The following is a 57,079-nucleotide window of genomic DNA, read 5'->3' on the forward strand; positions in this document are numbered from 1 at the left end:
GTGATCTTCGGGCTGCCGGTGATCATCGCGAGCTTCCTGCAGCAGGGGCCACTGACGACGATCGTTGCGTCGCTCACGCTGAACCTGCTGTTCGCATTCGTCGGCGGTCTGATCGGCGTGCGCACCGCGCACAGCATCGGCGCGTGGAAGATGACGGTGGCCGGTGTCTCGCTGCAGTTCGTCGCGCTGATCGGGCTCGCCACGATCGGCAAGCCGGCCTCGCCGGTGTTCATCGTGTTCGCGATTCTGCTGCTCGGCGCGTATCTGTTCGGTCAGGGTTTCGGCCCGGGTTCGCACTCGATGACCTACGCGTCGCTCAGCTATCCGACTTCGTTACGCGGTGTCGGCGTCGGTTTCAACCAGACGCTCGTGCGCACCGCGTCGACGATTTCGCTGTTCCTGTTCCCGGTGCTCGCCGCCGCGCTCGGCACGAAGGTGTTCTGGGTGATCGCGCTCGCGCCGTTGGTATCGCTGACGACATTGCTCGCGATCCGCTGGGAACCGTCTGGTTACGACGTCGACAGTGAGGACTATCACGGCGGTCAGGAAGCCGTGCAACCGGCGGTCCGATGAGCCAACTGAATCACTCAATGACGCTCATCAGATTCGCATCGCGCGCGAGCAGCCAGCGGCCGTCGGGTTCCTTGCGCAGGATCGTCAGCGTGTAGCCGGCGCGGCGCACCAGCTGCGTCGCGCCTTCGGGCGTCATCGAAACTTCAAGGTAATTGCGCAGGAACGCCCAGTCGCCGAGCACCTGGAGTTCGCGGATGTCGCTGCGTCCTTCGATGTGCGCTTGCTGCTGTCCCGCGGACGCCGCAGCGAACGCCGCCTTGCCGAACGGTTCGGCGCCTGGCACCATGAACACGACGTCGTCGGCCATCAGGGTCATCACGGTCGCCGTGTCGCCAGCCTGGCTCGCGGACATCCATGTATCCACCACGGCGCGGATCGCGCGTTCGTCGTCGGTCATGACGGTCTCCGGTTGTCTGTCGATATCGTTCGATCGTACTTCAGAACGCGCAGTTCCGGCGCGACCGCTAACGCGCCACAGCAATCACCCCGATACTCGCGCACACGACGAACGCGCTCCCCGCGATCTGCAGCGCCGTCATCGGCTGATGCAGCACGACGAAGCCCGCAAGCGCACCGATCGCCGGTTCCAGACTCATCAAAATGCCGAACGCGGCGGCGGGAATCTGCCGCAGCGCGATCATCTCGAGTGCGTAGGGCAGCAGCGGCACGAGCAGCGCGAGGCCGGCCGTCGCGCCGAGTTGCGCGAGCGGCACGTGTCCGCCGCTGTCGATCAAACCGAACGGCGTCGCGACGAGCGCGGCCGCGATCAGCGAAATCGACAGCCCGTCGAGGCCCGCGAACGCGGCGCCGGTCTTTTTCATCAGCACGATGTAGCTGCCCCAGCCGAGCGCCGCGCCACCCGCGAGCAGCACGCCCATCGCACCGTCGGACGATCCGCCGATCCAGCCATGCCCATCGCGTGCGAGCAGCACCACGCCGGCAATCGCCAGTGCCGGCCACACGAGCGCGCGCCAGCGACGCACGCCGACGGTCGCGACGGTCAGCGGACCGAGGAAGTCGATCGCGACCGCGAGCCCCAACGGAATGCGCTCGATCGCGGCGAAGAAGCACAGGGTCATGCCGGCCATCGCGACGCCGAGCACGCCCGCGGCGAGCCAGTGCGCGGCGGCGTAGCCGCGCAGCTTCGGCCGCACGACCAGCGCGAGGACCACGGCGGCCCAGCTGAGGCGCAGCCACGTCGTGCTGAGCGAACCGAACGCGGTCATCGTCGGCGCGGACAGCGCGGCGCCGAATTGCACGCTCGACATCGACAGCAGCGCGAGCAACGCGGCGAATCCGGCCGCACGGCGCGGATGCGGTTCGCGCTGGGTAGGTGGCGACGATGCAGCGGGCAGCGTCGACGAGAGCGTGTCTTCACGCATGATGAAATTCCGGAATGCCCTGAACGGCGAAGCCCCGATCATATCGGCCGCGCGACGATTAAGATAAGCTGATATTCCTTATGACCGTATCACGGATGCTGATGATGCGAGATCTCGACAGCGCGCTGCTGCGCGCGTTCGTGACGGTGGCGGAGACGGGCGCGGTGAGCGCGGCGGCGGTGCGCCTCGCGCGCACCCAGGCGGCGGTCAGCATGCAGGTGCGCAGGCTCGAGGACGAAGTCGGGCAACGGCTGCTCGACCGTTCGCCGCGCGGCGTGCGCCTGACGGAGGCGGGTCATCTGCTGCTGCCTTACGCATACACGATTCTCGGTGCCGCCGCCGATGCGCGGCGTGCGTTGAGTGCAGGCCAGGTGTCGGGCACGGTGCGTCTCGGCATGCTCGAAGACATCGCGGTGGGTCGTTTGCCGCGCGCATTGCGGCGTTTCTCGGCGGCCTATCCACAGGTCGCGCTCGAGATCGTCGTCGACGCGAGCACGGTGCTGTCGGGCAAGCTCGCCGACGGCGGCCTCGACGTGGTGGTCGCGGACCCGTCGCTCGTCGATGCGGTGCCGCTCGTCAGCTGGACGCAGCCGTTGTTCTGGGTCGGCGCGCGCGGTTTCGATCGCGCGGCCGAAGCCGAGCTGCCGGTCGTCGCGTTCGGCGGCGGCTGTCTGTGGCAGCAGAGCGTGCTGACGGCGTTGCGCCGCGCGGGCATCGCGTGGCGGATCGTCTGTACCAGCACGAGCCTGCCGGCGGTGCAGTCGGCGGTCGAAGCCGGGCTCGGCGTGTCGGTGCTGCTCGACGGCAACATCCGCCACGAATCGATGCGTGTGCTCAGCCGCAACGACCGTCTGCCCGAACCACCCACCGCCGACTTCGCGCTGTTTACGCGACCCGCGCCCGGCGCGCACGCGGCCGCGGTGCAGGCACTGCAAAACTTTCTGTGCGAAGAATTGAATATCGATGTCGATGTGCCGGCGGACGCGTTTACCGCCACGCAAGCCGCGCGCGATGTCGGCGCGCATTGATTACCGGCGGCGCATGAGCGGCGGGCTAAAATCATCGTGATGGATTAATCGCTAACGTTTGCGCGTGTTAAAAAAACGCAAAAAAATAACTTCCAAACGTTTGGCATGGGTCTTTAGCACTCGATTGCTTCATGGAATGCGTTACCGTGCAAATATCCCGATCGAATCCCTCGAATATCGATGTCCGGGATAGAACCGCTTGTGCACGATTCACCAGAACGGTGGTTCATCGGAGCGCCATACAGGGCGCGGCCTCAGCGCGCTGCGCAGCTTTCATTTAACAATCGTGCCATTTTCAGGATACCTCGGTTAAAATCCGCCGCACTTCGTCGGTAATGCCAGATCGAAATGAATGCGTAAGTCGGAAAAATATTCGGCACCGGTTCAAGTCGTCGGTCATTATTGAATGAGGTATTGCCCGACAACGGACTTTCGGCCGTGCCCGCCATTGCATTCGAAACTGCGAAACAGCAGGTGCAATCGCATTCGCGGCCGACCAGAACCAGAACATTCCTTGCGATCAAACGGCCATGAACGTGCGGACTTCCCCTTGCTTTCCAATGCCCCCCGATACGCTTTCGCGATCCGGTGGCTCCCGTTCGCGCACGACGAACCTCCGGTCGCGACCGCGAACCTCGACGGTTCACTCCACTCGCTGATTCTCATACTCGCTGCGCCGCGCGGAGGTCCGCCGATGCCGCGATACACCCGGAACGACACGACTTGAAGAACGACCCGAGAGAACGCGTCCTCGCCGCGTGCCGTGCCGTATTGAACGGCATGGCCGCGAGTGCGCTCGTCGTGCTGCTCGCGCTTGTGCCTGCGCTTGTGCCCGCTGCGACATTCGTGCCGACGTCCGCACAGGCCGCCGTGTCTGTCCAGACATTGCATGTCAACGTCGCGTTCTTCGACGGCCCGCAGCCCCCCGTCGCGCTGCTGCAGGCCTTCGACGCAGTCGTACTGAACCCGATGAGCAACTTCGATCCGTCGACGCATCCGCTCGCGCACACCGTATGGTTCGCACGCGTGCCGAAGGGTGCCGCGCTCGAACCCGCGGCATTCGTCGCGCAGCGCATCGAGCCGTTGTGGCAGCGCGGCTATCGCGGCTTCCTGCTCGACACACCCGATGCGATCGCGTCGATCGACGCGCTGCGTGCTACGCATCCGGACGCGCGACTGATCGTCGGCGGCACGGATGCGCTGCGCGCCGCGCTGCCGCACGCGAACGCGAACACGCTGTACGCGGTACTCGGCCCGTCGCTCGTGCGCGGCTACACCGACGGCGACGACGCACGCTCGGTGCGCGACGTGCCGGCCGCGGACCGCACGGCACGCGTCGATGCGGCACAGGCGTTCATGCGTCAAACCGGCGTGCCGGTGCTGTCGCTCGAAATCTGTCCGCGCACCGACCGTGCGTGCGCGCGCTCGACGGCCGCGCAGGTCGTCGCGACCGGCGTCACGCCGTACGTCACGAGCGCGGGCCGCGACGTGGTCGGCATCGGCGCAATCGAGGTGCTGCCGCGCAAGGTGCTGATCGTGCAGAACCGCGACGCCGACCAGCCGCTCGACGAAACGCTCGGCGTGCGCAATCTCGCGACGCCGCTCAACTATCTCGGCTACGACGTCGAGTACGCGGATCTGAACGCGCCGCTGCCCACCGACATCACGCCGGATCGCTACGCAGGCGTGGTCGCGTGGATCGAAGGCGCGGAGCCGGTCGATCCCGCGAGCTGGCAGCGCTGGATCGACGCACGCATCGCCGATCATGTGCCGGTCGCGTTCATGGGGCAGTTCGGTTTCGATGCCGCGGAGCAGGAGGGCGCGGCACTCGATCTGCAGCCGGTGCCGGGACCGTTCGCGGCGCCGGTCGGCGTCGTCGTGCACGATCCGATGATGGGCTTCGAGATCGATCCGAAGCCCGACGCTCGCGATCTCGCCGGCGTGCGCGTCGGCGACAAGAGCCGGCCGCTGCTGCGTCTCGCGGCGTCGGGTGGCACCGTCGACGCCGCGGCGATCACGCCGTGGGGCGGCTACGTGCTGAGCCCGCACACGATCGTGTCGCTGAACGGCATCGGTCAGACGCGCTGGGCCATCCAGCCGATCGCGTTCATGAGCGCCGCGCTGCGTCTCGTGCCGATGCCGTCGCCGAGCGTCACGACGGAAAACGGCCGGCGCCTGTTCATGTCGCACGTGGACGGCGACGGCTATGCGTCGCGCGCAGAGTTTCCCGGCGCCGACTATTCCGGCGATGCGCTGTATCAGCAGATTTTCACGCGCTACAAGGTGCCGATGACGCTGTCGGTGATCGAAGGCGAGGTGGGACCTAGCGGGTTGTATCCGAAGATTTCGCCGCGTCTCGAAGCGCTCGCGCGTCAGATGTTCGCGCTGCCGTACGTGCAGATCGGCTCGCACACGTACTCGCATCCGTTCCAGATGGCCGACCTCGATCTGACGACCGGCAAGCGCGTGGATCGTGTGGATCGTGGGAATGGCGGTGACACTGCGTTCTCGCTGAACATTCCGGGCTATACGTTCAATCTCGATCGCGAGATCACGGGTTCGATCGACTACATCAATTCGCGTCTCGCACCGGCGGGCAAGCGCACTGAAGTGCTGCAATGGCCGGGTGACTGCGAGCCGCCCGCGATCGCGGTGCGCAAGGCGTACGAGGCGGGCGTGCAGAACATCAACGGCGGCGACACGATCATCCGAAAGTCCGCGAACAGCTGGACCCACATTGCGCCGATCGGCGTCGACAAGGGGCCGGGCGCGTACCAGGTGTATGCGCCGAATCAGGACGAGAACGTCTACACGAACAACTGGCTCGGACCGTTCTACGGCTTCACGCAGGTACTCGAAACCTACGACATGACCGACCGGCCGCTGCGCTTCAAGCCGATCGACGTGTACTACCACATGTACAGCGGCACGAAAGTCGCGTCGCTGCGCGCGCTCGACCAGATTTTCTCGACCGTGCTGAAGCAGCCGGTGTTGCCGGTCTACATCACCGACTACACGCACAAGGTGCTCGACTGGCGCAGCTTCGCGGTCGCGCGCGAGGTGAGTGGCGGCGCGTGGATCGTGCGCGGCAATGGCGAAGTGCGCGAACTGCACTGGCCGCATAGCGACGCACCGAACCTGGGTGCGTCGCCGGGTGTGACCGGCTATGCGGCGGGTCCGGACGGCACCTATGTGCACATCGCGGACGGCGCGGCGCGCGTGTCGTTCGGCACGCCTTCTGCAGCGAATGAGTTGCCGTACATCGCTGAAGCCAATGGCTTCGTCCGGCATTTCCGCCGCACCGCCGACGGCCTCGCGTTCGAGTTCGGCGGTTACTACCAGCCGTTCGTGAAGCTCGCCAATGCGCAGCGTTGCCGCGTCAGCGTCGCGGGGCAGACAGTTGCCGCACGACGCGACGGCGCGACTCTGCGCTTCGATACCGTTGCGAGCCCGAGCGAGCCGATGCGTTATCAGCCTGTCGAGATTGCCTGTGGTCGATAACCGTCCGCGCATCGTTTCGCTGTGGCTCGTGCTGGTGCTGGCCGGCGTCGTGCTGCTGACCTGCTACGCGGTCGCTCCGAGCGGCGGCCTGCGCGAGCGGATGGCGACGGTCGGTGCGCCGAGCGACCTGAGCGCGGCGTACCTCGAAGCCTGGCTGAAGGTGCGGCCGCGCGACGAAGAATTCCTGTCGATGCTCGGCGCGCAGTACGTCACGCTCGGCCGCCTCGCGGACGCGGGCCGCATCGTGCAGCGGATGGATGCACAGCCGTCCGCGCGGATGCGTCAGGACGCGATGCGTCTGCGGCTCGCGATCGCGCAGCAGCGCACGTTCGCGATGACCGCCGACGATCCGCGCCGCGCGGCGGCGCTCGATGCGCTGCGCGCGCAGGTTGCCGATGCGGCCGCGCTCGACTGGTCCGACCACGATCTCGCGTGGCTCGCGCAGTACGCGGCATCGGTCGATGCACCCGCGCTCGCGCTGCGTTTCTACGCGCGTCTCGCGCAGCAGGACCCCGCGCATCGCGATCGATGGGACGCCGACGTCGCGCGCTACGCGCTGCAGGTCGGCGACTACCGGCAGGCAGCGGACAGCTGGTTTCGTCGCGAGGCGAATGCGCCGACGCTCGACGAACAGCGGCGCTGTTTTATCGAAGGCATTCGCACGCTGCAGTCGGGCAACCTGATGGGCGACGCGATCGCGATCGCGGAGAAACAGAGCGGTACGTTCATCGACGATCAGCCGACGCTCGTTGCGCTGCTCAATCTCGCGCGTGCTGCACAGCGTCCGGACCTGGTCGAGCGTTATGCGAAGGCGCTTGCGCGGCGTGCGGGGATCGGCGGGATCGCGTACCGGCCGCGTGACGGTCGAAGCGCACATGAACGCGCGGTTGTGCCCGTGCAGTCGGCATGGACGTATCGCGACGGCCCAATGCCGTTCGCGCTTGCGCTGCGCGCGGCAGCGTACGACGCCAGACCGCAGCGCGATCACGTGCACGTGCTCAAAGTCATGGCTTCAACCGCGCGCGCGACGGTACATACGGCGCCCGCGATGGCACAGCCAATCCCGCAGACCGCATCCCCCGACATCCCCGATCTGCTATACCAGTCGTTCCTCGAATCGTCCGATCCCGCAAGCGCACAGAAAGTCGCGCAGGCGCAGCTCGCGAAAGACCCGCATTCGACGCTGTGGCAAAAACGTCTCGCGCAGGTCGCCGAGTGGAACAAGGCGCCCGAACTCGCGCTGAAGTCGTGGCTCCAGTACGCGCGCGAGACCGACGATCCGCTCGGCTGGCAGAACGTGCTGCGCATCGCGCCGATGCTCGATGACGACAACGCGTACCTCGCCGCGCTATTGCGCAGTGCGCGCGCGACGCCGGACGATCTGAAGCTGGTCGACTCGGTCACCGCGACCTACGAGCGGCTCGGCCGTCCCGACGACGCGATCGCATTCCTCGAAAGCCTGCCGCGCGGTCGCGAAGCGAATGCGCTCGACGAGCGTACCGGCGCGCTAGCGGAACGCGCGGGCCACGACGATAAGGCGCTCGCGATCTATCGCCGGCTGCAGCAGCGCGACCCGCGCAATCCGCGCTACGCGCTGCACACGGCGAGCGTGCTGTACCGCGACGGCGACTACGCGGGCGCGCTCGCTGCGATGACGCCCGCGAGCCGCGTCGCGAAAGACGACGACGACGTGTTCTGGCGCAACTACGGCGAACTCGCGCGGCTGCTGCAACGGGACGACGCCACGCACGACGCATACCGTCATCTGCTCGCGAGCGGCGCCGCGACGCCCGACGATCTCGGCGACATGGCGTACTTCTACGACGCGTATCCAATCGACGCGGGCCGCATCTCCGAGCTGCGTTACCAGCGCGGCCATACGGTGCGCGCGCTGCAGGAAGCGGTCTACTACTACACCGATGCGGGCGCGATGGAGCGCATCGACGCGTTGCTCGCGAGCCTCACGCCGCAGGAACGCGAGGCCGCCGAAGCGTCGCCGGGTTTTCTCGGTGTGCGCGCCGAATACGAGCGGCAGACTGGTCGTCCGCTCGATGCGCTGCACGATCTGCAACGCGCGGTCGATCTGCCTGGCGCGTCGGCGGATCTCGACGCGGCGCTGCTGTGGACGCTCGTCGACTACGGCACCGATGCCGAACTGCGCGCGGCGCTCGTGCGCTGGCGCGGCACGGCGGCGCAGAGCGCGCCGCTGTGGGGGCCGTACGCGGCAGCCGAACTGCGACTGAACCGTCCCGTCGACGCGCTCGAATATCTGCGTCGCCAGGCCGCGCTGATGTCGCGCGATCCGCTGTGGCTGCTCACCTATGCGGATGCGCAGGAGATGGCGGGGCGTTCCGATCTCGCGTGGTCGATCCGTCGCAAGGTCTGGTTGCAGATGCGCGAGGATGCATCGCGCACACCTGGGTCGCGGCAGGCGGGGCTGACGGCTCAGCGCGGCACGGCCCGTACGCGCGCATCGCAGGACGCCGAGACACGGATGCAACTGCGCAGCCGCCGCGTCGCGCTCGCTGGCGACTTCGCGGATGCCGACACGGCTGCCGCGCTGCTTGACGATCTGCTCAGCGACGACGCAACCCGCGCGAGCGTCGCGCGCGAACGCCGCACGCTGCTCGGCGATACGCGTGGTTTGCCGCCGCTCGACACGCCTTCGCGCAAAACAGCAGCGGCGCTCGACAACGATCGCCAGTTACGCACCGCAGTCGCGCAGGACGTCGCCGTCGCATGGGCGCTGTCGCGCGAGGCGAATCCGCTTGCGAAGCGCTGGCTCGCGCTGCAGGCGGTGAACCGTCTCGCGCAGCCGGCCGCCGCGCAACTGACCGTCGCGCTTGCCGACGACGACGTCGCGACGATGGACCGTCTGCTCGCGCAGGGCTCGCGGCTGCCGCGTTACGACCGGATCGACGCGACGGTTGCGGTCGACCGTCCGGCGCAGGCGGAAGCGCTCGCGTTCGACGGCCTCGACGGAGCACCCGACGACACCGAGATGCATCGACGGCTCGTAGAAACGGCGCTCGGGTGGCCGCAGTCGCTCGACGCGACCGTGACGAGCTACGTCGAACATCCGCTCGACTATATCGAGCAGACCCTTGCGGGCAGCCGCAAGATCGCCGAACACTATATGGTCGGTGTGACCAGCACGCAGGACTTCCAGCGCTCGACCGATACGTCGCAGCTTGTCGGCGTGCCGTCGGTGGATCGCTCGGTCAGCTTCTATGCGCGCCGGCAGACGCTCGACACCGCATTCATGGTGAGCGCGGGACGCCGCGAAGCGCTCGACAGCTTCTATACGTTTGGCGTCGGCGCAGAGTTTGGCCGCAACGCGCCGTTGCAATTCGGCGTGCGCGCGGGCCGCAACCAGATCGCCGACGAACTGCCGGCGCTTCGCGTGGGAGGCATGAAGGACAACGCGATCGCCGATCTGACGTGGCAGCTCGGCACGCGCGTCACGCTGTCGGGTAGTGTCGAGGCGGACCGCTTCTATAGCCAGGCGCGCACCTATCTCGGCAGCGGTGTGCTGTCGACGGCGCAACTGAGCTACCGGATCCGCACGGCGTATCCGGACTACACGGTGCGGCTCGTCGGCATCCACGGCGACTACGGCGCGAGCGGGCGCGCGGACCCGCTGATCGCGTCGCTGCTGCCACCCGCCGATCAGCCGGCGACCGCGGGCAACTTCATCCCGGCGACGTACTCGCAGTACGGTCTGTTCGCCGGCTTCGGCAACGATCTGCGCGACCAGTACACGCATCGATGGCGGCCGTTTCTCGATGTCGGCATCGTGCACGATTCGATTCAGGGATGGGGGCCGGAGATCAGCGCGGGCATCGCGGGAACGGTGTTCGGCGGCGATCATGCGGCGCTGTTCGTCGAGCACCAGCGCGTGTCGAAGATCGGCACGCCGGTGACGGTGCTCGGTGCGCGTTACAGCTGGTTTTATTGACACGGTCAGGAAGTGGGGTCGACCCGGTGGTCGACCCGGCGACTCAAACAACGATGTGATGTGACAGAGGAGGTGTTCGATGAACACAGTGAATCGATGGTCCCGTTTTACCCACTGGTCGATGGCGCTGGCCGTTTCGGCGGCGTTGCTGGCCGGCTGCGCTTCGATCCGCCAGACGCCCGCGCCGACGCTCGCGGCGAACGACGCGGTCGCGATCGCGCCGATCGCGAACTTCACCGAAACGCCCGCGGCCGGCGGCAGCGCCGCGGCGATCGCGGCGAACGTGCTGCGTGCGAACGGTCTGAAGGACGTGCGGATCGCACCGGTCGAAGGCTCCGGTAACGCGATGTTCGACACCGCGCAGCGCGACACCGGCGACCGCCGGCTCGCGTGGGCACGCGAGCAGCACGTGAAGTACGTGCTGGCCGGCGCAGTCGAGGAATGGCGCTACAAGGTCGGCGTCGACGGCGAGCCGGTTGCGGGGCTCACGTTCGAACTGGTCGACGTCGAGTCGGGTCAGGTCGTGTGGAGCGCGGCGGGTACGCGCAGCGGCTGGAGCCGGTCGAGCCTGTCGAGCGTCGCGGGTTCGCTGATCGGTGGCCTGCTCGCGCCGCTTCGGCCTACGCAGCCGCGCTCGTGATCCGCGCCGCGATACCTGATCGGGAGGGCGCCGTGAACCACGCCAACGCACCGTCGACCGCGGCTTCGGCCAGGCCGCGCCACGCGAATCCGTTCGGCCATCTCGGCGCGGTGCGCCGCTTTGTCGCGCCGGCTGCTGCGCGGCCGATGTCGGTCGTCGAGACGATAGTTTTTATGGTGATCGTGCTCGCGCTTGCGTGGGCGTTCGATCGCGACGATCCGTTGCTGCTGCACGCGGGGTTTCCGTGGCTGTGGTTCGCGCCGCTCATTGTCGCGCTGCGCTACGGCACACTGCTTGGACTGCTCGCCGACGCGTTCGTGGTAGCTGCATGGCAATTGAACGTGCACTCGCACGTGGCAGGCGCTGCGTGGCCGCTGCTGTTCTTCACCGGCGGTTTGCTGCAAACGATCGTCGCAGGCCATTTCGGCGACACGTGGGGCAGCCGCGCGAGCCGCGCGAACGCGATCAACGACTACCTGAACGACCGGCTCGTCGCGATCACGAATAGCCACTACCTGATGCGGTTGTCGCATGAGCGGCTCGAAAAGGATCTGCTGTCGAAGCCGACGACGCTGCGCGATTCGATCACCGAACTGCGCAGGTTGTCGATCGCGCATGGGCTCGATGTGCGGCCTGCGGTCGCGCGCTCAGATACGAACGCGGAAAACGAACCGCTGCCCGGCGCACGCGAACTGCTCGAATTCGTCGCGCAGGCCTGCCAGATCGAAGTGGCGGCGCTGTATCCGGTGAACGGTGCGCGAATCGCGCGCGAACCGGTTGCCCGGCTCGGCGACGCATTCGAATTCGATCCGCGCGACGACCTCGTCGTGCGCGCGCTTGAAACGAGGAGCGTCGCGCATCTGAAAGCCGACGAAAGCGTGCCCGCGATGCTTGCTACGCGACTGCTCGTGTGTGCGCCGCTCGTATCGGCGGATGGCCGGCTGATCGCACTGCTCGCGATCCGCCGCATGCCGTTCCTGTCGCTGAACTTCGACAACCTGCAACTGCTGCTCGTGCTGCTCGGTTACTACGCGGACGGTGTCGAGCATTCGCATCTGGTACGCGACGTGCTCGCGGCGGTGCCGAACTGTCCGTACGATTTCGCGCTCGACCTCGGGCGCCTCACGCGTCTGCAGCGCGAAGCGGGCATCGCGTCGTCGCTGGTCGCGCTGGTGTTTCCGCACGACGAGGCCGGCGATTCGTTCTTCGAGCACGTGGTGCGTCGTCGCCGCGCGCTCGACCTGATGTGGCCGCTGAAGACGCCGACCCAGTCGGTGCTCGTGAACCTGATGCCCGCGACCGACACGACCGGCATCGACGGTTATCTCGCGCGGATCGAATCGAGTCTCGCGGCGCAGTTCAGTCTCGATCTCGAGGGCGCGCGCATCGGCGTGCATACGCTGCACCTCGGCAGTCTGGAGCCGGGGCTCGCGTTGCAGCGCTTTCTGAAGCGAAGCGGCGTCGATGTCTAGGCCCGCTTCCACGTCTGCCGTCCCGTCCAGCGCTGCATCGGCGCTGACGGTGGTGAGCGTGCTGATGGCGCTCGCGGGTGTCGCCGTCGTGGCCGCATTGCAATACGCGGTGCTCGCGCATTTCGCTCGCGTGCCTGACGCGCACATCGACCCGCTGTGGCCAGTGAGCGCGGCGGCAGTTGTCGGCGGCGCGGCGCAAGCGGTGCTGTTCCGGTTCGCGCTGCCGTTACGCTACCACGAGCCGCGCGGCTGGACGCTTGCCGCATTGTGGCTCGCCTGCACGTTCGTGCCGGTGGGTGCTGGCCTCGTCGTGCTCGCGAGTTGCGCGTGGGCCGCGTGCTGGCCCGCGAAACGCGACGACGATACGCTCGCCGACGTGCCGGTGCCCGAGTTCGTCACGTACCTGGTGTCGCGCGTGTCGCACGGCGGTGGCGCGCGTCTGCAGGCGCGTCTCGTGAACACGCAGGTCGCCGCGTCCGACCGGCTGTCCGCACTCGTCGCGATCCAGAGCATGCCGACGCGCACCACCGGCACGCTGCTGCGCGACCTGCTCGCCGATCCGATCGAGGACGTGCGGCTGATCGCGTATGGCACGCTCGACCGCGCGGAGAACGAGATCATGCAGAAGATCTTCCAGACCTCGCAGACGCTCGACGAAGCCGCGGACGATGCGCAGCGTCACGCAATTCACCGACGGCTCGCCGAGCTGTACTTCGAACTCGTCTATCAGAATCTCGTGCAGGGCGCGGTCTACAAGCACACGCTGGAGCAGGCCGACCGCCATGCGCAGGCCGCTCTCGCGACCGATGCGAGCGACGCCGCGCTGTGGCTGATCCGCGGCCGCCTCGCGCTCGCGAACAGCGATGCCGATGCAGCCGGGCAGTACATGGACCGCGCGCTCGCACTCGGCTTCCCGCGCGAACGCCTCGTGCCGTGGCTCGCCGAAGTCGCGTTCCTGCGCGGCGATTATCCGCGGGTCGGCGAACTGCTCGCGTCGCTCGGCAACGCGGCTGCGCTACCCGTTCTCAAACCCGTCGTCCGCTACTGGTCGTCATGAAACCGTCCCTGATCCGTCGCGCCGCCGACGCCGATGTCTGCCTGCTGCTCGAAGGCACGTTCCCCTACGTGCGCGGCGGCGTGTCGAGCTGGGTCAACGAGATGATCCGCGCGTACCCGCAAATACGTTTCGCGATCGCGTTCATCGGCAGCCGCGAGGAGGACTATCGCGCCGCCGCGTACGAGTTGCCCGCGAACGTCGTGCATTTCGAAGCGCACTACCTGTACAGCGATACGCCAGCCGACACGAGCACGCGGCGCGAGATTCCCGGCGATGCCGCCGCGTTCGCGCGTTCGGCCGCGTTGCACGACGCATGGCGCGGCCATGGAGACGAGAACCCGGCCGCGTTGATGGCCGACATGGTGCAGCTGATCGGCGACGACGGACCGCTGAACGAGCGGCAGTTCACCGCGAGCCGCGCGGCGTGGGACTTTATCGTCGACCAGTATCACCGCTACTGCACGGATCCTTCATTTACGGACTATTTCTGGACCGTGCGGATCATGCACAAGCCGCTGTGGCAACTTGCGCGGATCGCACGTGAGTTGCCGCCGGCACGGGTGTACCACACGGTGTCGACCGGCTATGCGGGCTTTCTGGGGGCGCTGTTGCACTACCGGACCGGTCGGCCGCTGCTCGTGTCGGAGCACGGCATCTACACGAAGGAACGCAAGATCGATCTGCTGCAAAGCCAGTGGATTCGCGACAATCGCGGCGCATTCGAGCGCGACATTTCGAAGATCAGCTATTTCCGCGAGCTGTGGGTGCGTTTTTTCGAAGCGCTCGGCAAGCTCGCGTACGACGCCGCCGACGAGATCGTCGCGCTGTACGAGACCAACCGTCGCCGGCAGATCGCCGACGGCGCGTCGGCCGAACGGACGCGCAACATTCCGAACGGCGTCGACGTGGATGGCCTCGCGCCGCTGATCGATCAGCGCGTCGATGGCCCGCGCCGCGTCGTCGCGTTGATCGGCCGCGTCGTGCCGATCAAGGACATCAAGACGTTTATTCGCGCGATCTTCATCGCGTCGCGCACGATGCCGGACCTCGAAGGCTGGATCGTCGGGCCAGAAGAGGAAGACCCGGCGTACGCGCAGGAATGCCACGCGCTCGCGCAGAGTCTCGGGCTTGCGGAGAACGTGCGCTTCCTGGGCTTCCAGCGGATCGACGCGATCTTGCCGAAGGTCGACGTGATCGCGCTGACGTCGATCAGCGAAGCGCTGCCGCTCGTCGTGCTGGAGGGCTTCGCGGCCGGTGTGCCGTCGATCACGACCGACGTCGGCTCATGCCGTCAGCTGATCGAAGGACTCAGCGATGAAGACCGCGCGCTGGGCAGCGCGGGCGCGGTCGTGCCGATCGCAAACCCGGCCGCGTTTGCACAGGCCGTGCTCGATCTGCTCGGCGATGGGCCGCGCTGGCTGGCGGCGCAGCAGGCGGGCATCGCGCGGGTGCGGCGCTTCTATACGCGCGCGCAGATGATCGATCAGTACCGCACGCTGTACGACGCGCTGACCGTGGCGCCTGACCGGCCGCACGATGCACGTGGAGCACGCGGGGCAAGTGGGGCAGGTTGCCCCGTGCATACAGCCGCTCCGAACGACCCCGAGCAGGAGACCCGCTGATGGCCGGCATCGGTTTCGAACTGCGCAAGATCCTTCGGCAGCAAACGCTGTTCGGCGTCGCGCGCGCGTATGCGTACGCGGGGTTGATCAGCTCCGGCCCGCTGATCCTGTCGGTCTTCGGCATTCTGATCATCGGCGTGATGAGTCTCGCGTTCGTGATCCCGAAGTACGCGATCGTGCAGTTCCAGGTGTCGGTGACCTATCTGATCGCGGGCAGTCTGATCCTCACTGGGCCGCTGCAGCTGTCGTTCACGCGCTTTATCTCGGACCGCCTGTTCGAGAAGCGCGAGGACCTCGTGCTGTCGAACTACAACGGCATCGTGCTGCTTGCCACCGCAGCGTCGGGGCTGGTCGGCTTTGTCGCGGTCGCGCTCGGGTTTCATGGTGAACCGCTCGTCTATCGCGTGCTGATGGTGGCGGGCTTCGTTGTCGTCAGCAACATCTGGATCGCGGTGATTTTTCTGTCGAGCGTTAAACAATACCGGCAGATCCTGCTGGTGTTTCTCGTCGGCTACGGCTGCACCGTCGCGTTCGCGCTGCTGCTGAACCGGCAGGGCATCTCGGGGCTGCTGGGCGGTTTCGTCGCCGGGCATCTGGTGCTTTTCGCGGGGCTGTCGGGGCTGATCTACCGCAATTACAGCAGTGACCGCTTCATCGCGTTCGATGCGATCGACCCGCGCTTCGCGTACCCGAGTCTCGCGCTCGTCGGGCTGCTGTTCAATCTCGGCGTGTGGCTCGACAAGTTTATGTTCTGGTATGCGCCGGGCACCGGTTCGCAGGTGATCGGTCCGCTGCATGCATCAGTGATCTACGACATCCCGGTGTTCATCGCATACGTCTGCGTGATGCCCGGCATGGCGACGTTCCTCGTGCGGATCGAGGCGGATTTCGTCGAGTATTACGACGCGTTCTACGAGGCGGTGCGCAGCGGCGCGACGCTGCGCCACATCAACGACATGCGCGACATGATGGTGAACAGCGTGCGCGCGGGGCTCTACGAGATCGTCAAGGTGCAGGCGGTCGTGCTGCTGCTGATCGTCGCGTTCGGTCACTGGCTGCTCGAAGCGTTGCATATCTCGACGCTGTATTTGCCGCTGCTGCTCGTCGACGTGATCGCGGCGAGCTTGCAGGTGCTGTTGCTCGGGCTGCTGAACGTGTTCTTCTATCTCGACGCGCGCCGTTCGGTGGTGGCGCTCTCCGCCGGGTTCGTCGCGCTGAACGGCGTGCTGACCGGCATCACGCTGTGGATGACGCCCGACGCGTACGGCTACGGCTTCGCGCTCGCGCTGCTGATTCTCGACGTCGCGGCGGTGCTGCTGCTCGACCGCAAGTTCAGCCGTCTCGAGTATGAAACCTATATGCTGCGCCAGTGAGGTGACCCGTTGCCGTTCGTCCGATCCCATCTTTCTCGCTCATCGACGATGATGCCGACTGTGCTTTCCGTTGCCGCTGCGCTTGCCGTTGTTGCGGTGATCGTGCTGTGCGCGCTGTGGGCGCGTGCTGCCCGCGCGGAGGAACCCGCGGCGTGTGGGCACGATGCGGCTGGGCACCTGCAATCGGTTGCGTTCTTCTATGGCGAAAACGTGCCCGTCGAACAGCTTGCGAAGTTCGGCACCGTCATTGTCGAACCGGACAGTGGCTTCGATCCACGCGCGCAACGCGTGCCGTGTCCGGCGTGGTACGCGTACGTGAGCGTCGGCGAAGTAACGCGCGAACGCGACTACGCGCGTGCGATGCCGAAGCAGTGGCTGCTCGGACGCAACACGACGTGGGCGTCGACGGTCGTCGATCAGTCCGCGCCTGGCTGGCCCGCGTTCTTCGTCGAGAAGGTCATCGCGCCGCTGTGGGCGCGCGGCTATCGCGGCTTCTTTTTCGACACGCTCGATTCGTATCAACTGGTTGCGAAGACCGACGCGGCGCGTGCGAAGCAGGAGGCCGGCCTCGTTGCGGTGATCCGCGCGGTGAAGACGCGTTACCCGCAGGCGCAATTGATCCTGAATCGCGGCTTCGAGATCCTGCCGCAGGTGCACGACGCGGTGGCTGCGGTCGCGTTCGAATCGTTGTTCGGTAACTGGGACCAGCGCAACCAGCGTTACGACGCGGTGCCGACGGCCGATCGCGACTGGCTGCTCGCGCAGGCGAAGACGATCCGCGAACGCTATGGGTTGCCGGTTATTTCGATCGACTACTGCGCGCCGGACGATGCCGTCTGTCGTCGCACGATCGTCGCGAAGATTCGCGCGGAGGGACTCATTCCATACGTGACCGATGGGGCGCTGCGCACGGTCGGCGCGGGACCGGACACAACGGACAGCGCGAACTAGCAAACCCCTTGATAGCGACGCGGCCTCAGATTGCTGCCGCGCTCGACGCGATGGAATCGGTGGCCTGCGATCAGTCCACCGTCTCAGCCGACATGAAATCGAACAGCTTCGCCGCCTCCGGCGTGAGCATGCGACCCGCCTTCGCGCCGATCCACAGAGTGCGGATGCCCCACGCGTCGGTGAGCGGTACCGCGCGCAGACCTGCCGAGAGAATCTCGCGACGCACCGCGGCCTCGGGCAGTACACCGATGCCGAGCCCCGCCTCGATCATCCTGCAGATACCGTCGAAACTGCTTACCTGCACGCGCAGCCGCAGCGTGCGTTCGGCCGCCATCGCCGCGTCGAGCATCCGGATCAGCAGCGAGCTGCCCGCCGTGAGGCCGACGTAGTCGTAGTCGAGCGTGTCGGTGAAGGCGACTGCATGCGCGTCTGCGAGCGGATGGTCGGGCGGCACCAGCAGCACGAGCTGGTCGCGCCGGTACACGCGCTTGTCGATCAGCGGCGCGGGCACGTTGTCCGCAAAAATGCCGAGATCGGTGCGACCTTCGCCGAGCGCATCGACGATCTCGCCGCTCAGCCGTTCCGCGAGCGTGAGCCGGATGCCGGGATGCGTCGCGACGAAGCGCTGCAGATCGACCGGCAGGAACTGCACGATCGCCGACGTGTTTGCCCAGATCCGCACATGACCGCGCACGCCGACCGCGAAGTCGGTCATCTCGCTCGCCATCCGGTTCACCTGGTCGAGCACCTGCGCGGCGTGTGCGAGCAGTCCCTGGCCCGCGGGCGTCAGCTCGACGCCGCGCGGCTGCCGCACGAGCAACGCGCAATCGGTGGCGCGTTCGAGATCGGCGATCCGCTTGCTGACCGCGGACAGTGTCATGTGGCTGCGCTCGGCCGCCTTCGTGAGGCTGCCGGATTCGGCGACCATCAGGAAGACGCGCAGCGAGTGGAGATCGAAGTGTGTCGGATTGACCATGGGGCGCGACGCTCGCTCGACTGAAGCGGCGATTTTACGGCGATCCGCGTTTGTAGATCTGCGTATACGCCCTCGTGCAGCGCTAGCGCAGTTGCGTCACCGCGATCAAGAGCACCATCCCACCGATCGCGCCGTCGAGCACGCGCCATGCGCCTGCCCGCCGGAACAGCGGCGCGAGCAGCCGCGCGCCATAGCCAAGGCCTATAAACCACACCGCGCTGACCGCCATCGCGCCGAGCGCGAACGCGACGCGTGCATCGAGGGGTTCGCGCGCGCCGGCCGTGCCGATCAGCAGGAACGTGTCGAGGTACACGTGCGGGTTGAGCCATGTCAACGCGAGCGTCGTCAGCACGATCGGCAGTGCGCGCTGCGGTTGCTGCTGCTGTCCGACGTCAGTGGATGCGTCGACATGCAGGCCCGTCTGACGCGGCCGCCATGCGCGGCGCAGCGCGCTCAGGCCGAACCACGCGAGATACGCGAGCCCGACGTACAGCAGCGCATGCACGAAGGTTGGGTAGCGTTCCATCAACGCCGATGCGCCGCCGACGCCGGCCGCGATCAGCGCGAAATCGGACAGCATGCACAGCATCACGATCTTGCCGACGTGCGAGCGCTGGATACCCTGCCGCAGCACGAACGCGTTTTGCGCGCCGATGGTGACGATCAGCGACGCGCACAGCGCCGCACCATGAGAAAAAGCCAGCCAGGACATGCTCGATCCAATCGATGTTTGTTAGAACTGGCGTTAGTCTGCAAGACTGGCTAGAGTAAGAGAAGCTAATTCGACTAACGCCGATTAAGGAACGCTAATGCTCGACTATGCACTGCTCGATGCGCTCGCGGCGGTCGTGCGCCACGGTTCGTTCGACCGCGCGGCGGGCGCGCTGAACGTCACGCCGTCGGCGGTATCGCAGCGGGTGAAGCTGCTGGAGGAACGCGTCGGCAGCGTGCTCGTGAAGCGCGGCCAGCCGTGTGTCGCGACCTCGTCCGGTGCGCTGCTGTGCCGTCATACTGAACGGGTGCAACTGCTCGAAGCGGAACTCACGGGCCGGCTGCCGGCGTTGCCCGGCATTCAGGCGAGCGCGTGGCCCACGCTGCGCATCGCGGTGAACGACGACAGCGTCGGCACATGGTTTCTCGACGCGGTGGCCGACTTCTGCGTCGAACGCTCGACGCTGCTCGATCTCGTGATCGACGATCAGGACCACACCGCGCAGCGCATCCGCGACGGCAGCGTGCAGGGCGCGGTGACGACGCAGGCCGAGCCAATCCAGGGATGCCGGTCGGTGCGGCTTGGCCGGATGCGCTATCGCGCGGTGTGTTCGCCGTCGTTTTACGCGCGTCATTTCGCGGACGGGGTCACGCGCGACACGTTGCGCGGTGCACCCTCCATTGTGTTTAGCCCCAAGGACCAGTTGCAGAAACGCTTCGTGCGTCGCGTGACGCGCGCGGAAGTCGATCCACCGTTGCACTGGATTCCGCACGTCGCCGGTTTTCTGCGCGCATGCGTGACGGGGCTCGGCTGGGGGATGTGTCCGGAGCGGATGATCGCGCCGCATTTCGCGAACGGCGAACTCGTCGATATGGCGCCGGGCCGCCACATCGACATCGATCTGTACTGGCAAAGCTGGCGGCTGTCGATCGGCTGGCTCGACGATTTCGGCGCGATGCTGCGCACGCGCGCGGCTGATTATCTTGACTGAGATTTCCGCGCGCTGCCTGTCGCTTACAGCAGTAGTTCGATCGAATGGAACAGGCGGCGCTGCTCGGGGTCCTTCGAGCGCGCGCCTTCGTCGATCACTTCGCGCAGGCAGTCGAGAAAGCACGTACCGGCGGGTCCGGGCGGCGCATCGCGCCGCGACGTCACGCTGACGATCGTTTCGTCGACGGTCTCGCGCAGCGGCAACGCGCACAGGTTTTCTTTCGCCATCGTCAGTTCGACGAGCGGCCACGGACAGATGCTCAGCATGTCCGTGTGCGACAGCAGACTCATCAGGATCGTGGACGAGTGCGCGAGATGGATCGTGTGCGGCACTTTCATTCCGCGGCGACGGAACAGATTGTCGGCCATCGATTCGCGACTCGCCGGGTCCCAGTTCAGCACCCATTCGGCGTCTTCCAGCTCGAGAATCGAACGGCAGTCGGCCAGTGGATGACCGCGCCGCGCGACCACTGCCGCGTGCGTCGAGAACAGCGGCACGTGCTGGAATTCTCCTTGCGGCGACGCGGGCGGCGGCCGGCCGATCGAGAAATCGAGCGTGCCGTCGCGCAATCGCGGTTGCACGACCGCGAGCAATCCCTCGAAGAATTCGAGCTGCACGTCCGGCATGCGCCGGCGAAACCGTTGCACGGTCTCGGGCAGGAATGTCAGCGCGACCCACGGCGTCACGCCGATCGACAGCTTGCCCGCCGCCGCGCCGCGCATCGCGTCGAGTTCGGACTCGGCGCGCGCGAGCTGGCCGAGCACGAGCCGCGCATGCACGACGAGTGCGCGGCCATACTCGGTGAACGTGATGCCGTTCGTGCCGCGATTGACGAGCGGCGCGCGCACGTCCGCTTCGAGTTCGCGCACGGCCTTCGTGACCGCGGCGGGCGACACGCCGAGCGAGCGCGCGGCGGCACGCAGACTGCCGGTGTCCGCAATCGCCGCGAGCGTGCTGAGCTGGTGAAGTTTCATCGGTGCGGGCTGCGGGGGGGGGGCAACCGGTGGTTGCCGTCGCGACGATTCTACGCCTGCCGGTCAAATAAATCGGAGGCTATGCTGGCCCGACCTGGTCATGGACGGAGACAGCAGCATGAACACGATGGTCATTCCAGCGGGGATCGCCGGTATCGAAGCCGAAATGATCGCGTTGCGGCAAAAGATCCACGCGCATCCCGAACTGGCCTACGAGGAATTCGTCACGGCGGACCTCGTCGCCGAACGGCTCCAGGAATGGGGCTACACGGTGCATCGCGGGCTCGGCAAGACGGGCATCGTGGGACAACTGAAAGTCGGCACCGGCACACGCCGGCTCGGTCTGCGCGCCGATATGGACGCGCTGCCGATCCACGAGCAGACCGGCCTGCCGTACGCCAGCACGATCCCCGGCAAGATGCACGCGTGCGGTCACGACGGCCACACGGCGATGCTGCTCGCGGCAGCGAAGCATCTCGCCCGGGAGAAGTCGTTCGACGGCACGCTGAACCTGATTTTCCAGCCGGCCGAAGAGGGTCTCGCCGGCGCGAAGAAGATGATCGAAGATGGACTGTTCGAACGCTTCCCGTGCGATGCGGTGTTCGCGATGCACAACATGCCGGGCTTTCCGACGGGCAAGTTCGGTTTTCTGCCGGGGCCGTTCATGGCGTCGTCCGATACCGTGATCGCGACCGTCACCGGACGCGGCGGTCACGGCGCAATGCCGCACAAGGCGGTCGACTCCGTCGTGGTGTGCGCGCAGATCGTGCTCGCGTTGCAGACCATCGTGTCGCGCAACGTCGCGCCGCTCGACATGGCGATCGTGACCGTCGGCGCGATCCATGCGGGCGAGGCGCCGAACGTGATTCCGGAACACGCGGAACTGCGCCTGTCGGTGCGCGCACTGAAACCGCAGGTGCGCGACCAGCTGCAGCAGCGCATCACCGAGGTGATCCACGCGCAGGCCGCCGTGTACGGCGCGCGCGCGGAGATCGATTATCAGCGCCGCTATCCGGTGCTCGTCAACGATGCGGCGATGACGGACTTCGCGCAGCGCGTCGCCACCGGTTGGCTCGGCGACGACGGCCTGCTGCCGGCGATGCAGCCGCTCACCGGCAGCGAGGACTTCGCGTTCATGCTCGAACGCTGCGCGGGCAGTTACCTGATCATCGGCAACGGTGACGGCGAGGGTGGCTGCATGGTGCACAACCCCGGCTACGACTTCAACGACGCTTGCCTCGCGACGGGCGCCGCGTACTGGGTGAAGCTCGCCGAAGCGTTTCTCGTCTAGGCGTCGCCACGGAGGCAGACATGGACTATCCCGCCGCACCCGCTACAGTGCATCCGCTGCAGCACGATGAAGACGACGCACGCGCGTCGAGCGTCGCCGTGCCCGCCGTGAACCACGTGAAAGCGATCGCCGCGATCACGCTCGGCAACGGACTCGAGTTCTTCGATTTCACGATCTACAGCTTCTTCGCGACGATCATCGGCAAGCTGTATTTTCCGGTGGAAGGACAGCTCGCGCAGTTGATGCTCGCGGTCGGTTCGTTCGGCGTCGGTTTCATCATGCGGCCGGTGGGCGGCATCGTGCTCGGCGCGTACGCGGATCGGGCGGGTCGCAAGGCCGCGATGAGCGCGACACTGTGGCTGATGACGCTCGGCTCCGCGATGATCGCGTTCGTGCCGACGTATGCATCGATCGGACTGGCGGCGCCGCTCATCGTGATTGCCGCGCGGCTCGTGCAGGGCTTCGCGCTCGGCGGCGAGATCGGTGCATCGACTTCGCTGCTGATGGAGTACGGCAGCGACCGCACGCGCGGCTTCTACGGTAGCTGGCAATTCGTGAGCCAGGGGCTCAACACCGTGTGCGGATCGCTGCTCGGCGTGGCGCTCGCGGCGGGACTCTCGACGCATGCGCTCGAAAGCTGGGGGTGGCGCGTGCCGTTCGTGATCGGTATGGCGATGGGACCGGTCGGCGTGTATATCCGCCGTCATCTCGATGAGACGTTGACGTTACCAGCGCCCGGCGCCGCGGTTGCCGTCGACGTCGCGCGCCCCGTGCGCGAGATCGTCGGCCGCCACCGCGGCGCGCTCGTGACCGGCGTACTCACGACGATCGGCGGCACCGCGGCGAACTACATCGTGCTGTTCTATCTGTCCACGTACGCGATCAAGATCCTGCATATGCCGATGGCGCTCGCGCTGTGGGCATCGTGGACCGCGGCTGCGGTGACGGTGGTGTGCTCGCCGTTTGCCGGCGCGCTGTCAGACCGCGTGGGTCGCAAACGGGTGATGTGGGTGTCGCGCGTGCTGTTGATCGCGACGGTCTATCCTGCGTTCGTCGCGATCAACGCGGTGCCGACGGTGCCGGTATTGCTCGCGGTGGTCGCGGGGCTCGCGGTGCTGGTCGCGTTCACCGCGGTGCCGAACATCGTGATGCTGCCGGAGCTGTTTCCGCGCGCGATTCGAGCGACGGGGATGTCGCTGGTGTATTGCCTCGGCGTGTCGGTGTTCGGCGGCTTCGCGCAATTCTTCGCGACGTGGCTGATCCAGCTGACGGGCAGTACGCTCGCGCCTGCGTGGTATCTGATTGGTTGCGGGCTCGTGTCGCTGTTGCCGTTGCCGTTTATGAGAGAAACGGCGGGACGGCCGCTCGATTGATCAGTTGAACCTGGCCAGGTCCTGGAAAATAAGCCGGCCCCACGTGTCGCCTCGTGCCTGGACAAGCAGGCCACCTTCGCCGATCTGCCCCAGCTCGATCGGCGCGAAGCCGAGCCGGTCGACGAGGGCCGCAACCGACGTGCTCGCCGCGTCGTCGTCGCTGGAGACGAACACGACGCGCCGGCCTCCCTGAGGCGTTGTCGCCCCCTGAGCCAGCGTTCCCGCAGGCAGGTGATTGAAGGCCTTCACCACCTTCGCTCCGGTGAACGCCTTCGCGACGACAGCGCTCGACGGCAGACCGTCCAGTTCCTCCGGCGGGACACCAAACGCGTTGGTCGCGTCGATCACGATCTTGCCCTTCCAGCTGTCGAGGGTCCGCGCGATATCGCGGTGCGTGGCGAAGGGGACCGCGAGGATGATGACATCGGCCTTGACCGCATCCTCAATCCGCTGGGGGACGATCGATGGACCGATCTTCGCTGCGAGTGTGTCGAGCGATCGTCGGGCCGCGACGGCGACTTCGATTCCCTGGCGGGCGAACGCGTGGGCGATGGCAGTTCCGATCTTGCCGAGACCGATGATTGCGTAGCTCATTGAATTCTCCATAAGTGGTTGTCCAGGACCCTCGGGTCTCAAACCTGACCGATACCACCATCGGCCATCAGATCCGAACCGGTGACATACGAACTCTGGTCGGACGCGAGGAAGAGCGCCGCGCCGGCAAGCTCCTCAGCCTGGGCGAGTCGACCGAGCGGGACCATGCTCTGGTACATGTTCACCAGATCCTCGCGTGTCGCCGACTGGGAGTCGAGAATCGGGGTGTCGGTGACGCCAGGGCTCAGCGTGTTGACGCGAATGCCGCGATCCTTGAATTCCGCCGCCCAGGTGCGGGCATAGGAACGCAACGCCGCTTTGGTCGCCGCGTAGGCGGTGTGGCCAGGAATGCCCATGCCGTGCATCGCCGACGAGACCAGGATGATCGATCCACGTCCTGTCATCAGCGGCAGCAGCTTCTGCACGAGGAACACGGGGCCGCGGGCCATCAGGTTGAATGCCTTGTCGAAATGCTCGGGCGTGATCGTGTCGATCGAAGCCTGCTCGGTAAAGCCCGCGTTCGACACGACGATGTCGACGCCCCCCTTTTTGTCCCGGACGGTCGCAGCGACACGGTCGAGGTCATCGAGGTTCGCGGCGTCCGCCTTGATCGCGGTGACGTTGCGTCCGATCAGTCTGGCGGCCTCGTCGAGCTGTGCTTGCCGACGACCGAAGATGAAGACGTGAGCGCCTTCGGCGACGAACCGTTGGGCGATCGCCAGACCGATACCGGTTGTTCCGCCGCTAATGACGGCGTTCTTGCCTGCGAGAGTGGACATGGAAACCTTCTGCCTGTTCGTGATTGACAGAACCATGGTAATTGCCGCTTCCCGGAATGATAATTGGCTTATTTTTCATAAAATCTATTCTTTGGGGGAATTGATCGTGGATCGATTTCACGAGTTGAACGCCTTCATCGCCGTCGTCGAAGCGGGCGGTTTTTCCGCCGCGGCACGTCGAACCGGCGAATCGCAGTCCGCTATCAGCAAGGCCATCGGCGCGCTGGAGAGGCGCCTCGGTGTGATGCTGTTCAACCGGAGCACACGCAGCGTGACCCTGACGGATCAGGGGCAGCGATACTACGACCGGACCAAACCGCTGGTCGACGAGATGGATGAAGCCGACAGCGAACTGACCAGCAGCACGCTCGATGTCTCGGGTCTGATCAGGATCGCCGCATCTTCGACGTTCGGCCGCCTTCACGTTCTTCCGCTGATACCGGAACTGCTGTCGCTGAATCCCGGCCTTCAGGTCGATATGGTTCTGTCGGACTTCGTGCGGGATATGGCCGAAGACCGGATCGATCTGGCGATCCGGGTGGGTACCGTCAACGACCTCGACACGGTCGTCAGGCGCGTGGCCAGCACGCCGCTCGTATGCGTCGGATCGCGTGGCTATTTCGAGCGACGCGGCATACCCAGGACGCCCGCCGAACTCGTCGATCACAATTGCCTTTTGTATGGCGGCCTGCTGGAGTCAGCGGACTGGCCGTTTGTCGGGCAGGAGGGTCGATTCAGCGTGACCGTTCGCGGAAATCTTTCGTCGAACAGCGTCGAAACGATCCGCTCGGGTGTGCTGGCCGGGGTGGGAATCGGTCTGTTTGCGAAGGTCTCGCTTGCCGATGAACTCCGGCATCCGGACGTGATCACCGTTCTCGACGAATTCATCAGCGACGTCAGGGACGTCAGCCTTGTCTGGCCCAAGCGTCGATTCGTGCCGGCACGCGTGCGTCGGGTGACGGAGTTTTTTGCTACGGCGCTCCCGCCTCGTATTTAGGCGAACTTCCGGGCGCGTCGTAGGGATCTGGCTATGCCTGATTCGCCGACCCGGGCGTTGGCGCCGGCGATGCCTTTTCCTCCGCGCTGGCCGCGTCGCGTGTCTCGGGCATCGCGACCCACACCAGCAGCACCGAGAGCGCGCCCGCCGCGGCGAGGCCGAAGAAGCTGATCGCGTTGCCGAAGTGATCGGCGACGAAGCCCGCGGCCGTCGTGCTGAGCGTGGCACCGATACCTGCTGCAAGGCCGAACAAGCCGATGCACAGGTTGTAGCGTCCCTTGCCGCCCGCGACGTCCGCGGCGATCAGCGGCAGCATCACACCGAACACTGCCGCGCTTATACCGTCGAGCATCTGCACCGGCACCAGCAGGAACGGACTGCTCACGCCCGCGAACAGCAGCGCGCGTATGGGCAGCGCGGAGAAGCCGAGCAGCAGGACCGGCCGGCGGCCCCAACGCTGCGCGGTGCGTCCGACCCATGGCGACAGCATCGCGACGATCGCCTGCGGCACGATGATGCACGCGGCGATCACGAGCTGCACGTTGTCGCCCATGCCGGCGGTGACTTCGCCAGCCGCGAGGTTGAGCATTGCCGCGTTCGACAGATGGAACAGCACGATGCACGCAGCGAAGATCAGCATGCGCCGGTCGCGCAGCAGCTCGCGCAGCGTTTCGCGTTCGCCGAGGGCGGCGACGTGTGACTGGACCTTCGGCTTCGCGCGCGTCGACGTGTACTCGCTCTGGATCATCGCGAGCGCGACGAGTGCGGGCAGCGCGAGCGCGGCCGTGAGCCAGAACACCGCGCGTGCCGAGAAGTACTCGCCGAACAGACCCATCAGTCCGGCCGCGACCGCGCTGCCGATCGATGCCCAGCGCGCGTTGCGGCCAAGCCGGTCGCCGAGATCCTGGCGGCCGACCAGCGCGAACGAGATCGCCGCCATCGCCGGCACGAGCATGCAGCTCGCGAAGCCATGGAAGACTTCCGCGGCGATCACCGGCAGCACGGTCGGACTCGTCGCGAGCAGCACGGCACTCAGGATGATCGCGACGATCGCCCACGCGGCCGCACCTTTCTTGTTCTTCAGCGCATCGACCATGGCGCCGCCCGGCACCTGGCTCACCATCGCGCTGATCGTTCCGACCGACAGCACCATACCGATCTCGCCCTGGGTCCACTTGTGCGAGGCGAGGTACGACGCAATGAACGGACCGAAGCCCGTCTGCACGTTGGCGACGAAAAAATTGAGCCAGTCGAGGGCGCGAAGGCTGCGTGCGTTGACCATGAGGCGGCCGGTCATCGCGTAGCTCTCGCCGGCGAGGCGGCGGGTGCGGCGGGTCTCGCCGCGGGTAGTGGCGCAGGAGCGACGGGCGCGGCCGTTACTGGCGAGACCGCCTGGATCGGCTTGTCGGATGCATACACCGGCGATGCCTTGATCTGCGCTTCGTCGAGATCGAGCAGCGCGTGCACTTCCTTGTCCTTCGACACGAAGCGCAGCGCCGACCAGTTCGCGGCGATCGTGCGCCGGTCCGGACTCACCATGCCGCTCACGTCGAGCACGACGGCCTGCGGCTGCGCGCTGCCGTCGATCAGCACATCGACCACGCGGCCCACCTTCGCGCCGTTCGGTCGTTCGAGCGTCGTGTCGAGCAGGGGCAACTGACCCGGCGGCACCGGCATCGGCGTCGCGCCCGTGAGCGGCGCGGCCATCGCCGCGGCGGGCTTCGGCCGGTCGGCGGGCGGCAGTTTGCCGGGCGGCAGATCGAGCGTGATCGGCGCGCTTTTCGCGCCGGGCGTGAAGCGGAACACGCTCCACGGGAAACTCACCTTGCGGTCGCCGACGCCAAGAAAACCCTGCAGGTTGACAACCATCTCGCGCGGCTTGCCGTTCGCATCGGCGATCAGATCGACCGCGCGGCCGATCACCTTGCTGCCGCGCTGCACTTCACTGTCGAGCAGCGCGCGGACCTGGCTACGCTCGATCGCCCGCGTCGAGATGATCGGCGCAGGAGTGGGCGGCGGCGGTGCGGGGGGCGGCGCGGGCGCGGGCGGTTCGGGTTTGCGCGGTCGTACGACCGGGTGCTTCGGTTTCTTCGGTACGTCGTGGCCGGTCGTTTCCGGCTGCTCGGGTTCGGCTTCGGATGCGGCCTCCGGTTCGCTCGCGGGCTCGACCGGACTCACGACGGCTTCGGTAATCAGCGCAGGTTGCTGCTGCGTGGGGAACAGGCCGCAACCCGACAGCGCGAACGCGACGAGAACGAGGAGGGCGGCAAGGGCCGCGTGGGCGGCGGAAACGGGAAGACGCAACGTTGGACGTGAAAAACCGCCACTCATCAAGGGATGCTCCATGGCCGCGCGGCGCGACCGCAGCGCCGCGGTATTGATCGATCGACAGGCGGAAGTGTAACCTGCTCACGCGGGTGGTCCCGCTTGAAGCATGCGTGTAGCGCCGCCTGCATGTGCCGCACGCGATCGCAGCGGCTGCGGTTCGCGCATCGCGTAACCCTTCGCCCGACGCGCGCAGCCTAGGTGTAAACACCCGCGACGTCCCCGCCTTCTCCCGTCATTCCCGCGATATAAGCCCGCCGACATGCCAGGCATGCCGTCCCTGCGATGGGACGTATGAGCGCGTTCGCCTACTCTTCGTGACGGCAAAAAGACAACGGCGCATGGCGCGCCGGGACGACACGATACCAACCGCAAAGAGACGAACCCTGACGATGGCCCCACGGGCCGTTTCAGCATGCTGATAAAGGAGGCACTCGCCATGATGGAACCCCACGCACAATCCCACGCACAAGCCCAGGCGCAAGCGCTTGCCGACACCGGCGCCGGCGCCGGCGCAAAACCGTTCGACGGCCACGGCCTGCTCGATCGTTATTTCGACATCACCGCGCGCGGCAGCTCGCAACGCCAGGAAATCGTCGCGGGCGTCACGACGTTTCTCGCGATGGTCTACTCGGTCTTCGTCGTGCCCGGCATGTTCGGCAAGGCCGGCTTCGACACGAGTGCGGTCTTCGTCGCCGTGTGCCTGACGACCGCGTTCGGGTCGTTGTTGATGGGCATCTGGGCGCGCCTGCCGATCGCGATCGGCTGCGCGATTTCGCTCACCGCATTCACCGCATTCGGCCTCGTGCTCGGCAAGGGGCTGCACCCGACCGTCGCGCTCGGCGCGGTGTTCCTGATGGGCGTCGTGTTCACCGGGATCTCGGTGACGGGTGTGCGCTCGTGGATCCTGCGCAATCTGCCGACGGGCATCGCGCACGGCACGGGCATCGGCATCGGGTTGTTCCTGCTGCTGATCGCCGCGAACGACGTCGGCCTCGTGACGAAGAACCCGGGACCGGGACTGCCGGTATCTCTCGGCCATCTGACGTCGCTGCCGGCGCTGATGTCGGTGGCGGGGCTCGCCGCGATCTTCGGACTCGTGCGACGTCGCGTGCCGGGCTCGATCCTGATCGTGATCGTCGCGATCTCGGCGCTCGCGCTGCTGATCGATCCGGCGGTGACGTACCACGGCATCTTTGCGTTGCCGTCGCTGAGCGCACCGGGTCATGCGTCGCTGATCGGCGCGATGGACATCAAGGGCGCGCTGTCGCTCGCCGTGCTGCCGAGCGTGCTTGCCCTCGTGATGACCGCCGTGTTCGACGCGACCGGCACGATCCGCGCGGTCGCGGGGCAGGCGGGGCAGCTCGATGCGAACGGGCGCATCGTGAACGGCGGTCGTGCATTGACCGCCGATTCGCTGAGTTCGATTTTCTCGGGCTTTCTCGGCGGCGCGCCGGCGGCTGCGTATATCGAATCGACGGTTGGTGTCGCCGCGGGCGCGAAGACGGGGCTCGCGGCGGCGGTCGTCGGGTTGCTGTTTCTCGTCGTGATGTTCTTCTCGCCGCTCGCCGGACTCGTGCCTTCGTATGCGACGGCGCCGGCGCTGATGTACGTCGGTCTGCTGATGCTGTCGAGCGTCAGCAAGCTCGATATGGACGACATGGTCGACGCGATGTCGGGACTCGTCTGCGCGGTGTTCATCGTGCTGACGGCGAACATCGTCACCGGCATCATGCTTGGGTTCTGCACGCTGGTGATTGGGCGTGTGGTCAGCGGGGAATATCGCAAGCTGAATGTCGGGACGGTGGCGATCGCTGTGGTGCTTGCGGTGTTTTATCTGGGTGGGTGGGCGATCTGATATCGCTGCCGATCCGCCGGTTAGATTAGCCGGCCTTGTCCTGACGGAGTTCGCAGCCACTTGAATCTATACTGACGGCTCCTGGAGGGTTCAATGGCTAGTCATGACAGGTTGCATCCGTTACGTCCGTTCCTGAAGAACTGGGTTTGGGAGCATGGTCGGGTAGGTACCCGCTATCTCGACTGCACCGATGGCGAGATCAAGTTCGACGAAGGCAAGAAGTCGCACTTCGCGGCCGAAGAATATATCTACGTGCCGCTCGACAAGGATGCTGAAGACGACGCATCGGTGCACGGCCCCGCGATCCAGGAGGCGGGGCTGGCGCGCTTCCTGAGAGCCGCGCAATTGGGAAAACCGGAAGAGGCGGGCTCCGTGGCGGAGGTTCAGCGCGCCGTGGAAGACTGCCTCGATCTCGGCCTGTTCAGCGCCTATCAGGGGGACGCGAAAGCGGCGTTGGAACGCTATGCGCAGGAAGCCATGTTCGACGATGAAATCCGCGCGGCGGTGGTCGAGGACATCCGGCGTTTATACGCAGGCGTGCGCGAGCAGCTGGCGATGTACGATTTCAGCGTGCTTTACGGTTTGCCTGCACCGTTGCTCATCAGCGAGACGCCGTTCATCGACTGGCGCGTGCGCACGAGCCCGGCGCTGCCGTTCGTATCGATGCCGCTTGGGCCTTACTGTCTGCTGGTGGGTGCGCCGTCAGGCAGGAAAAGCAAGGTCGGCCCGGTGGTCTGGAAGGCGGCTGCCGCGATGGGTCCGTTGAAAGACCACAACCGCTACCTCCAGGAGCATGCGCGTCTGTGGCTGGTGGCGACCACCGACGATCAACTCGTTGCCGGGCAAAGCCGCTTTGCTGCGGCTAAGGCTGACGGATCCGAGGACGCGAAGCACTGACGGAAGAGCGCCGCAACCTCACAACGACATATCGAACGCCGGCCGCAGAAACAGCTCGATTCCCATCACCACGAGGCTGAGCGCGGCCGCCGACAGCGTCAGTGTGCCGTATTCGTCGTAGCGTAAATCATGCAGACACGCGACGACGAAGAGGATCGCGAGCAGGTTGGTCAGCCATTCGAAATTCAGCGCAAGCGACATGGGGAAATCCAAGCTCGTTGAAACGAATCGCACCTGTAAATGCGGGCGATTCTATCGATACGAGCTTACGGATTCGCAACGGCTGGGCTTACATCGCTTACGCTCCCCGCAGCATGTCGTCGCGAATCCAGTCGAGCACTGACGCATGCTTCGGCTGCCAGCCGAGCAGCTTGCGCGCGCGCTCGCCGCGTACGCGGCTGTTCGACCCGAGACCATACGACGCCATCTCGTAGCCCCATTCCTTCTGCGCTTCTTCGAGCGGCCAGTCCTGCGGCTTGCCGAGTCCGAGCACGTCGGCGATCGCGGTCGTCATCTCGCTGAACGACGCTTCGCCGTTCTCGACGAAATAGAACGTGCCGGCCGGCGTTTTTTCGAGTGCGAGTCGATACAGCTCGACGACGTCGTCGATATGCACGTTCGACCAGATGTTGCCGCCGCTGCCGACGTGCCGCACGACGCCGCTCCTGCGTGCCTGCGATAACAGTCGCGGCAGCTGCACGCTCGCGCTGCCCGACACTGCACCGTGGCCGTAGATCAGCGTGTTGCACAACACCGCCGAGCGGATGCCGCGTTGAGCGGAGTCGAGTACCAGTTGATCGATCGCGACGCGCGCTGCCTTGTCGGCGGTCGGCTCCGGCAGCTCGTCTTCGCGGTACACAGTGGCCGCGCCGCGTTCGCCGCCCGACGCATCGCCGACGATGCTCGAGCCGCTCGTGTGCAGGAACGGTTTGTCCGAGCCCGCCAGTCCTTCGATCAGCGCAACGACCGCGCCACGATGGTCGCTGCTCGCCGCGTTGATCACGGCGTCGGCGGCCTGTGCATGCGAGATCAGCAGCGCGCGATCGTCGAGTGTGCCGACGACCGGTTCGATACCGAGGCTGCGCAATGCATCGGCCTGCTCGGGTTTGCGCACGAGTCCCGTGACATGGTGGCCTGCGCGGACGAGTCCCGCCGCGATCGATCCGCCAATGAAACCGTTGGCGCCCGTGATGAAAATGTTCAAGATGTTTCTCCTTTAGCGCTTTAGCGTTTGCTCCGGCGTCGACCCCTGTTAGCGTCCACTGCGGATGGTTGCTGTGAATGTGTCGTGAAACCGTGCAGCCAGTATCGGTCGCGATGGGGCGCGCAAAAAGGGGCCTGGGCTCAAATCACATTTGATCTGCGCGCACGAATCGATGCAGTGTCGGGAAACCGGATGGAAGAGACGACGGCTCTCTGAAAGTCAATGACTTGCCAAACTACTTTGGTCGACGGCGGCCCGTGCGGTGAACCGGAAACGATGGACGAGGCGGAAGGCCGGCGCGAATGCCTGCATTACGTCGCTTGCCTGCAGCGACGTCCTGTCTGGCCTTGATGTCTCATCCAATGCGTATTCTCGCTGAATGTCCGCTTCATTCCAGTTCGCGCAAACTGTCGTGCAAGACTTCGACGCGCTGTAAATGACTATTACCGCGTTCAAGCAATCGTTCCGCGACTAGCGAGCAAATCAGGTTGACCACCGCCGTCATACCAACCTTGCTGTCGAACAGCATCAGACCATCGGTATGACATCGGATCACCCAGCGCGCGAGCCGCGCCGGTTTCCCGGCGATCACATCCGACATGTATAGAACCGGAACGCCCGCCTCGGCGAGTGCGGTGGCAGTCAAACCAACCGCCGGAACGCGGCGCCGCAAACCAATGATGATCACGACATCTTTCGCGTTCAGATCGCCAAGATATTCGCCGATGGTGTCGCCCGGTGCGGGCAACAACACCACGTCCGAACGTACCTGAATCAGTTCCCGCCTGATCATCATGCCGACCGTATGACTATGCCGATAGCCGATGATCACCACTCGCCGCGCGTGTGCGATCGCATCGACCACCTTACCTAGCACGTGCGTATCCAGCGAACGGTATGTGTTCGCCAGGTTTTCGACTTCGTGCTGCAGATGCGCCTGAATCACGTCGTCGAGTTTCGAGCCAGCGGTCTTGCGGCCCCGATCCTGCAAATACAGCGGCGAACCGCCAATTTGCGCCGCACGCGCAATCGCGCGTGCATCGTCATAAGACGCGTACCCCAACTTCTGAAAAAAACGCGTCGCGGTCGCCTTCGACACCTGCGCGGTCGTCGCCAGTTCAGTGGCAGTTTGCATCGCCAGTTGTCCAGGCGCGCTCAGAATCACGTCGGCGAGGCGTTGATCGATTTCCGACAGTTCGTCATAGCGTTCCGCGATCCGACTCTCGATCGACGGCGGGGATCGCATCTCTTTTTTTGTTTGCGCGTTTGACATTTCGACTTGTGGGTAGATTGACAGCCCGTGATGGTGCGACGCCGGCACCTGGAACGTGCATCGACGGTTCGCTGCACGCGACGGGTGCAGGCTGAGAGCCTCTTGCGTCGACTTTATTATAGGTTCGGCAACGACAATATGAAATCCGTGTTTCTCGGTGGGGGTGGTAGAAACCGATGTTTTCATAAATGGAATCACGAAACAAGTGTTTCACGGTTCGCACTGGTATGGATCGTGCATTGCGTCGGGCATCGTCCACCTGTCTACGGGAGTTCTCCTGATGTCGAAGCGCCGCCTCTCCAGCATTGCCCTCGCCGCGTTGTTGCAGTGCTCCGCGTTGATTCACGCGGTCACCGCCCATGCCGATACGCTCGACGACATCAAGAGTCGTGGCACGATGACGGTCGCTATCGACCCGACTTTCGCGCCGTACGAGTACACCGACGCCAACAACAACATCGTCGGGTTCGATCCGGCCATCATGGCGGCAGTCGCAAAACATCTCGGCGTGAAGATCGAATATCAGCGCATGGCGTTCAGCGGGATCATTCCGGGCCTGCTCGCGCATTCGTTCGATATCGAAGGTTCTGCCCTCAACGTAACCGCCGAACGCGCGAAGCGTCTCGCGTACGTGGTCCCGACCAGCAAGACCGTGAACGGCGCCCTCGTGCGTTCCGACTTCAGAAAGATTCCTGAGAAAGCCACTATCGAATCGCTCGCGGGACTGACCGCTGCGGTCAAGAGCGCGAGCGCGCCCGAGCAGATCCTCAAACAGTTCAACGAAACCCTGAAAGCCAAAGGTCTCGCGCCGATCACGCTGATCAGCGTGGATAGCGTCGATCAGACGGTCGCTGCGTTGATGACGCGCCGTGCCGATTTCGTGTTCGACGATATGACCGTGCTCGCAGGCGTCATCAAGCAGAACCCCGGCAAGCTGAAATCGACTGGCGAACTCGGACCGTCGCAATGGATCGCCTGGGCGACCCGTCCGGACGATACGCGTCTGAACAAGGCGATCAGCGAACAGATCATGGCGATGAAGAAGTCCGGCGAACTCGCGCGCCTGCAAAAGGCCAATCTCGGTGTGAGCTTCGATACGCCGACGTCCGACTTCATCCCTGCGCAGTAAATCGAGCAGACCGAATCACATGACAGATCCAGTACAGACTCTTACCGCCAAGGCGGGACACGGCCGCACCTTCGAAGTGAAGACCGGCCAGCGATTGACGATCATCGATGTCGAAGGCCAGCAGGCTGCCGATTTCGTCGCGGTCGTTGCGTCGAATCATGCCGAAAAGCTGTCGCCGACTCATACGCGACGCCAGCTTCGCACGCTATTTTTCAACATCGGCGACGCGCTGTACTCGTCATTGGGACGTCCGCTATTGCGGGTCGTCGAGGATACCGTCGGCATTCACGATGCCAACGTCCCCGCTTGCGACGACACGCGTTTCACCGTCGATTTCAACGTCATCGGGCATCGCAACTGTCTCGACAACATGCACGCGGGTCTCGCGCTGTACGGACTGTCGCCCTTCGATGTGCCGGAGCCGTTCAACCTGTTTCAGAATGGCCCGGTCACGCAGGATTGCCGGATGCAGGTCACCGATCCGACCAGCAAACCTGGCGACTACATCACGTTCGACGTACTGGAAGACCTGGTGTGCGCGGTGTCGTCGTGTCCGCAGGACATCATTCCCGGCAATGGCCTGAGGGTCACCGACATCGACATTTCCATCCTGCCCGCGACGCCCGTCGCCGCCTGAACGGACTCAACCATGCTGCTTCTGAAAGAACCGCCTTCGCGTGCCCCGTTGCCTCCGCAGACCATCGCCGTGCCGGCGGGCGAAAGCCGCGCCATCGACGTCAAGGCCGGCCAGATCCTGCGCATCGAAGCGAAGGAATCGGGCGCGGTAGCATCGATGTTCGGCTTTAGCCGGATCAACGACGACGTCTACATGTCGGTCCATCACACCCGCGTGTTCAGCAACTCGTACGTGTTGCAGGCGGGCATGCGGATCGTCAGCAACCGCCGACGCGCGATGATGGTGCTCGGCAAGGATTCGAGCGGCAAGCACGATCTGTTGCTGCCTGCGTCGACAAGTGCGTATCTGGCGGAACAGGGCTACGCGGGACAGACCGGCTGCGTCGAGTCGGTTGGTGCGGTGATCGGCGCGCTTGGCCTCGAACCGCCGAAAATGCCCGACCCGATCAATCTGTTCATGAACGTCGCGTTGCATCAGGATGGCCGCATCGAACCGCTGTCCAATACCACGCGCGCCGGCGATTTTGTCGCGTGCCGCGTGGTCACGGACATGCTGTTCATCGTGTCGGCGTGCTGTACCGGAATCGCCGGTAACGACACGCCCGGCGCGCTCGAACTCTCGACTGCCGAAGAACTCGACGAACTCTGATTTTCGGGGGACTGCCACGATGGGCTTCGACCCGCAAGTGATCCACAGCCTGCCGACGCTGATCGACGGCTGGTTGCTGACCGTGGAACTGACGCTGCTCGGCGCAACCGGCAGTCTCGCGTTCGGCCACCTCGTGCTCGCGATGCAATTGACGCGCATCGCGCCGTTGCGCTGGGCTACGCGGCTCTACATCAGCTTCATGCGCGGCACGCCGGCATTGGTGCAACTGTTCGTACTGTTTTTCGCGTTGCCGCTGATCGGACTGGGCGGCCGTCCGATGCTGGCGGCCGCACTGACGCTCGGCCTGAACAGCGGCGCTTATACGGCGGAGATCCTGCGCGGCAATCTGCGCGTCGTCACCGCCGGTCAGTATGAAGCGGCGATTGCGCTCGGCATGACCCCATGGCGTATCGCGTTGCGGATCGCGCTGCCGCAGATGTTGAAGGCGAGCCTGCCCGCGCTCATCAACGAATTCACGATCCTGCTGAAAACCACACCGCTTGCGTCGGTCGTGGCCGTCACCGAGCTCACTTACGCGGGACAAATGGTGATCGCGCGCACCTACACGTCGACGCAGGTGATGCTGCTCGTCAGCGTCGGCTATCTCGCGGTCGCGCTCCCGGTCATCTATGCCGCACGACGCGTCCAGCGTACGCCGCGCGTGCAGGGCGGTGCACGTGTCGCGACCGCAGGCACACGATGACGTTCGACCTCGGTGTTCTGTCCGGCTACTGGCCCGAACTGGCGCAAGGACTCGGTGGCACGATCTGGCTGTGCGCGGCCGGGGCGGCGATGTCCGGCGGGCTCGGCGTGTTGCTGACCGTCGGTCAGCGTCGCGGGGCCCCGTGGCTCGCCGCGCTGATTCGTGGCTACACGGCATTGACGCTCGGTTTGCCCTTGCTCGTGCTGCTTTACGTGACGTTCTTCGTATTGCCGGATTTCGGCGTGCTGTTGCCTGCGCCGCTGGTCGGCACGGTGACGCTTGCGATCTACTACGGCCCGTACGTCGCCGAAGTGATTCAGGCGGCCGTCGCGGCCGTGCCCGCAGGCACCATCGAAGCGGGTGTCGCGATCGGCATGTCGCCGGTTGCAATTGCGCGCCGCATCGTCGCGCCGCAAGCGCTGCCGTTGCTGCTGCCCACGCTGACCGGGCTGCTGATCGGTCTGATCAAGGATTCCGCGCTGTTGTCCGTGATCTCGGTTCACGAGTTCATGTTCGCCGCGAAGGCCGTCGTGTCCGACACGTACGCGCCGCTCGAAGTCTATTTCGTTGTCGCGATGGTCTACTGGGCTGCGACGTCCATCATCCATCTTTCGACCCACCATTGGGAGCGCCGTCTCGGCCGCTCCCAACGGGTCGTCCTGCCCCGGTGAGCAGCATGAATCCATCCGGCAATACGACCCCCGTTGCATTGAAGGCGAGTGGCATCGTCAAGTCGTTCGACGCGAATCGCATCCTCGACGGCGTCGATCTGACGGTTGCGCGCGGCGAAACGGTTTGCATACTTGGCCCGTCCGGCTCCGGCAAATCGACGCTGCTGCGCTGCCTGAACTGGCTCTCTCCGCCCGACGAAGGGGCGATCTGGATCGGCGACGAGCGGATCGGTCTGCGCGAGAACACGAATGGCTCGACCAGCCCGCGGCCCGCTCGCGAGATCCGTGCACAGCGCAGCCGGATCGGCATGGTGTTTCAGAGCTTCAATTTATGGCCGCATATGACGGCGCTCGAAAACGTGATGGAAGGTCTGCTGTCGGTCAAGCGGATGAACCGGCTCGCGGCCGCCGACCTCGCGGTCGAAGCGCTGCGTCAGGTGGGTCTGGTCGGCAAGCACACATCGATGCCGGCGAATCTGTCGGGCGGACAGCAACAACGCGTGGGCATCGCGCGCACGCTGGCGATGGCGCCGGAAGTGATCCTCTTTGACGAGCCGACCAGCGCGCTCGACCCGGAACTGGTCGGCGAAGTGCTCGCGGTGATGCGCGGCCTCGCCGCGAACGACACGACGATGATCGTCGTCACGCATGAAATCGGCTTTGCGCGCGACGTGGCCGACCGCGTGATCTTCATGGACGGCGGACGCATCGTCGAACAGGGGCCGCCTGCCCAGGTGATCGACGCGCCGTCGTCGCCGCGTCTCCAGCAATTTCTCTATCGCTTTAACCCGGAGTCTTCCCGCTCATGAGCTACACGAATCAACCCACATCGACTGTTCCCGCCGGCCACGGCAAAGCCGTTCGACTGAAAGCCGGCCAGGCCGTACGCGTCGTCAATACGCACGGCACTCAGGTGGTGGATTGCTGGGCCTGGAATGCGTACGATCTGAACGAATACATGTGCATGGAAACCACGCGTGTGTGGAACCAGCGGCTGAACCCGATCGTCGGCGACAGCTTCGTGACCAACCAGCGTCATCCGGTGCTGACCGTCGTCGAAGACACGACGCCCGGCGTCCACGACACATTCATGGCGGCCTGCGATCGCAAACGCTATGAACTGCTCGGCGTGCGCGGCTATCACCGCAACTGTTGCGACAACATGTTCGAAGGTATGTTCGAACTCGGCGTCACGCCGCCGCGCCAGAACCTCGCGTCGTTCAACATCTTCATGAATATTCGCGTACAGCCGGATGGCATCACGCTGCAGACGTTGCCCACCGTAACGAAGCCAGGCCAGTACATCACGCTGCGCGCGGAAATGGATTGCTTCGTCGCGTTTTCCGCGTGCCCGCAAGACATCGTCAAGATTCAGGGGCAAGGCGACAACACGCCGAAACCCGTGGAAATCGCCGTGCTCCACGACTTCGAGTCGGACCTTCAAGGTACGCAGTCGTGGGTGCCGGACGCCTGAGCGTCCCAGCTTACGAACCCGATCACTTCGCGTAAAAACGCATGGCGACTCTCGCTCTCGATCCCGACGCACCCGCGTTCACACGAACGGGCATCAATCCACGTCCGACTCGTCGCTCCGTGAGCATTCGCAGCGTTGCCTTTCACGCGCCGGACAGCAATGCCCCCGCGCCCGGGACGATCGGCTCGAGCTTGAGCCGATCCAGCATGCCGCGAACCGTGCATACCGCAGTCGAAACGGTGCGGATTCCCAGCATGTCTTCGATGCGCTGAATCGCCGGCAACGAAGGCATCTGGACGCATGCGGACGCCACTACCACGTCCGCGCCTTCGGTGTTGAGGCCCCGAACGTCGTTGATCAGCAGCATTGGGTCGCGCAGACCGACTTCAAGGTTGTCGGGAATCTCGAAGCAGATGGAATCGATTACCTCAATTCCTTCGTTCTCGATATAAGCGACGACAAGGTCAGTCAAGGGCCGCATGTACGGCGCCATAAGCGAAATCCGGCGAGCGCCCAGGATCTTCAGACCTTCTACCAACGCTCCCGCCGAGGTCATGACCGGCGCAAGGCAATGATTGGCACGCGCAGCCTCCAGCAGTTCGCGTTCAGTTTCCCGATGATAGCCGGGCCCCATCGCCATGATCGCCACCAGGCACGCCGTGCTCATGACATCGACACGAGCGTCGGCGAGTTCCGCCGCGCAGCGCAAGCCTTCTTTGTTCATTGCGGCCAATTCCTCTTTCGTAACCTGGTGCAATCTCATCCGGCTCGAATGGAAAGTGAACCGCTCGGGTCGGATGGCTTCGCGGGCACGTAGCATGGCGGGAATTTCGGTTTCCATGGTCGTGTTCGAACTCGGAACGATTTGTCCAATACGAAAACTTTGAGACATTTTAATCTCCAGAAAGATACAACGTTAGGTATCCAAAGTTAAAAGCAAGCCTTCGATCGATTGGCGACACACCATGCCCACAGACTGTCTGCAAGGACAAAGTCGTCTCCTGGGCATAGAATCGCGATGCGCACAGATCGTGCCGTGCTTCGATCAATGGTCCCGCGCAGGTCGAAGGCTATGCCTGCAGGATGGCGGTTTCCGGCCTTGTTGAAAACTTCTCAATGTTCAGCACAGGCATCGCCAAATGCGATGGCCGCAATCGGTCAGAAATCCGACCCGAAGGAACGAGGATGCGTGTTTCAGCAGACCGCCCGATACGCCTGGATATGGAGTCTCTGCGTATTTTCGTGGCTGTAATCGAGGGGGGAAGCATTGCCGCGGCTGCAGCTCGCACGCACATCGTGGCATCGGCCGTCAGCAAGCGTGTGTCGGACCTCGAAGACGATGCCGGCACACCACTGTTATATCGCCACAGCCGTGGTGTACAACCTACGCCGGCAGGCGAGGCACTCTATCACCACGCAAAACGGCTAGGCGAGCATTTGCAGCAGATTTCGGATGAGCTATCTGAATACTCCGACGGCATAAGAGGGCATGCGCGAATCTATGTCAACTTCACCGCAATGGTCCAGTATTTACCAGACGTACTGCGCTCGTTTCTACGCGAAAACCCAAAAGTGCGGATCGATATGCTCGAGAAGCCGAGCGATGACGTGGTGCAGGCAATCGCAGGTGGCGTCGCAGATCTGGGCATCTGCTCAGCCACCGAGGACGCCCTCGGCGATCTGCAGTGGCGTCCGTACTGCGTAGATAAGCTCGTCGTCATTGTGCCGCCGGACCATCGGCTCGCCCGGCGCGCAAGCATGAACTTCGCAGAAGCTCTGGAGGACGACGTCGTCAGCATGCCGTACGGCACATCCATTTCGAAATTGTGTCGTGCCGCCGCAGAGCGTGCCGGCAGGCGGCTGCGTGTACGCATAGAGGTGACAAGCTTCGAGGGGGTGCGCAACATGGTCAGCGCCGGCCTGGGGATCGGTGTATTGCCCAAGGGCAGCGTCACGCCTTATATGCAGTCGGCGCCGTTTTGCGTCATTGAGCTTGACGAGCCGTGGTCGCTGCGGCCGCTATTGATCGTCGCCCGGAATTTTGACGCGCTGCCGCTTCCGGCGCGCATGCTGGTCGACCACCTCGACAAACACCGAGGCAACGTGTCATGAGCGTTATTGCGAGGGAACGGCGGTCCTCGCGTCAATGGCAGTTGCACCTCCGGAAACTGTCATTCGAATGATGAGCCGTGGTCGGTCCACAGCAAGTCGGCACCTGACTCTCGAGCCTATCCCGCCCGACCCCGCGGGACACGATGGACGAGGCTCGCTAGCGTCATCCCAACCGACCTCATTTCCCGTGATTTCCACCGTCAGAACATCGGCGCGGCAGTCTGGCGTTTTCTGAATCTGCCAGTCCAGCTGTTTCGGCCCTCCGCGGCAACACGGCTGCGCGGTTTTTTGTCCACTTGCCCGGCCGATTTTTGGACGTGTATATACAAGTTAAGGCAGCTAAGCCACGTAGCCGACTCGCACCGCACAATGCGGCGAGCCCCGCGAAATCTGGTAAAAACCCTTATACCGAAAGCACAGAAAGGACTTGTATATACAAGCTGGCGACGCTAGACTTTCTGAAAATTTGTATAGACAGGATCGAATCCATGATGAAGCTCACGCCCGGTCAACTGACTCTGCCCCAACTCCGCCGGATCGCTCGCGAACCGGTTACGCTCCAGCTCGATCCGGCCAGCTTCGCCGCGATCGACGCGTGCGCGAAAGCGGTCTCGGACATCGCCGCGAAAGGCGAGCCCGCGTACGGGATCAACACCGGTTTCGGCCGGCTCGCCAGCACGCATATTCCGCACGATCAGCTCGAACTTTTGCAGCGCAATCTGGTGCTGTCGCACGCGGTTGGAGTCGGTGCGCCGATGTCGGCGCCGGTCGTGCGTCTGCTGATCGCGCTGAAGCTGTCGAGCCTTGGCCGCGGCCACTCCGGCATCCGCCGTGAAGTGATGAACGCACTCATTGCGCTGTTCAATGCCGACGTGCTGCCGGTGATTCCGGTCAAGGGTTCGGTCGGCGCATCGGGCGATCTCGCGCCGCTCGCGCATATGTCGGCGGCACTGCTTGGCGTCGGCGAGGTGTTCGTCAAGGGCGAGCGCGCGCCGGCCGCGGAGGGGTTGCGTCTCGTCGGCCTCGAGCCGCTGACGCTGCAGGCGAAGGAAGGGCTCGCCCTCCTGAACGGCACGCAGGCATCCACCGCACTCGCGCTGTACAACATGTTCGCAATCGAAGACCTGTATCGCACCGGCCTCGTCGCGGGCGCACTGTCGGTCGATGCGGCGGCCGGTTCGGTCAAGCCGTTCGACGCGCGCATTCATGCGCTGCGCGGCCATCAAGGGCAGATCGACGCGGCGTCCGCGTATCGCGCGCTGCTCGAAGGCTCGGGCATCAACGTGTCGCACGCGGACTGCGACAAGGTGCAGGACCCGTACTCGCTGCGCTGCCAGCCGCAGGTGATGGGCGCGTGTCTCGACCAGATGCGTCACTCGGCCGACGTGCTGCTGATCGAAGCGAACGCCGTATCGGACAACCCGCTGATTTTCCCGGACACCGGTGAGGTGCTGTCGGGTGGCAACTTCCACGCGGAGCCGGTCGCGTTCGCAGCCGACAATCTCGCGCTCGCCGTGGCCGAAATCGGCGCACTCGCCGAACGCCGCATCGCGCTCCTGATCGACACGACGCTGTCGGGCCTGCCGCCGTTCCTCGTCAAGGATGGCGGCGTGAATTCCGGCTTCATGATCGCGCACGTGACGGCGGCCGCGCTTGCATCGGAGAACAAGACGCTTGCGCATCCGGCTTCGGTCGATTCGCTGCCCACCTCCGCGAACCAGGAGGACCACGTGTCGATGGCGACGTTCGCCGCGCGCAAGCTCGCCGACATCGCGGACAACGTCGCCAACATTCTCGCGATCGAACTGCTCGCCGCCGCGCAGGGCGTCGGCCTGCGCGCACCGCATCGCACGAGTCCGCGGCTGCAGGGCGTGATGGATCTGGTGCGCGGCGACGTCGCGCACTACGAACTCGATCACTACTTCGCACCGGACATCGCGGCGATCGCGCGGCGTGTGCAGGACGGCTCGATCGCCGCGCACAGCCCGTTCGCGTTTGCGTCCGAAGCGAAGTAAAAAACGCCAGCCCGCACCCGAGCGACGACGCACATGAACTCACCGGCTTACCAGGGCATCAAGGACTTCATCCTGTCCCGCATTCATGCGGGCGAGTGGGGCGAGGGCGACCAGGTTCCATCCGAGAACGAGCTTGCGCGCGAGTTCAAGGTCGCGCGGATGACGGTGAACCGCGCGCTGCGCGAACTCACGTCCGAGCAGGTGCTCACGCGGGTGCAGGGCGCGGGCACGTACGTTGCGCGGCCGAAGTACGAATCGACGCTGGTCGCGATCCGCAGCATCTCCGACGAGATCGTCGCGCGCGGTCATCGCTATCAGGCAAAGGTGCTGCACATCGGGGCGGCGATCGCCGACGAAACGCTCGCCGGTGAAATGCAGGTCAGCGCGGGGAGTCCGATTTTCCATTCGCGCGTGCTGCATCTCGAGAACGACGAGCCGGTGCAGCTCGAAGAGCGCTGGGTGAACCCGGCGGTCGCGCCCGAGTACGCGCTGCAGGACTTCACGAACACGACACCGAACCAGTACCTCGTGCGCGTCGCGCCGCTGCAGCGCGTCGAGTACCGGATCGAGGCGGCTGCGCCCGACGACGGCACGCGCACGCTGCTGACGATGGACCCGCTCGAACCGTGTCTCGTGCTGCATCGGCGCACGTGGTCGCAGAGCGTGGTCGCGTCGATCGCGAACCTGTGGCATCCGGGCAGCCGCTACCGCTTCACCGGACATTTCTAACGCCCCCAACGTTTCCGAATCCGTATTCCATTCCGAGTCCACAAACGGGACACTGAGAGCCAGCCATCATGAACAATCCGAAACACATCGACCCGCGTCTCGATCCGACCCGCACGATCCGTGCACCGCGAGGCACCGAGAAGACCTGCAAGAGCTGGCTCACCGAAGCCGCTTACCGGATGATCCAGAACAATCTGGACGCCGAGGTCGCCGAGCATCCGCATGCGCTCGTCGTGTACGGCGGCATCGGCCGCGCCGCGCGCAACTGGGACTGCTTTGACCAGATCCTGGCGTCGTTGAAAGACCTGAACGACGACGAGACGCTGCTGATCCAGTCGGGCAAGCCGGTCGGCGTGTTCCGCACGCATGCCGACGCGCCGCGTGTGCTGCTCGCGAACTCGAACCTCGTGCCGCACTGGGCGACGTGGGAGCATTTCCACGAACTCGATCGCAAGGGCCTGATGATGTACGGCCAGATGACCGCGGGCAGCTGGATCTACATCGGCAGCCAGGGGATCGTGCAGGGCACGTACGAGACGTTCTTCTCGGTGGCGAACCAGCACTTCAACGGCGATCCGACGGGACGCTGGATTCTGACCGGCGGCTTGGGCGGGATGGGCGGCGCGCAGCCGCTCGCGGCGACGATGGCGGGCTTCTCGATGATCGCGGTGGAATGCGACGAGACGCGCATCGACTTCCGTCTGAAGACGCGTTACGTCGACAAGAAAGCAAAGACGCTCGACGAAGCGCTCGCCATGCTCGAAGAAGCGAAGCGTGACGGCAAGCCGGTATCGATCGGGCTGGTCGGCAATGCGGTCGACGTGTTCGCCGAATGCGTCGCACGCGGCATCACGCCCGACTGCGTGACCGACCAGACGAGCGCGCACGATCCGATTCACGGCTACCTGCCGCAGGGCTGGAGCGTCGAAGACTGGCGCGAGCGTCAGAAGACCGCGCCGGACAGCATCGTGACGCCGGCGAAGCAGTCGATGGCGAAGCAGGTACAGGCGATGCTGACGCTGCAGGAACGCGGCGCCGCGACGCTCGACTACGGCAATAACATCCGTCAGATGGCGCTCGAAATGGGTGTCGAGAACGCATTCGATTTCCCGGGCTTCGTGCCCGCGTACATCCGGCCGCTGTTCTGCGAAGGCAAGGGGCCGTTCCGCTGGGTCGCGCTGTCGGGCGATCCGGAGGACATCTACAAGACCGATGCCAAGGTGAAGGAGCTGATCCCCGACGATCCGCATCTGCACAACTGGCTCGACATGGCGCGTGAACGGATCGCGTTCCAGGGTCTGCCTGCGCGGATCTGCTGGGTCGGCGTGAAGGACCGTTATCGCCTGGGCCTTGCGTTCAACGAGATGGTGAAGAACGGCGAGCTGAAGGCGCCGATCGTGATCGGTCGCGATCACCTCGACACCGGTTCGGTCGCAAGCCCGAATCGCGAAACCGAATCGATGAAGGACGGCTCGGATGCGGTCAGCGACTGGCCGCTGCTCAACGCGCTGCTGAACACCGCAGGCGGCGCTACGTGGGTGTCGCTGCATCATGGTGGCGGTGTCGGCATGGGCTTCTCGCAGCACTCGGGCGTCGTGATCGTCTGCGATGGCACCGATGCGGCCTCGCGCCGGATCGAACGTGTGCTGTTCAACGATCCAGCGACGGGCGTGATGCGTCACGCGGATGCCGGCTACGAACTCGCGCAGGAGACGGCGCGGGATGTGGGGCTGAAGCTGCCGATGCTCGGTCGTTGAACGCCGTGAGTACCGTGAGCACCGCGGTTATTCGCGCGGATGAACTGATCGCGTCGCCGTGGAAGAACGGCGGCGGCGTGACGCGCGAGATCGCGGCGCATATTCCAGCGCTGCGTTCCGATCGGGCTTCGCTCGATGCATTCGTGTGGCGCGTGAGCGTCGCGGATGTCGCGTCGGCCGGTCCGTTCTCGCAGTTCGATGGCGTCGACCGGACGCTCGTGCTGCTGTCGGGCGCGGGCATGCTGCTCGATGAGAGCACGGGGCAGGGCGACCGTACGCATGCACTGACGCAGCCGCTCGACGTCGCGCGTTTTCGCGGCGAAGCGGCGATCGATGCACGGCTCGTCGACGGCGCGACGCGCGACTTCAACCTGATGGTGCGGCGACACGCGGCAACGGGTACGCTCGACGTATGGCGCGGCGCTACGCGGCGCACGCTGAATGCGGACGTCGCGCTGCTGTATTGCGCGACCGGCGTGGTTACCGTTACGGTTGGCGATGCAACGCCTGTGCATCTCGCAGCCGGCGACACACTGCGCATCGACCGCGCGCACGATGTGCGATGCAATGTCGAAGGCAACGAAGCAAACGACGCATCGGCGCTGCTCGCCGTCGAAATCCGCTACACGTAGCATCATCCAGTCATTCCCAAGCGATGAAGCACACTGTCTGGCATCACCTGAATCTCTGCCCCGACGGCGACCCCGACCGCGCGATCGCCGATGCGGCGATCGCGGTCGCGGACGGCCGCATCGAATGGCTCGGCGCCGAGAGCGAACTGCCCGCGATGTACGCGACGTGGCCACGCGAAGACCTGCATCGCGCGTGGGTCACGCCGGGTCTCGTCGATTGCCATACGCATCTGGTGTACGGCGGTCAGCGCGCCGACGAGTTCGCACAACGGCTCGCGGGCGTCAGCTACGAGGAAATCGCGCGTCAGGGCGGCGGCATCGTGTCGACGGTGCGCGCGACGCGTGCCGCCGACGAAGCGACGTTGTTCCGCGACGCGGCCGCACGGCTCGAACCGCTGCTCGCCGAAGGCGTCACCGCGATCGAGATCAAGTCGGGCTACGGCCTCGACCTCGCGAGCGAACGCAAGATGCTGCGCGTCGCACGGCAACTGGGCGAGCGCTATCCGGTCACGGTCTACACGACGTTCCTCGGCGCACACGCATTGCCGCCCGAATTCGCAGGCCGTGCGGACGACTACATCGCCGAGGTGTGCGACCGCATGCTGCCGGCGCTCGCCGACGAAGGCCTCGTCGATGCGGTCGACGTGTTCTGCGAGCGCATCGGCTTCTCGCTCGCGCAGAGCGAGCGCGTGTTCGATGCGGCCGCGCGCCGCAACCTGCCGGTCAAGATGCACGCGGAGCAACTGTCGAACAGCGGCGGCACGGCGCTCGCCGCGCGGCATCATGCGCTGTCGGCGGATCACCTCGAATTTCTCGACGAAGCGGGCGTTGCCGCGATGCAGGCCGCGGGCACAGTCGCGGTGTTGCTGCCCGGCGCGTACTACTTCATTCGCGAGACGCAGTTGCCGCCGCTCGATCTGCTGCGCCGCTACCGCGTGCCGATCGCGATTTCCACCGACAGCAATCCGGGCACGTCGCCCGTCACGTCGCTGCTGCTGATGATGAACATGGCGACCACGCTGTTCCGGATGACCGTGCCCGAAGCGCTGCAGGGCGTGACCGCGCACGCGGCGTGCGCACTTGGCCAGGCGGAGCGGCACGGCACACTCGCGGTGGGTCGTCGCGCGGACTTCGCGGTGTGGTCCGTCGCGACGCTCGCCGAACTCGCGTACTGGTTCGGTCGTCCGCTGTGCGCGCGCGTCGTGCGCGACGGCGAGACGGTCTATACGCGGCCAGCCACGGCAATTTCATACAAAGCTCAACCATGACTTCTTCCGACCGTTCACTGTTCGCTGATCACGCATGGCTGCCCGACGGCTGGCACCGCAACGTGCTGCTGCAATGGGACGCACACGGCATGCTCACGGAAGTGCGCACCGACAGTGCCGCGCCCGCGGGTGTCGCGCGCGCGGCTGGCCCGATTGCGCCGGGCATGCCGAACCTGCACTCGCATGCATTTCAGCGCGCGATGGCCGGGCTCACCGAATACCGTGCGAATGCAGTCGACAGTTTCTGGAGCTGGCGTGACCTGATGTACCGCTTCGCCGCGAAGATTTCCCCCGACGGCCTGGCCGCGATCGCGCAGTGGCTGTACATCGAGATGCTGAAGGCGGGCTATACGTCGGTGTGCGAGTTTCACTACGTGCATCATCAGGCGGACGGCGAGCGCTATCCGCAGCGCGCGGAACTCGCGGCGCGTGTCGTCGATGCGGCGTCCTCGACCGGCATTGGGATCACGATGCTGCCGGTGCTGTATCAGTTCAGCGGCTTCGGCGCGAAACCGCCGCGCGACGATCAGCGGCGCTTCATCAACACGCCGGACGAACTGCTCGAACTGCTCGCACAATTGCAGCAGACGCATCCGGAACATCACGCGCTGCGCTACGGCGTCGCGCCGCATTCGCTGCGCGCAGTGTCCGACGCGTCGCTGCGCGAACTGCTCGGCGGGCTCGACACGATGCTGCCCGGCGCGCCGGTGCACATCCATATCGCCGAGCAGACCGCCGAGGTCGACGCATGCATCGAGACAGAAGGCGCGCGGCCGGTGCGCTGGCTGCTCGATCGCTTCGACGTCGATGCGCGCTGGTGCCTCGTCCACGCGACTCACGTCGATGCAGATGAGACCGCCGCGCTCGCGAAGAGTGGCGCGGTCGCGGGGCTGTGTCTCACGACCGAAGCGAATCTCGGCGACGGCATTTTTCCGGCTGTCGATTATCTCGATGCACACGGACGTTTCGGCATCGGCTCGGACAGCCACATCGGCGTCGACTGGCGCGCGGAACTGCGGCTGCTCGAATACGGGCAGCGGCTGCTGCGCCGGCAGCGCAACGTGCTCGCGAGCGCGGACGCGCCGCAGGTCGCGGACCGCTTGTTCGCCGCGGCGCTCGAAGGCGGTGCGCGCGCGACAGGCCGTCGCGTCGGCACGCTCGAAGTGGGTGCACGTGCGGACTGGCAGGTGTTCGACGCGGACCATCCGTCCATCGCCGATCATCCGCCGCACACGTGGCTCGCGGGCGCGGTGTTTTGCGAGCACGGCGAGACGCCGGTGCGCGACGTGTATGCGGGCGGCGCGAAAGTGGTCGACAATCGTCGTCATCGCGACGAAGCGCGCGCGTATGCGCAGTACCGCGCGGCGCTCGCCGAGCTGCTGGCCTGACGCTTCAATTACCTCGACGGACACGACATGACTGCTGCCAACCATCCGCCGGTTTTCTCGCTGAAGCGGGGAAGCCTGCCGTTGCTGATTTCGATTCCGCATCTGGGCACGCGCATTTCCGACGACATCGCCGCGACGATGACGCCGGCCGCGCAACGCACCGACGATTGCGACTGGCATCTCGATCGCCTGTATGCGTTCGCGTCGAAGCTTGGCGCGTCGATTCTCGCGCCGACGTACGCGCGCTACGTGATCGACCTGAACCGTCCGCCCGACGGCGCGAATCTCTACCCGGGCCAGGACACGACGGGGCTGCTGCCGGTCGATACGTTCGATCGCGAGCCGCTGTATCGCGACGGCCATCTGCCCGATGAAGCGGAAATCGCGCGACGTCGCGAGCTGTACTGGAAGCCGTATCACGCGGCGCTCGTCGATGAACTCGCCGCGCTGAAGGCTCGGCACGGCACCGTGCTGCTGTGGGAAGCGCATTCGATCCGCTCGCATGTGCCGCGCTTCTTCGAAGGGCGGTTGCCGGACTTCAACTTCGGCACGTCGAACGGCGCGAGTGCGGCGCCGGGTCTCGCCGACGAACTCGCCGCGATCGTCACGCGTCACGGCGGCTATTCCGCGATTGCGAATGGGCGCTTCAAGGGTGGCTATATCACGCGACACTATGGGCAGCCGGAGCAGGGCGTGCACGCGGTGCAGCTCGAACTGTCGCAGATCACGTACATGCAGGAACAGATGCCGTACGCGTACGACGAAGCGCTCGCGCAACGCGTCGAGCCGCTGCTGGCGACGCTCGTCGATACAGCCCTCGCATGGACGACCGGCACACAGGGTTAAGAGTTCGACGAACACCCGGCCGCGCATCGCAAAACGCGACGCGCGGCCGTGCCGTTTCTAGAGTCCCGTCGCGAACAGCCAGACGACGCACAGCACCCCCGCAAACCACACGAGCGAGCGCAGCGACGCCCAGCCGAGCACGTACAGCACGCCGTGCAGTACGCGTATCGCGACGTATGCGAGCGCGAGCGCATCGACCCGCTGCGGGTTCGCCCCGCCATGCCACGCGACGACTAGCGCCGCCGTGAACAGCGCCAACGCTTCCCACGCGTTCTGGTGCGCACCGAACGCACGCGCGCGCCATCCCTCCAGATTCGCCAGATACGCACGCGGTGCGTGATTGTCGTAGCCGCGTTGCGCTTTCGCGCAGACGGTCCAGACGTAAGGCAGCAGTGCGACGACCAGAAGACAAAGCGCCGATACGCTCATGCGTGTTCTCCGTGTGTTTTATCATTACATTGATCAATGGCAGAATCGGGGCGAGCGTAGCATTACGCGAAGTGGGCTGCGTAGCGGTTTTGTCGAGGAGAGTCTCGGTCGCGCGCGCGGTGCCGTGCATGGAACGACTGGCCGCGCATGCGGTCTGTTTCAGGTGCCTGTGTGAAGGCATCGCGGCGCACACGATGCGCGCCCCCTGTGGAAAACCCTGGGCCGTACGCTGCTTCAACGGGCGGCGATGCGGCTACCCTGTATAACCAGATGACGCGCTGCGGCCTTGCCGCGCGAAAACGTCACGTGAACATCGGGTGAGAAAGATGGAAGACTCGACGATGAAGGATCCCAACGATCTGAACGATGCACGGCTCGGTGTGTGGCGAGCCAATCTGGTGGTCTTGACGCGCGAAGTCGGCGCGGCGACGCGACTTGCGCGAATGATGACGTTCTCCGCGACGTACCTGAAGCTGATGCTGTCCGGCCAGCGCGATTTCAGCGAGGAATTCGCACGCGGCGTCGAAGCGGTGACCGGTTTGCCGAACGGCTGGATGGACGTGCCGCACGCGGACGGCAACGTACCCGAAGCCGCGCGCGACGCGATCGACAACGAGACGCCGCTCGCGCGCTTTCGCGGCACTGCGCATCCGGTGCGCAAGAAGACGGTGCTGCGTCCGCCGGAGCCGATCTTCGGCCAGCCTGCGGCGCGGCGCATCGAGGATGAAGGCGCGGAGGCCGAGACGAATCGACGGCTCGCGCACGTCAGGAAGCTGCGCGATCTCGCGATGCAGGACGTGCGGCGGCTCGAGCGGCATTTCGGCCGTCCGCCGGTCGATCTCGCGACACTGCGCGCGAAAGTCGAAGACGTGATCGCCGCAGCCGATTTCGACGATCACGATCGCGCCGATCTGGCAGGGCGGCTCGAACAGATCGACAAGCATCGGCAACTGCTGCAGCGGCATGTCGAGAAGCTTCAGCAGTTGCTCGCGCGGATCGGGGATTGACTCGCGGCAGTGCAGCCTCGACTTCAGCCGGCAGCGGCGAGCGCGATGGCTGGCCGGTGGTCCCCGCGAGAATCGTCGAACATGCGGGTGACCGCCTGGGCGCATCCATGGCGCGACGTCGACCTAAAGCCGCAGCTCCGACAAGATCTGCTCCGCCAGAAAATCGCAGGGCGGCCGGTTCGAACGCGCGCTGCGCGCCAGCACGATCTCGAGTGCGGGCAGCGCAGGCAACCCATGCGGCCGCCCGAGTTGCAGCAGATGCGCGGGCACTGCGCAGCGTGCGAGCGGCGCGATCGCGAGACCGGCTTCGACCATACTGAACAGACCCATCAGGCTCGGACTTTCATACGACGTGCGGTGTGCGATCTTCGCGCGTTCCAGCGCGTGGATCGCGTTCGCGCGCGCGACGCTGCCCACGCCGAACAATGCGATCGGCAGCGGACGTTCCTTCCAGATTTCCCGTCCAGGCGACGCGGCCGATGCAGTCGATGCCGGCGGCGCAGCCCACACCATCGGCTCGAAGCGGATGAACTCGCCGTTCAGGCCTTTCATCCGCGTCACGCACGCGAGGTCGACCTTGTTGTCCTTCACGAGCGGCGCGAGTGCGTGGCTCGGCAGACCGATCACCTGGATCTCGACTTTCGGATAACTCGCGGAGAATTTGCGCAGCACTGCGGGCAGCAGTGACGCCGCGTAGTCGTCCGGCACGCCGATCGCCACGCGGCCCTTCACCTCGGGGTGCACCATCGACGCCCACGCCTCGTCGCGCAACGCGAGCATCCGGCGCGCGTAGGCAAGCAACAACTGACCGTCCTGCGTCGGCGTGACGCTGCGCGGTCCGCGTATAAACAGCGGCTTGCCGAGCGCGGTTTCAAGCGCGCGGATCTGCATGCTGAGCGCGGACTGCGAACGATGCACGAGCGCGGCGCCGCGCACGAAGCTGCCGGCATCGGCGACGGCGACCACCATCGAGAGAACGTCGAGATCGAGCGATTTCATGTCGGAGCAGAGGAAAAAGCGGATGAAAAGACACGCGACACTGCAGCGCGTGTGCCATCAGAAAAACTGATCGAGGCGTTCAATATAACGCGTTTGCCTGAATGCACGGCGGTCCGCATACTGCGTCGACTTCACTGATTTGCCGCCGAAGCGGCCGGAGACGCGCACGATGCCTGACACCTACGAAGCCTTCAAGCAACTGCGGATGCGACTCGACATGTCGCGCGGCAAACCCGCGCCGGAGCAACTGGATCTGTCGCAGGCGCTGCTCGACGACGCGGCTGCGGCGGGGTTCATGTCGCGCGACGGCATCGATTGCCGCAACTACGGACAGCCGCTCGGACTGCCGGAGGCGCGCGAACTGGGCGCGTCGCTGCTCGACGTGCCGGCCGCGCAAGTCGTGGCCGCGGGCAACTCGAGCCTCGAACTGATGTACGACGCGCTCGCGTTCGCGACGATGTCTGGTGTGCCAGGTGGCGAGAGCAGCACGCAAAGCAACAGCACGCCCTGGTCGCAGGAAGACGCGGCGTTCCTGTGCCCGGTGCCCGGCTACGATCGCCATTTCTCGATCTGCGAGGCGCTCGGCATCCGGATGATTCCCGTGCCGATGACCGGCGACGGCCCCGACACGGACGTCGTCGAAGCACTGGTGCGCGACGACGTATCGATCAAGGGCATCTGGTGCGTGCCGCTGTACAGCAACCCGAGCGGTGCGATCTATTCGGCGGACGTCGTGCAGCGGCTCGCGTCGATGCCGACCGCCGCGCCGGACTTCCGTCTATTCTGGGACGACGCCTACCGTTTCCATCACCTGACCGACACGAAGCACACGACGCCGAACGTGCTCGACGCGTGCGCGGCAGCCGGCCATCCGGACCGCGCGCTGATCTTCGCGTCGCTGTCGAAGGTGACGATCGCGGGCCACGCGATTGCGTTCGTCGCGTCGTCGCCGCGCAATGTCGCGTGGTGGCAGAAGCGCTGCTCGGTACGCACGATCGGCCCGGACAAGCTGAACCAGTTGCGTCATGTGAATCTGCTGCGCGATCGCGCGGGGCTCGAGCGATTGATGGAGCAGCACCGCGCGTTGTTGCGGCCGAAGTTCGATGCGGTGCTCGCGGCGTTTTCCGCGCGGCTCGCCGGCGTGCCCGGCGTGAGCTGGAACGAACCGGCGGGTGGTTACTTCATCAGCCTCTATGCGCCACCTGGGCTCGCGAAGCGCACGGTCGCGCTTGCAGCCGACGCGGGTCTCGTGCTGACGCCGGCGGGCGCAGCGTATCCGTACGGTAACGATCCGGACGATCGGCATCTGCGGATCGCACCGACCTTCCCGTCGCTCGATGAAGTGCGCGCGGCTGCCGAAGGTATCGCGCTGTCGCTGCTGCGCGCGATCGACGAAGCGGGGCGCTGAGCGTACAGGCAACGGGCTACGGCAGGATCACCGTCATCCTGAAGGGGCCGCCGTTTGCGGCGGCATGCGCGACCGCTTCGTTGGCGTCGTCGAGTGCGAATGTCGCGATCTCGAAGTGACCGGGGTCGAGCAGGCCGCCGCGAATCAGACCCGTCATCCGCGTGACCGCTGCGGGCGGGTACATCCACTTGCCGCGCACGGTGATGTCGTTGCGCATGATCCACGGGTAGGGCAGCGCGAGATCGTCTCCGCCGAGCATGCCGACGCCGCCCATCAGCACGATGCGCCCATACGGGCGGACCACCATCGCCGCCGCGCGCACGGTCTTCGTCGAGACCGACGGCGGCAGCAGGTCGATCACGCAGTCGATCGGCGCGGGCGCCGCGTTGCGCATCCGTTCGCGATCGTCGTCTTCATTGCCTGACAGCTTCACGGCCCGCACGCGTTCGCCGAAGCGGCGTTCGAGATCGGCAAGCGCACGTTCGTTGCGTCCCGGTGCGACGACGCAACGCGCGCCCATCGCGAGTGCGACCGCGACGCATGCGCTGCCGAAGTTGCCCGTCGCGCCACTGACGAGCAACGTCTCGCCAGCCTGAAAGCCGGCCGCGAGCAGTCCGCCGTATGGCACCAGCATCACGTTGAGCGCGCACCAGCGCGCAGCGTCGCGCGGTTCGATATCGCCGATGCGGATCGCGTTCTCGGTCGGTACGCGGATCCGTTCGGCGAACGGGCCGTCATGAAAGTACTGATGCAGCCGTTTGCCGCCGTCGCCGCGCGCGCTCCAGCCCTGCAGCGTGATGTCGGGCATCAGCGCGTCGTCGCGCGAGCGCACGGTCGGATCGCAGAACACCCAGTCGCCGGGCTGCAGATGCGTCGCGTCTGGACCGATCTCGCGCACGCGGCCGATCGCGCCGCAGCCGGGCACCATCGGCAGATCGATCGGATAGCGGCGCGCGCCGCTGAACACTTCGTCGGCATAGGACAGCACCGGTGCGGCAACGACGTCGACGATGACTTCGCCGGTGCCGATCGGCGGGTCCGGGATATGCTCGATTGCGAGCGGCGTACCGAGTGTTTTTAGAATGGCGGCTTTCATGGTGGTACTCCGTCTGACTGGATGGGATGACTTCATTCTGCCAGGCGTAGTATCGGTAACAAGGCCTGGTACCATCCTGGGATGGCGGCGTACCTCCCTCGTCAAGTCGAAGGACCCCTCGTGACGACATCGAGCCGAAACGAATTCGGCGACTTCCTGCGTTCGCGGCGCGAAAAGCTGAGCCCCGATGCGGTCGGCCTGAACGGCAGCCGACGGCGCCGCACGCCCGGCCTGCGGCGCGAAGAAGTGGCGGAGCGGGCGGGCATCGGCGTCGACTGGTATGTGCGGCTCGAGCAGGGCCGCACGGTCCAGCCGTCCGATGCGACGCTCGACGCGCTCGTCCATGCGCTGTGTCTCGGCGAAGCGGAAGCGGCTCATCTGCGCGCGCTTGCGCACACCGGCGAGCGCCGCGCGTTCGAGCGCGAGCGCGTGCCACCGGAGATCGAGCGGCTGCTCGCGAGCATCGGTCTGCCGGCCTACGTGACCGGCCTTCGCTGGGATCTGCTCGCGTGGAACGCGGCCGCCGCCGATATCCTTGGCTTCGACCGGCTCGCCGAAGCGGACCGCAACATTCTCGTCTTCATGTTCGTCGAGCCGGATGCGCGGCGGCTGTTCGGCTCGACGTGGTCCGACGAAGCGCGCCGGATGATCGCGCTGTTTCGCGCAACCCACGATCTGCATGCGGACGATCCGGCGTTCGTCGAACTGGTCGACCGCCTGCGCACGCAGAGCCCGGAATTCGCGAAGTGGTGGAATGCGCACGACGTCCGCGACGGCGCGGCCGGACGGAAGGTGCTCGTGCATCCGGAGCGCGGCGAGCAGCGCTACGAATACACGACGTTCCAGGCGAACGACGACTCGGCATTGAAGCTTGCGATCTACACGCCGGTTAGCGAGCCGGCGTCGGCGAAGCCCGGTAAAACTTCGTAAAAAAACCGGCTTGTACAGTCCGGTACCGCGTCCCCGCGTTTTGCGGTAAAAGAACGCATGACCGACCGAGCCCGACTGATTCCGCTGATCGTTGCCTGCCCGCTGTTCCTGCAAAACCTCGACACGTCCATCATGGCGACCGCGCTGCCGTCCATCGCGCGCTCGCTCGACGTAGAGACGCTGCATCTGAATCTCGCGATCACCTCCTATCTGCTGAGCCTTGCCGTGTTCCTGCCGGCGAGCGGCTGGCTCGCGGATCGCTTCGGTCCACGCCGCGTGTTCTGCTCGGCGATCGTGCTGTTCTCGGTTGGCTCCGCGCTGTGCGGGCTCGCGCATTCGCTGCCGCAACTGGTCGTGTTTCGCGTGGTGCAGGGGATGGGCGGCGCGATGATGGTGCCGGTCGGCCGGTTGATCCTGCTGCGCAGCGTGTCGCCCGCGCAGATGGTCGCCGCGATGGTGTGGTTCACGGTGCCGGGCGCGATCGGCCGGCTCGCGGGGCCGCTGCTCGGCGGCCTCGTCGTCACGATCACGTCGTGGCGCTGGATCTTCCTGCTAAACGTGCCGTTCGGCGTGATCGGCGTGCTGGCCGCGCTCGCCTTCATCGACGATACCTACGAGCCCGTGTTCGAGCGTTTCGATCTCGCGGGTTTCGTGATGCTGTCGACGGGGCTCGTCGGTCTCGTCGGCGGACTCGACACGGTGGGCCGCGGGCTCGTGCCGCCGGTCGTCACACTTGTGTTCGTCGGAGCCGGCGCGCTGTCGCTGCTCGCGTATTGGCGCTACAGCCGAGCGCGCAGCGACGCGATCATCGATCCCGGCATCCTGCGTTACCGCGCGTATCGCACGGCGGTGCTTGGCGGGATGCCGCTGCGGATCGCGATCGGCGCGTCGCCGTTCCTGATGCCGCTGATGCTGCAGCTCGGCTTTGGCCTGTCGCCGCTGCAGTCGGGTTCGCTCAGCGTCGCGACTGCGATCGGTTCGCTGAGCGTGCGGGCAGTGATGACGTCGGCGATCCGGCGCGTCGGTTTTCGCACGCTGCTGATCGGCGCGACGTCGCTGACCGGCTGCTTCTACGCGTGCTACGGGCTGTTTCGTCCGGATACGCCGCATCTGCTGATCTTCGTCGTGCTGCTGTTCGGCGGGTTGTTCAACTCGCTCGGGATGGTGACGCTCAATACGCTTGGCTACTCGGACATGCCGAAGCCGAAGATGAGCCGCGCGACCGCGCTGTCGAGCATGGCGCAACAACTGTCGATCAGCCTCGGCGTCGCGTTCGGTGCGACGCTCGTCGCGCTGACCGCGCGTTTCTACGGCGGCAGCGTCGCGCATCTGGTGGCGCGCGATTTCTCTCCGGCATTCATGGTGGTCGGCGCGTTGACGTTGTGCTCGCTGTTCTTTTT

The 57,079-nt window shown here is 65.4% G+C and carries 51 protein-coding genes (2 of these 51 cut by a window edge); 35 read left to right on the forward strand and 16 right to left on the reverse strand.

Annotated features, from left to right (window positions below):
• Positions 1-573: the end of an MFS transporter gene (locus tag ACREXZ_RS26080; protein ID WP_431767017.1), read on the forward strand. It extends 933 nt beyond the left edge of the window; 573 of the gene's 1,506 nt are visible here — the last part of the coding sequence; its start codon lies beyond the left edge, outside the window; its stop codon occupies positions 571-573.
• A 10-nt stretch (positions 574-583) separates the two neighbouring features.
• On the opposite strand, the gene ACREXZ_RS26085 is transcribed toward ACREXZ_RS26080, so the two are convergent.
• Positions 584-970 carry an SgcJ/EcaC family oxidoreductase gene (locus ACREXZ_RS26085; RefSeq protein ID WP_431767018.1) on the reverse strand — a complete coding sequence of 129 codons (387 nt, stop codon included), beginning with the start codon at positions 968-970 and terminating at the stop codon, positions 584-586.
• 67 nt (positions 971-1,037) lie between these two features.
• Entirely contained in the window at positions 1,038-1,955 is a 918-nt protein-coding gene (locus tag ACREXZ_RS26090) for an EamA family transporter (protein WP_431767019.1), read from the reverse strand.
• A gap of 101 nt (positions 1,956-2,056) precedes the next feature.
• Between ACREXZ_RS26090 and ACREXZ_RS26095 the strand changes: the two genes are divergently transcribed.
• From ACREXZ_RS26095 to ACREXZ_RS26135, 9 genes are all read left to right on the forward strand, one after another.
• The gene (locus ACREXZ_RS26095) at positions 2,057-2,983 is read left to right on the forward strand and encodes a LysR substrate-binding domain-containing protein (protein ID WP_431767020.1); all 927 of its coding nucleotides are present in this window, start codon (positions 2,057-2,059) and stop codon (positions 2,981-2,983) included.
• 780 nt (positions 2,984-3,763) lie between these two features.
• Positions 3,764-6,484, forward strand: a complete 2,721-nt coding sequence (locus tag ACREXZ_RS26100; RefSeq protein WP_431767076.1) for a sugar ABC transporter — start codon at positions 3,764-3,766, stop codon at positions 6,482-6,484.
• On the forward strand, positions 6,474-10,442 hold the full coding sequence (locus ACREXZ_RS26105; RefSeq protein WP_431767021.1) for a tetratricopeptide repeat protein: 3,969 nt from the start codon (positions 6,474-6,476) through the stop codon (positions 10,440-10,442). The genes ACREXZ_RS26100 and ACREXZ_RS26105 overlap by 11 nt, the downstream gene beginning before the upstream one ends.
• Positions 10,443-10,521: 79 nt before the next feature.
• Positions 10,522-11,082 (forward strand): penicillin-binding protein activator LpoB, encoded by a 561-nt coding sequence (locus tag ACREXZ_RS26110; RefSeq protein WP_431767022.1) that lies wholly within the window; start codon positions 10,522-10,524, stop codon positions 11,080-11,082.
• 32 nt (positions 11,083-11,114) lie between these two features.
• Positions 11,115-12,554: a PelD GGDEF domain-containing protein gene (locus ACREXZ_RS26115; RefSeq protein ID WP_431767023.1), complete on the forward strand. Its 1,440-nt coding sequence runs from the start codon at positions 11,115-11,117 to the stop codon at positions 12,552-12,554.
• Positions 12,547-13,611: a tetratricopeptide repeat protein gene (locus ACREXZ_RS26120; RefSeq protein ID WP_431767024.1), complete on the forward strand. Its 1,065-nt coding sequence runs from the start codon at positions 12,547-12,549 to the stop codon at positions 13,609-13,611. The genes ACREXZ_RS26115 and ACREXZ_RS26120 overlap by 8 nt, the downstream gene beginning before the upstream one ends.
• Positions 13,608-15,233 carry a GT4 family glycosyltransferase PelF gene (gene pelF / locus ACREXZ_RS26125; protein WP_431767025.1) on the forward strand — a complete coding sequence of 542 codons (1,626 nt, stop codon included), beginning with the start codon at positions 13,608-13,610 and terminating at the stop codon, positions 15,231-15,233. Before ACREXZ_RS26120 ends, pelF begins: the two co-directional genes overlap by 4 nt.
• On the forward strand, positions 15,233-16,606 hold the full coding sequence (gene pelG / locus ACREXZ_RS26130) for an exopolysaccharide Pel transporter PelG (protein WP_431767026.1): 1,374 nt from the start codon (positions 15,233-15,235) through the stop codon (positions 16,604-16,606). The genes pelF and pelG overlap by 1 nt, the downstream gene beginning before the upstream one ends.
• A gap of 48 nt (positions 16,607-16,654) precedes the next feature.
• The gene (locus ACREXZ_RS26135; RefSeq protein WP_431767027.1) at positions 16,655-17,557 is read left to right on the forward strand and encodes an endo alpha-1,4 polygalactosaminidase; all 903 of its coding nucleotides are present in this window, start codon (positions 16,655-16,657) and stop codon (positions 17,555-17,557) included.
• A 70-nt stretch (positions 17,558-17,627) separates the two neighbouring features.
• Here ACREXZ_RS26135 and ACREXZ_RS26140 read toward each other — a convergent pair whose 3' ends face one another.
• The gene (locus ACREXZ_RS26140) at positions 17,628-18,533 is read right to left on the reverse strand and encodes a LysR family transcriptional regulator (protein WP_431767028.1); all 906 of its coding nucleotides are present in this window, start codon (positions 18,531-18,533) and stop codon (positions 17,628-17,630) included.
• Positions 18,534-18,615: 82 nt separating this feature from the next.
• Positions 18,616-19,245, reverse strand: a complete 630-nt coding sequence (locus ACREXZ_RS26145) for a LysE/ArgO family amino acid transporter (protein ID WP_431767029.1) — start codon at positions 19,243-19,245, stop codon at positions 18,616-18,618.
• 97 nt (positions 19,246-19,342) lie between these two features.
• Here ACREXZ_RS26145 and ACREXZ_RS26150 point away from each other — a divergent pair, with 97 nt between their 5' ends.
• On the forward strand, positions 19,343-20,236 hold the full coding sequence (locus ACREXZ_RS26150) for a LysR family transcriptional regulator ArgP (protein ID WP_431767030.1): 894 nt from the start codon (positions 19,343-19,345) through the stop codon (positions 20,234-20,236).
• 23 nt (positions 20,237-20,259) lie between these two features.
• On the opposite strand, the gene ACREXZ_RS26155 is transcribed toward ACREXZ_RS26150, so the two are convergent.
• Positions 20,260-21,210, reverse strand: a complete 951-nt coding sequence (locus ACREXZ_RS26155; protein ID WP_431767031.1) for a LysR family transcriptional regulator — start codon at positions 21,208-21,210, stop codon at positions 20,260-20,262.
• A 118-nt stretch (positions 21,211-21,328) separates the two neighbouring features.
• Here ACREXZ_RS26155 and ACREXZ_RS26160 point away from each other — a divergent pair, with 118 nt between their 5' ends.
• Both ACREXZ_RS26160 and ACREXZ_RS26165 read left to right on the forward strand, forming a co-directional pair.
• Positions 21,329-22,501, forward strand: a complete 1,173-nt coding sequence (locus ACREXZ_RS26160; protein WP_431767032.1) for a M20 aminoacylase family protein — start codon at positions 21,329-21,331, stop codon at positions 22,499-22,501.
• A 20-nt stretch (positions 22,502-22,521) separates the two neighbouring features.
• Complete coding sequence (locus tag ACREXZ_RS26165; protein WP_431767033.1) at positions 22,522-23,874, forward strand: MFS transporter; 1,353 nt, start codon at positions 22,522-22,524, stop codon at positions 23,872-23,874.
• On the opposite strand, the gene ACREXZ_RS26170 is transcribed toward ACREXZ_RS26165, so the two are convergent.
• Both ACREXZ_RS26170 and ACREXZ_RS26175 read right to left on the reverse strand, forming a co-directional pair.
• Entirely contained in the window at positions 23,875-24,468 is a 594-nt protein-coding gene (locus ACREXZ_RS26170) for an NADPH-dependent F420 reductase (protein ID WP_431767034.1), read from the reverse strand. It abuts the gene before it with no gap.
• A 38-nt stretch (positions 24,469-24,506) separates the two neighbouring features.
• On the reverse strand, positions 24,507-25,247 hold the full coding sequence (locus ACREXZ_RS26175) for an SDR family NAD(P)-dependent oxidoreductase (protein ID WP_431767035.1): 741 nt from the start codon (positions 25,245-25,247) through the stop codon (positions 24,507-24,509).
• A 106-nt stretch (positions 25,248-25,353) separates the two neighbouring features.
• Here ACREXZ_RS26175 and ACREXZ_RS26180 point away from each other — a divergent pair, with 106 nt between their 5' ends.
• Entirely contained in the window at positions 25,354-26,244 is an 891-nt protein-coding gene (locus ACREXZ_RS26180; protein WP_431767077.1) for a LysR family transcriptional regulator, read from the forward strand.
• Positions 26,245-26,275: 31 nt separating this feature from the next.
• Here ACREXZ_RS26180 and ACREXZ_RS26185 read toward each other — a convergent pair whose 3' ends face one another.
• Both ACREXZ_RS26185 and ACREXZ_RS26190 read right to left on the reverse strand, forming a co-directional pair.
• Positions 26,276-27,541 carry an MFS transporter gene (locus ACREXZ_RS26185; RefSeq protein WP_431767036.1) on the reverse strand — a complete coding sequence of 422 codons (1,266 nt, stop codon included), beginning with the start codon at positions 27,539-27,541 and terminating at the stop codon, positions 26,276-26,278.
• Positions 27,538-28,575: a PRC-barrel domain containing protein gene (locus tag ACREXZ_RS26190; RefSeq protein ID WP_431767037.1), complete on the reverse strand. Its 1,038-nt coding sequence runs from the start codon at positions 28,573-28,575 to the stop codon at positions 27,538-27,540. The genes ACREXZ_RS26185 and ACREXZ_RS26190 overlap by 4 nt, the downstream gene beginning before the upstream one ends.
• 433 nt (positions 28,576-29,008) lie before the next feature.
• On the opposite strand from ACREXZ_RS26190, the gene ACREXZ_RS26195 reads away from it, so the two are divergent.
• On the forward strand, positions 29,009-30,427 hold the full coding sequence (locus tag ACREXZ_RS26195; RefSeq protein WP_431767038.1) for an NCS2 family permease: 1,419 nt from the start codon (positions 29,009-29,011) through the stop codon (positions 30,425-30,427).
• Between the two features lie 93 nt (positions 30,428-30,520).
• Complete coding sequence (locus ACREXZ_RS26200; protein WP_431767039.1) at positions 30,521-31,324, forward strand: hypothetical protein; 804 nt, start codon at positions 30,521-30,523, stop codon at positions 31,322-31,324.
• A gap of 18 nt (positions 31,325-31,342) precedes the next feature.
• On the opposite strand, the gene ACREXZ_RS26205 is transcribed toward ACREXZ_RS26200, so the two are convergent.
• The 3 genes from ACREXZ_RS26205 to ACREXZ_RS26215 form a co-directional block, all read right to left on the reverse strand.
• Entirely contained in the window at positions 31,343-31,525 is a 183-nt protein-coding gene (locus ACREXZ_RS26205; protein WP_431767040.1) for a hypothetical protein, read from the reverse strand.
• Positions 31,526-31,622: 97 nt separating this feature from the next.
• A complete protein-coding gene (locus ACREXZ_RS26210; protein WP_431767041.1) occupies positions 31,623-32,528 on the reverse strand; it encodes an NAD-dependent epimerase/dehydratase family protein in 906 nt (301 codons plus the stop codon).
• 388 nt (positions 32,529-32,916) lie between these two features.
• Positions 32,917-33,801 carry a MurR/RpiR family transcriptional regulator gene (locus ACREXZ_RS26215; RefSeq protein WP_431767042.1) on the reverse strand — a complete coding sequence of 295 codons (885 nt, stop codon included), beginning with the start codon at positions 33,799-33,801 and terminating at the stop codon, positions 32,917-32,919.
• 280 nt (positions 33,802-34,081) lie between these two features.
• On the opposite strand from ACREXZ_RS26215, the gene ACREXZ_RS26220 reads away from it, so the two are divergent.
• From ACREXZ_RS26220 to ACREXZ_RS26250, 7 genes are read left to right on the forward strand one after another with little or no spacing between them, the layout of a single operon-like run.
• Positions 34,082-34,930: a transporter substrate-binding domain-containing protein gene (locus tag ACREXZ_RS26220; protein WP_431767043.1), complete on the forward strand. Its 849-nt coding sequence runs from the start codon at positions 34,082-34,084 to the stop codon at positions 34,928-34,930.
• Positions 34,931-34,949: 19 nt separating this feature from the next.
• Complete coding sequence (locus ACREXZ_RS26225; protein ID WP_431767044.1) at positions 34,950-35,567, forward strand: DUF1989 domain-containing protein; 618 nt, start codon at positions 34,950-34,952, stop codon at positions 35,565-35,567.
• A 12-nt stretch (positions 35,568-35,579) separates the two neighbouring features.
• Complete coding sequence (locus ACREXZ_RS26230; RefSeq protein ID WP_431767045.1) at positions 35,580-36,215, forward strand: urea carboxylase-associated family protein; 636 nt, start codon at positions 35,580-35,582, stop codon at positions 36,213-36,215.
• 19 nt (positions 36,216-36,234) lie between these two features.
• Positions 36,235-36,918, forward strand: a complete 684-nt coding sequence (locus ACREXZ_RS26235; protein ID WP_431767046.1) for an amino acid ABC transporter permease — start codon at positions 36,235-36,237, stop codon at positions 36,916-36,918.
• Positions 36,915-37,589, forward strand: a complete 675-nt coding sequence (locus ACREXZ_RS26240; RefSeq protein ID WP_431767047.1) for an amino acid ABC transporter permease — start codon at positions 36,915-36,917, stop codon at positions 37,587-37,589. The genes ACREXZ_RS26235 and ACREXZ_RS26240 overlap by 4 nt, the downstream gene beginning before the upstream one ends.
• 5 nt (positions 37,590-37,594) lie before the next feature.
• Complete coding sequence (locus tag ACREXZ_RS26245; RefSeq protein ID WP_431767048.1) at positions 37,595-38,398, forward strand: amino acid ABC transporter ATP-binding protein; 804 nt, start codon at positions 37,595-37,597, stop codon at positions 38,396-38,398.
• Entirely contained in the window at positions 38,395-39,063 is a 669-nt protein-coding gene (locus ACREXZ_RS26250; RefSeq protein ID WP_431767049.1) for a DUF1989 domain-containing protein, read from the forward strand. Before ACREXZ_RS26245 ends, ACREXZ_RS26250 begins: the two co-directional genes overlap by 4 nt.
• Positions 39,064-39,205: 142 nt before the next feature.
• Here the strand turns inward: ACREXZ_RS26250 and ACREXZ_RS26255 are convergent, their stop codons facing one another.
• The gene (locus tag ACREXZ_RS26255; RefSeq protein ID WP_431767050.1) at positions 39,206-39,955 is read right to left on the reverse strand and encodes a maleate cis-trans isomerase family protein; all 750 of its coding nucleotides are present in this window, start codon (positions 39,953-39,955) and stop codon (positions 39,206-39,208) included.
• A gap of 293 nt (positions 39,956-40,248) precedes the next feature.
• Here ACREXZ_RS26255 and ACREXZ_RS26260 point away from each other — a divergent pair, with 293 nt between their 5' ends.
• The 8 genes from ACREXZ_RS26260 to hutG all read left to right on the forward strand — a co-directional run bounded on the left by ACREXZ_RS26260 (position 40,249) and on the right by hutG (position 49,810).
• Positions 40,249-41,175 (forward strand): LysR family transcriptional regulator, encoded by a 927-nt coding sequence (locus ACREXZ_RS26260; RefSeq protein ID WP_431767051.1) that lies wholly within the window; start codon positions 40,249-40,251, stop codon positions 41,173-41,175.
• 488 nt (positions 41,176-41,663) lie between these two features.
• Complete coding sequence (gene hutH, locus ACREXZ_RS26265; protein WP_431767052.1) at positions 41,664-43,190, forward strand: histidine ammonia-lyase; 1,527 nt, start codon at positions 41,664-41,666, stop codon at positions 43,188-43,190.
• A 33-nt stretch (positions 43,191-43,223) separates the two neighbouring features.
• The gene (hutC, locus tag ACREXZ_RS26270) at positions 43,224-43,919 is read left to right on the forward strand and encodes a histidine utilization repressor (protein WP_431767053.1); all 696 of its coding nucleotides are present in this window, start codon (positions 43,224-43,226) and stop codon (positions 43,917-43,919) included.
• 68 nt (positions 43,920-43,987) lie between these two features.
• Positions 43,988-45,676, forward strand: a complete 1,689-nt coding sequence (gene hutU / locus ACREXZ_RS26275; protein WP_431767054.1) for a urocanate hydratase — start codon at positions 43,988-43,990, stop codon at positions 45,674-45,676.
• 5 nt (positions 45,677-45,681) lie between these two features.
• On the forward strand, positions 45,682-46,308 hold the full coding sequence (locus ACREXZ_RS26280; RefSeq protein ID WP_431767055.1) for a HutD/Ves family protein: 627 nt from the start codon (positions 45,682-45,684) through the stop codon (positions 46,306-46,308).
• 23 nt (positions 46,309-46,331) lie between these two features.
• Positions 46,332-47,576, forward strand: coding sequence for an imidazolonepropionase (hutI, locus tag ACREXZ_RS26285; RefSeq protein ID WP_431767056.1), 1,245 nt, complete (start codon positions 46,332-46,334; stop codon positions 47,574-47,576).
• Positions 47,573-48,964, forward strand: coding sequence for a formimidoylglutamate deiminase (locus ACREXZ_RS26290; RefSeq protein WP_431767057.1), 1,392 nt, complete (start codon positions 47,573-47,575; stop codon positions 48,962-48,964). Before hutI ends, ACREXZ_RS26290 begins: the two co-directional genes overlap by 4 nt.
• Positions 48,965-48,991: 27 nt before the next feature.
• A complete protein-coding gene (gene hutG, locus ACREXZ_RS26295) occupies positions 48,992-49,810 on the forward strand; it encodes an N-formylglutamate deformylase (protein WP_431767058.1) in 819 nt (272 codons plus the stop codon).
• 57 nt (positions 49,811-49,867) lie between these two features.
• On the opposite strand, the gene ACREXZ_RS26300 is transcribed toward hutG, so the two are convergent.
• Positions 49,868-50,239 carry an MAPEG family protein gene (locus ACREXZ_RS26300; protein ID WP_431767059.1) on the reverse strand — a complete coding sequence of 124 codons (372 nt, stop codon included), beginning with the start codon at positions 50,237-50,239 and terminating at the stop codon, positions 49,868-49,870.
• A 341-nt stretch (positions 50,240-50,580) separates the two neighbouring features.
• On the opposite strand from ACREXZ_RS26300, the gene ACREXZ_RS26305 reads away from it, so the two are divergent.
• Positions 50,581-51,246, forward strand: a complete 666-nt coding sequence (locus tag ACREXZ_RS26305) for a hypothetical protein (protein WP_431767060.1) — start codon at positions 50,581-50,583, stop codon at positions 51,244-51,246.
• A gap of 123 nt (positions 51,247-51,369) precedes the next feature.
• On the opposite strand, the gene ACREXZ_RS26310 is transcribed toward ACREXZ_RS26305, so the two are convergent.
• A complete protein-coding gene (locus ACREXZ_RS26310) occupies positions 51,370-52,245 on the reverse strand; it encodes a LysR substrate-binding domain-containing protein (protein ID WP_431767061.1) in 876 nt (291 codons plus the stop codon).
• A gap of 169 nt (positions 52,246-52,414) precedes the next feature.
• On the opposite strand from ACREXZ_RS26310, the gene ACREXZ_RS26315 reads away from it, so the two are divergent.
• Positions 52,415-53,653: an aminotransferase class I/II-fold pyridoxal phosphate-dependent enzyme gene (locus tag ACREXZ_RS26315; protein ID WP_431767062.1), complete on the forward strand. Its 1,239-nt coding sequence runs from the start codon at positions 52,415-52,417 to the stop codon at positions 53,651-53,653.
• Positions 53,654-53,669: 16 nt separating this feature from the next.
• Here ACREXZ_RS26315 and ACREXZ_RS26320 read toward each other — a convergent pair whose 3' ends face one another.
• Entirely contained in the window at positions 53,670-54,749 is a 1,080-nt protein-coding gene (locus ACREXZ_RS26320) for a zinc-binding dehydrogenase (RefSeq protein ID WP_431767063.1), read from the reverse strand.
• A 120-nt stretch (positions 54,750-54,869) separates the two neighbouring features.
• Between ACREXZ_RS26320 and ACREXZ_RS26325 the strand changes: the two genes are divergently transcribed.
• The gene (locus ACREXZ_RS26325; RefSeq protein WP_431767064.1) at positions 54,870-55,679 is read left to right on the forward strand and encodes a helix-turn-helix transcriptional regulator; all 810 of its coding nucleotides are present in this window, start codon (positions 54,870-54,872) and stop codon (positions 55,677-55,679) included.
• Positions 55,680-55,736: 57 nt separating this feature from the next.
• A protein-coding gene (locus ACREXZ_RS26330; protein WP_431767065.1) for an MFS transporter crosses the window boundary here: on the forward strand, positions 55,737-57,079 show its 5' portion. 46 nt of this gene lie beyond the right edge of the window; the window shows 1,343 of its 1,389 coding nt (coding positions 1-1,343); its start codon is at positions 55,737-55,739; its stop codon lies beyond the right edge, outside the window.

The organism is Paraburkholderia sp. (genome assembly GCF_050742655.1).
In the GTDB taxonomy this organism is placed as follows: Bacteria; Pseudomonadota; Gammaproteobacteria; order Burkholderiales; family Burkholderiaceae; genus Paraburkholderia.

Coding starts and splice junctions, on each gene's coding strand:
- hutH (WP_431767052.1), top strand. CDS start 41,664: ATGATGAAGCTCACGCCCGGTCAACTGACTCTGCCCCAACTCCGCCGG.
- ACREXZ_RS26175 (WP_431767035.1), bottom strand. CDS start 25,247: ATGTCCACTCTCGCAGGCAAGAACGCCGTCATTAGCGGCGGAACAACC.
- ACREXZ_RS26090 (WP_431767019.1), bottom strand. CDS start 1,955: ATGCGTGAAGACACGCTCTCGTCGACGCTGCCCGCTGCATCGTCGCCA.
- pelG (WP_431767026.1), top strand. CDS start 15,233: ATGGCCGGCATCGGTTTCGAACTGCGCAAGATCCTTCGGCAGCAAACG.
- ACREXZ_RS26310 (WP_431767061.1), bottom strand. CDS start 52,245: ATGAAATCGCTCGATCTCGACGTTCTCTCGATGGTGGTCGCCGTCGCC.
- hutI (WP_431767056.1), top strand. CDS start 46,332: ATGAAGCACACTGTCTGGCATCACCTGAATCTCTGCCCCGACGGCGAC.
- hutG (WP_431767058.1), top strand. CDS start 48,992: ATGACTGCTGCCAACCATCCGCCGGTTTTCTCGCTGAAGCGGGGAAGC.
- ACREXZ_RS26320 (WP_431767063.1), bottom strand. CDS start 54,749: ATGAAAGCCGCCATTCTAAAAACACTCGGTACGCCGCTCGCAATCGAG.
- ACREXZ_RS26205 (WP_431767040.1), bottom strand. CDS start 31,525: ATGTCGCTTGCGCTGAATTTCGAATGGCTGACCAACCTGCTCGCGATC.
- ACREXZ_RS26190 (WP_431767037.1), bottom strand. CDS start 28,575: ATGAGTGGCGGTTTTTCACGTCCAACGTTGCGTCTTCCCGTTTCCGCC.
- ACREXZ_RS26305 (WP_431767060.1), top strand. CDS start 50,581: ATGAAGGATCCCAACGATCTGAACGATGCACGGCTCGGTGTGTGGCGA.
- ACREXZ_RS26135 (WP_431767027.1), top strand. CDS start 16,655: ATGATGCCGACTGTGCTTTCCGTTGCCGCTGCGCTTGCCGTTGTTGCG.
- ACREXZ_RS26170 (WP_431767034.1), bottom strand. CDS start 24,468: ATGAGCTACGCAATCATCGGTCTCGGCAAGATCGGAACTGCCATCGCC.
- ACREXZ_RS26145 (WP_431767029.1), bottom strand. CDS start 19,245: ATGTCCTGGCTGGCTTTTTCTCATGGTGCGGCGCTGTGCGCGTCGCTG.
- ACREXZ_RS26150 (WP_431767030.1), top strand. CDS start 19,343: ATGCTCGACTATGCACTGCTCGATGCGCTCGCGGCGGTCGTGCGCCAC.
- ACREXZ_RS26155 (WP_431767031.1), bottom strand. CDS start 21,210: ATGAAACTTCACCAGCTCAGCACGCTCGCGGCGATTGCGGACACCGGC.
- hutU (WP_431767054.1), top strand. CDS start 43,988: ATGAACAATCCGAAACACATCGACCCGCGTCTCGATCCGACCCGCACG.
- ACREXZ_RS26085 (WP_431767018.1), bottom strand. CDS start 970: ATGACCGACGACGAACGCGCGATCCGCGCCGTGGTGGATACATGGATG.
- ACREXZ_RS26300 (WP_431767059.1), bottom strand. CDS start 50,239: ATGAGCGTATCGGCGCTTTGTCTTCTGGTCGTCGCACTGCTGCCTTAC.
- ACREXZ_RS26185 (WP_431767036.1), bottom strand. CDS start 27,541: ATGACCGGCCGCCTCATGGTCAACGCACGCAGCCTTCGCGCCCTCGAC.
- ACREXZ_RS26220 (WP_431767043.1), top strand. CDS start 34,082: ATGTCGAAGCGCCGCCTCTCCAGCATTGCCCTCGCCGCGTTGTTGCAG.
- ACREXZ_RS26110 (WP_431767022.1), top strand. CDS start 10,522: ATGAACACAGTGAATCGATGGTCCCGTTTTACCCACTGGTCGATGGCG.
- ACREXZ_RS26225 (WP_431767044.1), top strand. CDS start 34,950: ATGACAGATCCAGTACAGACTCTTACCGCCAAGGCGGGACACGGCCGC.
- ACREXZ_RS26315 (WP_431767062.1), top strand. CDS start 52,415: ATGCCTGACACCTACGAAGCCTTCAAGCAACTGCGGATGCGACTCGAC.
- ACREXZ_RS26160 (WP_431767032.1), top strand. CDS start 21,329: ATGAACACGATGGTCATTCCAGCGGGGATCGCCGGTATCGAAGCCGAA.
- ACREXZ_RS26255 (WP_431767050.1), bottom strand. CDS start 39,955: ATGTCTCAAAGTTTTCGTATTGGACAAATCGTTCCGAGTTCGAACACG.
- ACREXZ_RS26120 (WP_431767024.1), top strand. CDS start 12,547: ATGTCTAGGCCCGCTTCCACGTCTGCCGTCCCGTCCAGCGCTGCATCG.
- ACREXZ_RS26195 (WP_431767038.1), top strand. CDS start 29,009: ATGATGGAACCCCACGCACAATCCCACGCACAAGCCCAGGCGCAAGCG.
- ACREXZ_RS26165 (WP_431767033.1), top strand. CDS start 22,522: ATGGACTATCCCGCCGCACCCGCTACAGTGCATCCGCTGCAGCACGAT.
- ACREXZ_RS26200 (WP_431767039.1), top strand. CDS start 30,521: ATGGCTAGTCATGACAGGTTGCATCCGTTACGTCCGTTCCTGAAGAAC.
- ACREXZ_RS26095 (WP_431767020.1), top strand. CDS start 2,057: ATGATGCGAGATCTCGACAGCGCGCTGCTGCGCGCGTTCGTGACGGTG.
- ACREXZ_RS26245 (WP_431767048.1), top strand. CDS start 37,595: ATGAATCCATCCGGCAATACGACCCCCGTTGCATTGAAGGCGAGTGGC.
- ACREXZ_RS26140 (WP_431767028.1), bottom strand. CDS start 18,533: ATGGTCAATCCGACACACTTCGATCTCCACTCGCTGCGCGTCTTCCTG.
- ACREXZ_RS26260 (WP_431767051.1), top strand. CDS start 40,249: ATGCGTGTTTCAGCAGACCGCCCGATACGCCTGGATATGGAGTCTCTG.
- pelF (WP_431767025.1), top strand. CDS start 13,608: ATGAAACCGTCCCTGATCCGTCGCGCCGCCGACGCCGATGTCTGCCTG.
- ACREXZ_RS26100 (WP_431767076.1), top strand. CDS start 3,764: ATGGCCGCGAGTGCGCTCGTCGTGCTGCTCGCGCTTGTGCCTGCGCTT.
- hutC (WP_431767053.1), top strand. CDS start 43,224: ATGAACTCACCGGCTTACCAGGGCATCAAGGACTTCATCCTGTCCCGC.
- ACREXZ_RS26230 (WP_431767045.1), top strand. CDS start 35,580: ATGCTGCTTCTGAAAGAACCGCCTTCGCGTGCCCCGTTGCCTCCGCAG.
- ACREXZ_RS26250 (WP_431767049.1), top strand. CDS start 38,395: ATGAGCTACACGAATCAACCCACATCGACTGTTCCCGCCGGCCACGGC.
- ACREXZ_RS26240 (WP_431767047.1), top strand. CDS start 36,915: ATGACGTTCGACCTCGGTGTTCTGTCCGGCTACTGGCCCGAACTGGCG.
- ACREXZ_RS26290 (WP_431767057.1), top strand. CDS start 47,573: ATGACTTCTTCCGACCGTTCACTGTTCGCTGATCACGCATGGCTGCCC.
- ACREXZ_RS26215 (WP_431767042.1), bottom strand. CDS start 33,801: ATGTCAAACGCGCAAACAAAAAAAGAGATGCGATCCCCGCCGTCGATC.
- ACREXZ_RS26235 (WP_431767046.1), top strand. CDS start 36,235: ATGGGCTTCGACCCGCAAGTGATCCACAGCCTGCCGACGCTGATCGAC.